We start from the raw sequence: 57170 nt of genomic DNA on the forward strand, positions 1-57170 counted from the left end.
TCGAACGTTACATGCGAGCCTGGGAGGCCGCCAATCTCGACAGCCTGATCGAACTCCTGCGGGAGGACGCCACCTATCGCATGCCGCCCTGGCAGGAATGGTATCGTGGACGCGCGGCGATCCGCAGTTTCCTCGAGACCATCTGGGGCAATTTTTCGGGCTTCCGCACCGTAGCCATTGGAGCCAATGCCCAGCCGGCAGTCGGGGTCTATTCCCGCAGCCAGAATGACCCTGCGTGGCGAGCCCATTCGCTGCATGTGATCGAGCCCGCCGAGGGCGGTATCGCCGCCCTGACGATCTATGTGCCGCCGCTCGGCCCCAGCTTGTTTGCGGCCTTCGGCCTGCCGTCATCCTAAAGCGCATCGCATTTGACCGGCCCCATGCGACGCGCTTTAGGTTGTTGTTTCATGCATGTCGATATCGCAAAACCGCTGCACACTTTTGCGCGACATGCATTAGAGCAATTCCAGGAAAAGCGTGAAACGGCTTTCCCGGGAAAGCGCATAGCGCTTTCCCTAGGGAATTGCGCATAAACAAAGAGATAGAGCGGTTCTAGCCTGGACCTGTAGCATTCCATCCGGCCGCTTCGCGGCCACGGCGCTCAATGAGGGGACTTCGCTTGCGTCCGAACCCGCTCAAACCGCGCTACTCTGCGGATAGCAGATGATCGAGAGATAGCGCATCGGCAGTTGCGTCAGCTGTTCCGGGCCGTGCGGCGCGTCGGCGTCGAAGAACAGGCTGTCGCCGGGTTTCATCGGATAGAGATTGCTGCCGTGCCGGTAAACCACCTCGCCTTCGAGCATGTAGAGGAACTCCATGCCCTCGTGCTGGAAGGTCGGAAACACGTCGGAATCCTCGGTCAGCGTGATCAGATAGGGCTCGACGACGACCCCGCTGGTGTTCGACCCGATATGGCCGAGCAGGTTGTACTGATGGCCGGCGCGCGTACCCCGCCGCTCGACATCGAGGCCTTGGCCGGCCTTGACGAAGACAGCGCTGCGTTCTTCCTCGAAACGGCGGAAGAAAGCGGTGACCGGAACGCCGAGCGCCCGCGACAACGCCTGCAAAGTGGTCAGCGACGGCGAGGTGATGCCGTTTTCGATCTTCGACAGCATACCAAGCGAAATATCGGTGGCAGCTGCAAGATCGGCGACGGTGATGCCGAGTTTTTTGCGAAACGCCCGCACCTCGCGACCGATCGCGACCTCGAGGACTTTTTCGCGTGTGTCGCGAACGGCGTGCGGGTCCTGGCTTAGTGGCGTCCGGATCGTTGCCACGCCCTTCGGCGATGGCTTGGCCTTGGAAGGGGCTGCCCCATTCCTGGAATTGAAAGCTTTTTTCGCCATGTCGCCACCCCGGGTTCTGCGGATTTATTTCACTCGGGGTGAACATATTCGGTGCGGGTACCTGAGCGCAACTGCGAAGGCACTTTGTCGAACAGCGTGCTCTCCGATTTTTCCGCCGTCAGCGGTTTTGCCCAGAATCCGATCTGGTGAACGTGGTTTCAGCAGAAGGCCTGTTGACAGCATCGAAGGGGCAATTACTGTCCTGTCAGTGAAATTTGTTTCGTTAGGGAAATGAGACCGGGAGGCCCGCAATGAAAAGTCGTGTTGCCGTCATTGGAGCCGGACCCTCCGGCATGGCCCAGCTTCGAGCCTTCAAGTCGGCTGCCGACAAGGGTGCGGACATTCCGGAAATCGTCTGCTTCGAAAAGCAGTCCGACTGGGGCGGCCTGTGGAATTACACCTGGCGCACCGGCCTCGACGAGCATGGCGACCCGGTGCATGGCTCGATGTACCGCTATCTCTGGTCGAACGGGCCGAAGGAATGCCTCGAATTCGCCGACTATACGTTCGAGGAGCATTTCGGACGGCCGATCGGCTCCTATCCGCCGCGCGCCGTGCTGTGGGACTACATCAAGGGCCGCGTCGAAAAATCCGGTGTGCGCCAATGGGTGCGCTTCAACAGTCCGGTGCGCATGGTGACCTTCTCCGACACGACGAAAAAGTTCACCGTCACCGCGCATGACCGCACCAACGACGTCACCTATTCGGAGGAGTTCGACAACGTCGTCGTCGCCTCGGGGCACTTCTCCGTGCCCAACGTTCCCTACTTCGAAGGTTTTTCGACCTTCAACGGCCGCATCCTGCACAGCCATGATTTCCGCGACGCCATGGAATTCAGGGATAAGGACATCCTGATCATCGGCCGCTCCTATTCGGCCGAGGACATCGGCTCGCAATGCTACAAATACGGCGCCAAATCGATCACCTCCAGCTACCGCTCGAAGCCGATGGGCTTCAAATGGCCTGACAACTGGAAGGAAGTGCCGCTGCTGCAGAAGGTCGTCGGCAAAACCGCGCAGTTCAAGGACGGCAGCACCAGGGATGTAGACGCCATCATCCTGTGCACCGGCTATCTCCACTCGTTCCCATTCCTGACCGAAGATCTGAAGCTCAAGACCGCCAACCGCATGTGGCCGGACGGGCTCTATGAGGGCGTCGTCTGGGAGAGGAACCCGCAGCTGTTCTATATCGGCATGCAGGACCAGTTCTACACGTTCAACATGTTCGACGCGCAGGCCTGGTTCGCGCGCGACGTCATCATGGGCCGCATAAAACTGCCTTCGGCCGAGGCGATGGCCGAACACGGCAGGAACTGGCGGGCGCGTGAGGAAACGCTGGAAGACGCCGAGCAGATGATCTGGTTCCAGGGCGACTACACCAGGGAGTTGATGGAGCAGACCGATTATCCGGGCTTCGACGTCGAGGCCGTCAATCAGACCTTCATGGAATGGGAGCACCACAAGGCGCAAGACATCATGGGTTTCCGCGACCACGCCTACCGCTCGCTGATGACCGGCACGATGGCGCCGCTGCACCATACGCCCTGGCTGCAGGCGATGGACGATTCAATGGAATCCTATCTCGAGGTGAAAGGCGTCGCGGCGGAGTAGCGGCTTCTTCACCACACAGCTTTGCGCGACATGCGTCAGTTGCTGCGCGCCTCGCGCATCTCTTTCGTCGCTTCAATGATCCGGCCGAGCAGGGCATGGAGATCGTCGCGGTGGCCGCTGCGGCCGGCGGGGCCGTTTTCGTCCGAAGTCATGACCACGGTCAACGCGCGCCCGGGCACAACATAGACCATCTGCCCGCCATACCCCCACCCGTAGAAGACCGCTTCGCCCGCGATCTGGCGGATGAACCAACCATAGCCGTAACCGTCACCGGTGAAACGCGAGGCGGTGCGTGGCTGCCAGGAGAGCTTGATCCAATCGGCCGGCACGAGTTGCCGTCCGCCGCGGCTCATCCCGCCGCTGCGGTAGAGCTCGCCAAAGGCCAGCAGCGAGCGCGGGCTCATGGCCATCTGGTTGCCGCCGAGATAGATGCCCTGTGGGTCGCGGTCCCAGGCGGTGATGGAAAAGCCCTGCTGCGGCCCAAGCCATTCACGCGCCAGTTCCAGCGTCGAGCGGCCGGTCCGCCGCGTCAGGATCGCCGAAAGGAGATGGGTCGAGCCGGTGGAATAGAGCATGGTACCGCCCGGTTCCTCGTCGAAAGGCATGGCGAGCGCTGCCCGCACCCAGTTGTCGCTTGCCACCCAGCGCCCGTAGTTTGGGCCTGAGGTCCGACCTAGCCCGGCCTGCATGGAAAGCAGATGACCGATCGTAACCTGCTGGAGCCGCGGATCCGCGTCGGCTGGCAGGTTGGCCTGAAGAAGCGGAGCGATCTTCTGGTCAGTGCCTTGCAGCACGCCCTTGTCGATGGCGATGCCGACGAGCGCCGAGATGATCGACTTGGAGGCGGATTTTATGTTGGCAGGACGTGCCGGAGAGTGGCCGCGATAGCCGCGCTCCGCCACGACCGCGCCCTCATGCGCGATGGCAACCGTGCGCAGCGGCGTCAGGCGCTCGGCCTCGTCGAGGAGCTTTCCAAGCCGCTGCTCCAGGCCATCCGCAGCGTGAGCGGCGACGGAAAGGATGAGCAGAAAGGCGAGAATCACGGTGGGGCGCTTCAGCATGAAGCCAGCTTGGGATGCATTTTGGGCAAGACGAAGGTCGGACGCGCGGCCCCTCTATTTCCGGCTATCCCAGCCTTGCCCGCGCCTTGGCCGTCCAGGCGTTGAACAGCCGGTCGGCGACGATGCCGATGAAGGCGATGGCCAGTCCGGCGACGATGCCGCGGCCGGAATCGGCCTTGGACAGCGCGATGAACACCTCCTGGCCGAGATCGCGGGTGCCGACCATGGCGCAGATGATGATCATCGCCAGCGCCATCAGGATCGTCTGGTTGACGCCGAGCATGATCTCGGGCAGCGCCAGCGGCAGCTGCACGCGCAGGAACGTCTGGCGCTTGGTGCAGCCCGACACCTTTGCCGCCTCGATCAGCGCCGGAGGCACCTGCCGAAGGCCGTGATTGGTGTAGCGGATGGCCGGCACCACGGCGAAGGCGACGGTCGCGATCATCGCCGTCACGTCGCCGACTCTGAATAGCATCACCACCGGGATGATGAAACAGAACGACGGCAGCACCTGCAGCGTGTCGATGATCGGGGTGACGATCTTCTCGACACGGTCGCTGCGCGATGCCATCAGTCCGATCGGAATGCCGATCAGGCAGGCGATGAAGGCGGAGATGCCGCACAGGTAGACCGTCGCCATGGTCTTTTCCCAGAGGCCGGTCACCGCGCAGAAGACGGTCAGCGCCGCGACCAGGGCGGCGAGGCGCAGGCCGCCGAGCTGGTAGCCGGCAAGGCCGAGCAGGAACACCGCGCCGAGCCACGGAAAACCCTCGCAGAAGGCGCGCACCGGGTTGAGCACATTGAGGATCAGCGCCACGCGGAACGCTTCGATCGTGTCGAAGAAGTTGATCGTGATCCAGCTCACCGCTGTCTTCCACAGCGGTGCAGTGGTGAAGGTGATCGCCTTCGGCACCGCGGCGAAGGCCGGCACGAACAGGCCAAGCAGCGTCGTGGCGGCAAGGATGGCGACGGCCAGCGTCAGATTGGGGTAGCGCCGCCAGAAGCTCGGGCTGACCACCTGATAGACATGGCCCTTCGCATGATTGCGCGCGATCGCCTGGCTCAGCCGGTCGAGGGCGATGGCCAGCGCCACGATGGCAAGGCCGGCTTCCATCGCCTCGCCGACCTTCAGCGCCCTGAGCGCCAGAAGCACGTCGTAGCCGAGGCCGCCGGCGCCGATCATCGAAGCGATGATCACCATGTTGAGCGCCAGCATGATGACCTGGTTGACACCGACCATCAATGTCGGACGCGCCGAAGGCAGCAGCACGCGCCACAGTTTCTGGCGCGCCGTGCAGCCGGCCATCTCGCTGAAATCGTCGATCTCGGACGGCACCCGCGACAGCCCCAGCATCGTCGCGCGCACCATCGGCGGCGTCGCGAAAATGGCCGTCGCGATCATCGCCGAAACCGGACTGTTGCCGAACAAAAGAAGCATCGGGATCAGATAGGCGAAGGTCGGGATGGTCTGCATCAGGTCGAGGGCAGGGGAGATCAGCAGCCTCTCCGCCCATGGCTTGCGCCAGGCCCAGATGCCGACGAACAATCCGGTGACGATGCAGAACGGCACGGCGATGGAGATCAGTCCCAGCGTCAGCATGGCGCTGGTCCACTGGCCGAACAGCGCGATGTAGAGGAAACAGCCGCCGACCAGCGCGCCGAGCTTCCAGCCACCGGCGGCACGTCCGGCCAGGAATGCGGCGATGCAGACACCGACCCAGGACAGGCGCGGCAAGACGAGCATGTCGGCGCCATGGCCGATCTTGAAATTCTTGGCGAGCAGACCGAGCGCAAAATCGAGCGGCACGCCGAGCGCCGCGGTGATCGAGCGCGTCAGCCAGGAGAAGTTCGACTTTATCAGGCTCATCAGCGCGCCGACCCAGTCGGCGACCGGAATGATTGCGCTGGCCGGATAATTGACCGCCCAGGGCAGTCTGTCTTGCAGCAGGAACACGGCAAGCACGGCGGCAAGGGCGCCGGCCCAGACCACCAGCCAGCGCTGAACCGGCCGCGATCTCGCCTCGCTGGCGCTTGCCGTCACCGTCATGCGTTGGCCCCGGAACGCTCGATGCCGGCCAGAAGATCGATCACCGCTTGCGGCGTGACTTCGCCGATCGGCTTGCCGGTGCCGTTGACGACGGCGAACGGCTTGCCGGCCGAGACGATATCGGCCGAAAAACTCGATATCTTGGCATCCGGCGCGACCACGCCGCCATGCTCGGCGCCGCCGCAGGCGCGCATCAGGCTTCGCGCCGAGATCACCTTGGCGCGGTCGACGTCGCGGGTGAACTCCGCGACATAGTCGGTCGCCGGGTTGACCACCAGCTGTTCCGGGGTGCCGATCTGGATGACCTCGCCGTCTTTCATGATGGCGATGCGGTCGGCCAGCCGGATGGCCTCGTCGAAATCATGGGTGATGAAGACGATGGTCTTGTGCAGCATGGTCTGCAGCCGCATCAATTCGTCCTGCATCTCGCGGCGGATCAGCGGATCGAGCGCCGAAAACGGCTCGTCGAGAAACCAGATTTCCGGCTTGGTGGCGAGGCTGCGGGCGATGCCGACACGCTGCTGCTGGCCGCCGGAAAGCTCACGCGGATAGAAATGCTCGCGGCCGCGCAGCCCGACAAGCTCGATCACTTCGCGCGCGCGTTTTTCGCGCGTCGGCCGGTCCTGCCCTTGGATGCCCAGTGGAAAGGCGATGTTCTCCAGGACATTCAGATGCGGCAGCAGGGCGAAATTCTGGAACACCATGCCCATGCGGTGGCGCCGCAGCTCGATCAGCGCGGCATCGGAGATTTTGAGGAGATCCTTGCCCTCGAACTCGACCTTGCCATGCGTCGGCTCGACCAGCCGCGACATGCAGCGCACCAGCGTCGACTTGCCCGAGCCCGAAAGTCCCATGATGATGAAGATCTCGCCCTGGCGGATTTCGAGGTCGACGGCGCGCACCGCGCCGACCAGCCCGGCCGCGGCGACCTCCGCCATGCTGGCCTTGCCCTCGCGCTGGCGGATGAAATTGGCCGCGTTCGCGCCGAACAGCTTCCAGACGTTGCGGCAGGCAAGTTTTATCGGGCGGGCATCCTTGGGCGTGCCTGCCGCTTGCGGCTCCTGTTCAGTCGTATCGGCCATGCAGTCGTCCTTCTGGAATATGGGATAGAGACCCGGCCACGAATGACCGGGTCTCGCAGTTTCCAGTTGGAACGATCACTCGGCCCAGGCTTTCCAGTCGGCTTCGTGGGCGGCGATCCAGGCGGCGGCGACGTCTTCCGGCGTCTTGCCTTCGAGATCGATCTGGCCGCTCATCTTGTTGAGCTCGTCGGTGTCGATCGTGTAGTTCTTCGCGACCTTGTAGGCGACCGGCCATTTGTCCTTCATGCCGGCCCAGGAATATTTCCAGATCTCGCCATGCGGCTTGCCGCAGTCATACTTTGCCTCGGGGTTCACGCCCCATTTCGGATCGGTGTAGCACTCCGGCGTATAGTCGGGGAATTCGACCCATTCGCCCTTGTATTTGGCCGGCGCCCAATGTGGCGAATAGACCCACAGCATGATCGGCGCCTTGCGCTGATAGGCCGAATCCAGCTCGGCGAACATCGCCGCGTCGGTGCCGGCATGGATGACCGTAAAGGGCAGCTTCAGCGCCGCGGCACGCTCGTCGTCAAAACCTTCCCATGTCACCGGGCCGCCGAGATAGCGGCCGTTCGGCGCCGTTTCGGCGGTCGAGAAGGCCTCGGCGCATTTCGGGTCCTTCAGCGCCTCCCAGTTCGGCAGACCCGGGCATTTTTCCTTCATGTATTCGGGATACCACCATTCTTCCTTGGCCTTGGGCCCGAGCGGGCCGAGGCGTTCGGTCTGCCCGGTCGCATCCGAGGCCTTCATGGCTTCGCCGGCCGTCGTGTCCCAGAATTCCATGGCGACAGCGAGATCGCCATTGGTAAGGCCGGTGGTCAGGCTGGAGAGATAATCGGCGGTCGGGTACTCGACCGTGTATCCCAGCTTTTCAAGAATGCCGCCGAGGATCTTTGCGTTCAGATTGACGCTGGTCCAGTCGAACAGCGCGATCTTGATAGGGTCGTTCGATTCTGGCGCCGCCGCTTGGGCCGAAGGCGTCAGTGCACTTGCCGCGGCAAGTGTCAAGGCTCCCATTGATAATCTCGAAATCAAACTCCGAAGTGACATGCCTGTGCTCCTGTCAAGCTCTGGTGGAAGTTATCGTTCGTTCCCTTCTTGCGTCCGTTTGATTGTGTTGGAAAAGCTGGTCGTTGCGCAAGTCCATTGGCAGCAAATTGCTGTCGGCGCTGAAGTAGGCGCAGACGGGAATGATGCCAATTCGATGAAGAGGTCGTGCGACCGCGTCATGGCTGCCGTGCTGCCGAAGCAGTGATCCGCGGATCGATCGCCGCTCGTGCGGCGCCCTCAAGCTTGCGAGCCATCAAGGTCCCATGCTGTCGGCTCTCGGCAGTCGCCGAAGCCATTTTCATGAGATGAAATTATATATACCAACATTCATGTCGCGCAACGACTAACGCGGCGCGAATCGCGCAATTCGGCTGCAGTTTCGCCGCCTGCCGATTATATCAGCAGATTGCCGCGTGAACCTGCCCCGTTGCTCACGACATGATCAGGCCACCATCGACATTGATCGTCTGGCCGGTGATGTAGGCGGCGTCGCTGCTGGCCAGGAAGCTGACCAGACCCGAAACATCCTCGCCGCTGCCGGCGCGGCCCATCGGGATGTTCTTCACCCATTCTGCCATCAACTCGCCGGGCTTGTAGTCGCCCATCAGTCTGCCCCATGCGGCGTCGTTGTAGGCCCACATGTCGGTGTCGATGATGCCGGGGCAGATCGCGTTGACGGTGATCTTCTCCTTGGCCACTTCCTTGGCGAGGCTCTGGGTGATGCCGACGACGCCGAATTTCGAGGCGGCATAGTGCGGTGTGTAGATGAAGCCCTGGCGCGCCTGGCCGGATGCGGTGTTGATCAGCCGGCCGCCTTCGCCATGCTTGCGGATGCGCGCGATCGCCTCCTGGCAGCACAGGAACACGCCCTTGGTGTTGACCGCCATCACCTTGTCCCATTCGGCCTCGGTCATCGCCTCGATCCTGGCGATGGTGATGACGCCGGCATTCTGCACGGAGATGTCGACGCGGCCGAACTGCTGTTCGGCCAGATCGTAGAGGGCGGCGACCTCGTCCTTCCTGGTCACGTCCATACGCAGCGATGCGACCTTGGCGCCCTCCGCCTCTAGTCCGGCGGCGATCTCGTCGACGCGCGCGTCGATGGCGCTGACGACGACCGCAGCACCCTCAGCCGCGAAGCGCCTGGCTATGGCCGCGCCAATGCCACCGCTGGCGCCGGTGATGACCGCCGTCTTTCCCTCGAACCGCTTCTGCACGTTCCTGTTCTCCTACCAGCAGACGAAGCCGCCATCGACGATCAGGTCGATGCCGGTGACGAAACTCGAGGCGCGGCTGGCCAGGAACACGGTCGGGCCGACCATCTCTTCCGGCGCCGCCATCCGCCCCATCGGCGTGTCGCGCTCGAAGATCCTGACCTGGTCGGCGACCTCCGGCCGCTTGTTCATCGGCGTCAGCGTGTAGCCGGGGCTGACGACGTTGACGCGCAGGCCGCGATCAGCCCATTCCATGGCGAGACTCCTGGACATGTGGATGACGGCGGCCTTCGACGAATTATAGTGCGCCTGGGTCAGGCCGCGGTTGACGATCGAGCCCGACATCGAGGCGATGTTGATGATCGAGCCCCTGCGCCGCGTCAGCATTACGCGCGCTTCGGCCTGGCAGGACAGGAACACGCCGCTGACATTGACGTCGTAGAGCTTCTGCCATTTCTCCAGCGACAGCGTCTCGGCCGGCTCGGCCGCGGCGACGCCGGCATTGTTGACGGCGATGGTCAGCGCGCCGAGTTCCTTCTCCGTGCGTTCGATCGCCGCTGCCAAATCGGCCTCTGACGTCACCGTGCCGGTCAGCACCAGTGCCTTGCGGCCGAGCGCCGAGATCCTGTGCGCGGTCTCGTCTAGCCCGCCCTTCGAGGCATGGCCGAAACAGGCGATATCGGCGCCGGCCTCGGCCAGGCCGATGGCGATTGCTTGCCCGATGCCGCTGCCGGCGCCGGTGACGAGAGCAACGTCGCCATGAAGATCGAATAGTTTCATCGAAATGTTTTCCTGTTGAGCCGCCGGTGCTGCCCTGGGAAGGAAGGGGCGCCAGTCCTGGCTGGCGCCCCGCGCGGTCCGGTGCCTGGGAGGATACCACCTGCTGCGCTCTATTCCGATCCTTTATGCCGCCCTCAGCTTGTGGCGAGCTCCATGACGGCGACGTTGCTCGCTTCGCTGCGGTCTAGAATGCCACGCTGGCGGCCACGGCTCAGCACCAGCACGCGATGCGACAGGCCGAGCACTTCCTCGAGGTCGGAGCTCACCACCACCACCGCCATGCCGGAGCGGGCGAGTTCGGCGATGACATCGTAGATCGCGGCGCGAGCGCCGACGTCGATGCCGCGTGTCGGCTCGTCCAGGATGAACACCTTGGGCGGCCGTGAGATCCATTTGGCGATAATCACCTTCTGCTGATTGCCGCCGGAAAGCTTGCTGATCGCCTGGTTAGGCCGGCCCTTGACGCCGAGCCGGCCAATGCCGGCCTCGGCGAATTTCTGCACCGCCTTGGGAAATACCCAGCCATTCGGCGCGACATGGTCGAAATTGCCGATCGCCAGATTCTCGCCGATGGTCTGGTCGAGCACCACGCCTTGCGCCTTGCGGTCTTCCGGCACCAGCACGACGCCGGCCTTGATCGCCGCCGCCGGGCCAGTGAGGTGCACCGGTTTGCCGGCAACGCGCACCGACCCCGATGAAATCGGATCGGCGCCGGCGATTGCCCGCACCAGTTCGGTGCGGCCGGCGCCGATCAGCCCGGCGATGCCAAGGATTTCGCCGGCCTTTACCGAGAAGCTGACATTCTGAAAACTGCGTTCCGGCGAGGACAGGTTGTCGACCTCGAGCAATGCCTCGCTGCCCGGCTCCGACAGCGGCGGGAACATCCGCTCGACGCTGCGGCCGACCATCTGCTCGACTATCGCGCGTACCGGAACGTCGGCGCGCTCGTGGCGGGCGACAATGCGCCCGTCGCGCATCACCACGACGCGGTCGGCGATCTCAGCGACCTCGTCCAGCCGGTGGCTGATATAGATGAAGGACATGCCTTCCGCCTTGAGCTTGCGGATCTGCTTGAACAACAGCTCCGTTTCCTCGCTGCCAAGTGCCGCTGTCGGTTCGTCGAAGATCAGAAGCTCGGCATTGAGCGTCAGCGCCTTGGCGATCTCGACCTGCTGCTGGGCGGCGATGCGCAGCGTGCCCACCTTGCGTTCCGGCGAGACATCGAGGCCGAGCCGCTTCAACTGCGCCGATGCCCGCGCATTCATGGCCGCGCGGTCGATGCGGCCGCCGCGCATCAGCAGGCGTCCGACATAGACGTTCTCGGCGACCGACAGGTCCGGCAGCAGCTTCAGTTCCTGGTGGATCATGCCGACGCCGGCGTCGATGGCCGCGGCGGGAGAGGCGGGGGAATACGGCTTCCCCCGCCATGTGATGCTGCCGGCATCGGGTTTGGTCGACCCGGCGATGATGTTCGAAACGGTGGACTTGCCGGCGCCATTTTCTCCAAGCAGCGCCACGACCTCTCCCGGCCGCACCTCGAAGCTCGCATCGGCCAGGACCTGCACCGGTCCGTAGCTCTTGCAGAGGCCGCTGACGAAGAGCCCCAGATGCGGGGTCTGCGTATGGCTGGGATCCAGGGACATCGTTCCGCTCATCAACTGCCGAACTCTTTTGGGATCAGGGATGCCTGATATTAAGGATGTTTGGCGATGAACTGATCGACATTGTCCTTGGTGGTCAGCGTCGCATCCTGCAGCTGTTCTGCGGGAACGGTTTCGCCGGCCACCAGCTTGATCGCCGCATCGACGGCAAGCCGACCCATGCCTTGCGTCTGCTGCGTCGCAGTCACGTCGAAGACGCCGCCTTTCAGTGCCTTGAGCGCTGCCACGTCGCCGTCGAAACCGGCGATCCAGACCTTGTGGCCGGGATTGGCGACCTTGACCGCCTGCGCCGCACCGAGGGCCAGCGCGTCGGCCTGGCCGATGACGATCGACACGTCGGGATGCGACTGCAACAGGTCCTGCGTCAGCTTGAAGCCCTCGTCCTGGTGCCAGCCTTCGCTCCACAGCTCGCCGACCACCTTGATGTCGGGATAGGCGCTCAGCGCTTCGCCGCAGCCCTTCGACCGGTCGACCTCGGGTGTCGTGCCTTTCTGGCCATGGATTATGATCAGCTCGCCCTTGCCGCCGGCCTGCTTGGCGATGTAGTCGCAAACCGCCTTGGCCGATGCCACGCTGTTGGTGGCGATGAAGGTGTCGCCGGGTGCGCCCTCGGCGTTGCGGTCGACATTGATGACCGGGATGCCGGCCGCCTTGGCCGTCTTGGTCGGCACGGTGGCGGCGGTGGCGCCGGCCGGGATGTAGATCAGCGCATCGATGTTCTGCGTGATCAGGTCCTGCACCTGGCTGACCTGGGTCGCCGAATCGCCCTTGGCGTCGACGGTGACGATCTCGATGCCCTTTTCCTTGCCATATGCCTCGACGGACTGCTTGATCTGGTTGAAGAAATCGGCCTGCAGGTTGGCGACTGCGAGACCAAGCTTCTTGGCCTCCTTGGCCGAGGCCATCTCGGACAGTCCGAGCAGCGGAATGACGGCCGCGGCAGCTAGCAGCAATGAACGTTTGGTCAGCATGTGTTTCCTCCGTTGATGTTCAAATCTGTTCTGCCGGCGCATCACCGCGCCCTTGGCCGAACACTCCCGGTTCGGATCACCGATCCGTTTTCGCCCGGACATCCGGGCGAATTCCTCATTGCGCCCCACTCTTCATTGGGCTCTGCGCCGCCACGTATCCGTGGCCACCGCCAGCGCGATCACCACGCCGATCACCACCTGCTGGATGAAGGGCGACACGCCAAGCAGGTTCAGCCCGTTGCGCAGCACGCCGATGATGAGCACGCCGATGGCGGTGCCGCCGATCGAGCCGACGCCGCCCGACAGGCTGGCGCCGCCGATCACCACCGCTGCGATCGTGTCCAGCTCGTAGCCGAAGCCGGAACTCGGCTGGACGGAATCAAGCCGTGCCGCAAGCACGATGCCGGCGAGCCCCGCCAGAACGCCGCAGACGGCGTAGACCCAGTTGGTCAGCGACTTGACCGGTATGCCGGACAGCCTGGCGACCTCGGCGCTGCCGCCGATCGCGTAGAGGCTGCGGCCGGTCGCGCGATAGTTCAGGAAGATCGCGAAGATGATGGCCAGAACGATCATCAAGCCGACGGTGACCGACAGGAAGCCGAAATGGCGGATGATCGACAGGCTGGTGAACCAGTCGGGGAAGCCGATGATCTGCGAGCCGTCGGTGATCATGTTGGCAAGACCGCGCGCCACCGACATCATCGCCAGCGTGGCGATGAAGGGTGGCAGCTTGGTGACGGTCACGAGCAGGCCGGAAACCAGCCCGCAAAGCCCAGCAACGACAAGCGCTGTGACGATGCCGGCAGGCATGCCGAGATTGAGGTGGTCGGGATGGGCGACGAAGCCCATCACCATGGCGGCGAGCGCCAGCACGGAACCGACGGACAGGTCGATGCCACCGATCAGGATGACCAGCGTCATGCCGATCGCCATGATGCCGAGCACGGTGACCTGGTCGAGCACGTTGAGGATGTTGCGGACAGTCAGAAACGTGTCGGTGGTCAGCGACAGCGCAAGGCACAGCAGCACCAGCCCGATTAGCGGTCCCATGGTTCCGGCGAACAGGGCCGAAAGCTTCGCGCCCGCCGCGGCCTGTGCATTTGGGCCGGCCTTCAACTCGCTTGCACCGTTGCTCACTGCCATTTTGTCTCCTCCATCAGCGCTCCGGCGATGCGTCGTCGGCTCACTCTTGTTCACTAGGCACCTCCCTGTGAACAATTTATCTTTGATATGCAATTTTGTTCAGCTAAACTGTTCGTCGGAAAATTGTCAAGGCCCGCCGCATCATTCCACGCCGGTTTGCGCCGCCAGCCGGTTTGCCGTACGAAAGGGCATGAAATGCCGCGTTTTCAGGTCCGGTCTCATCCTGCGGATTCATGTCGGCTGCTTGAGCAGGGCAGGACGGCCAAGACGAAGTAAATGTTGACCATTTTGGCTTTCACTCACGTTGTAGAGGTATCCTGTCGATGTCCTGAATCTCGAATCCCGGGCACGCAGAATAATTTCGCGTCGCTTGGTCGGATAACGCCATTTGAATGGCATTTAAGGATTCGGACGACCGCGGGAGGGCAAAAAGATGGCGATGACAGAGAATGACAAGGCCTCGCGCTTCCCGGATGCCGAGCTGAAGGCCCGTGCCGCGTGGCACTATTATATCGAGGGTCTGACGCAGGAGAGGATTTCGGAGATCCTCGGCATCGGCCGCATCAAGGTGCATCGCATCCTGTCCGCCGCGCGTGAGGAGGGCGTCGTCCAGTTCCGCATCCGTGACAGCGTCGTCGAATGCTTGGTGCTGGAAGAGGCTCTGAAGCAGCGTTTTGGGCTCAGCCAGGCCGTTGTGGTGCCGTCGGCCGCCGACCGAAGCAACGCGCCGCTGATGATCGGCCATGCCGCGGGCGCCTATCTGGCCGACAATGTGAATGCCGGCGATGTCATCGCGCTGGGCTGGGGGCGCACGCTGAAGTTCGCCATCAATGAATTGCCGCGGCGGCCGATCGCCAGGACGACGGTGGTTTCCATGCTGGGCGGCCTCACCCATGCCCAGCCGCTCAACCCGACCGAAAGCGCCTGGGAATTCGCCGAAAAGATCGGCGCCGAGTGCTTTCTGCTGCCGGTGCCGGTCTATGCCGACAGGCCGGAGCAGCGCGAAGCCTTCATGAGCCAGCGCAGCGTTCAGGACGTCGTCTTCCGTGCACGCCGGGCAAACATCGCCGTGCTCAGCGTCGGATCGTTTTCCACTGACAGCCCGATCGCCAATTACGGCTTCATCAAGCCCAGCGAACTCGAAGAGCTTCAGGCGGCCGGCGCAGTTGGCGATATTTTATGCCATTTCATCGACGCCGACGGCCGGCTCGTCGACCATGAGGTCAACCGCCGGGTCTGCGCCTATCCGCTGCAGGACCTGTCGGACATCCCGGCCATCATCCTGGTCTCGGGAGGGCAGGAAAAAATCGCCATCATGCGGGCGGCGCTTGCCAACACCAGGATATCGGTTCTGATCACCGACGAGGATGCGGCCAAGGGCCTGCTCAACCGCTAAACCTTGCTTAGCGCCTCAAGCCGCACATGGGTCTCGCGCGTCGCCTGATAGAGGTCGCGGTAGATTGCCTTGCGCGCACGGTAACCGGAGACCAGCCCCTCGACGGGGTCGACATGCCTGGTCGGCGGCGCGGCCATCGCCTCAGCCGCCGTTTCAGGCGAGGCAAACCATCCGATAGCGGAAGCCGCCAGCATGGCGGCGCCGAGCGCTGCGGCTTCGTTGACCGGCGAGACGGAGAGCGGCCGCTCGAGCACGCTTGCCATGATCCGCATCAGCAGGGCGCAGTTGGTGCCGCCGCCGGCGGCGATCATCGCCGCCGGTTTGCCGCCGGCCAGAGTTTCCGCCGCCTGCGTTTGCGCCGCTTGGGTTTCCGCCGCCCGAGTTTCCGCTGCTTGAGTTTCCATTGCCTCGCTGGCGATCGCCTGCTCGAAGGCGATGCCTTCCAGAACCGCTCGAAAAAGGTGCTTCGGCTCATGGTCGAGCGACAGGCCGACAATGGCGCCGCGCGCCGCGCCGTCCCAATAGGGGCTCATGACACCGGCCCAATACGGCATGACGAGCAGGCCCTCGCTGCCGGCGGCAACGTCGACCGCTGCTTTCTCCAGCGCTGCAGCCGACGACGAGCCGGTGGTGCGAACGATCCAGTCGACCAGTTGCATGCCCGAGCGCAGCACGGTCTCCAGCATGAAGCCCGAGCCGGTCGGCGAGACCAGCGTTCGAAACGCGTCCGAAGTCGTGATCCCATGGGAGTAACAGCCGCTGACGATGCCCGAGCCGAGCGACAGGTAGTTTTTGCCGTCGCCATAGACGCCCATGCCAAGGCCCATCGCCTGGCCGTCGCCGGCGCCGGCGACAACAGGCGTGCCGGCCTTCAACCCGATCAGCCGGGCCACGCTTTCGCCAAGCCCGCCGCAGATCGCGCCGGGCGCGACCAGTCGCGGCAACTGGTCCGGGCGCAGCCCCGCGGCCTCGACGAGCTGAGGGTGCCAAGTGCCATTCTTGACGTCGAGCAGCCCAAGCGGATCCGCACTTGCCGTGCTGGTGACCAGACGTCCGGTCAGCCGGTGGACGAAGAAACCATGCACGTCGACGAGTGCGGCTGCGTCATCAAGCGTTTGCGGCTGGTGCTCGGCAAGCCAGGCGATCGCATAGAGCGCGGGCGTCGGGTCCGGCGGTTTGCCGCTCCAGTCGCGGATCGTCTCGCGGCCGAGCTCCGCCGAAAGCCTGATGACTTGCGGGCGCGCCCGCTCGTCCAGCCACAGGATCGCCGGAATAAGCGGCTTGCCGGCATGATCGATCAGCGTAAATGTCTCGCGCTGGTGGGCGATGGCGATCGCCGCCACCCGGGCAGCGCCAACCGCCTCGGTGACTTGCGTCAAGGCGCCGAGCAGCGCGGTCCACCAATGTTCGGCATCCTGCTCGAAATGGCCGGGCCTGGGATTTGAAAGCGGATAGGCTTCGCGCGCCTGGAACAGCTCCTTGCCGTCGCGCGTGAAGGCAATCGCTTTCACGGCCGTGGTCGAGGCGTCGATCCCCATTACGACATCGTCCATCAGGCGGGAATCCAGCGGATCAGGCGGCGTTCGTAACGAACCGTCCGTCCGACTGGTCGAGACGACGGCGGATCTGGGTTATCACCATCGAATCGTCGGGTACACAATTTTCATAGGTGAGGAAATCGCCTGTCTTGACCGGCTTGACCACCTTGGCGCGTTCGGCGAGGCCGAGCGGCAGGGCGCCGCGGGCGCGCGCGTCCTCCCAGGTCATGGCGAAGCCGCGATAGTCGTTCTCGCCGATCATGCCGAGCGACTGGCCAGGGGCAAGCTCGCTCTTGGCAACCGCCACCGCCTCGGCGACCGGATGGTCGAGCGGCTCCATGTCGGCGCGCTTGTAGACCACGGCGCGCGCCGCCGACAGCGGCACTTCCAGGCTGGTCAAATGATAGGGGCGGAAGATCGTGAAATACGGGCCCTTGCCGACCTTGAGGTCGATCATGCGCTCCAGCACGCGCGGATGCCTGGTCTCGATGATGCAGAACACGCCGGGCGCCACGCCCTTGCCGATCGAATAGTCGACCACGCCCTTGCGGTGCAGCACGCCGCCATCCTCGCGCGGGCAAAGCACGCCGGCGAGTTCCTCCAGCGTCGCGGTCGGGCCGTGCATGCCCGGCACGTCGGGCACCAGGCCGGTGGCGTTGGCGATCGCCACCATCTCGATCGCCGTCTTCGAGCCGTCGACGAACTCGACCAGCATGCGCGCATTCATGTTGCGCTCGGCCGCCTCCTTCTCATAGTCGGCCGGCATGGCGTCGATCTTCAGCGGATTGTTCTTGCCCTTGCCGGCGGCGATGATGTTGAAGCCGAGGCTCCTGGCAAAGCCGATGATCTCCAGCGTGCAGGCCGGCTCGTCGCCGGCCGCACCGGTATAGACGACGCCGGCCTTGCGCGCCTCCTCCTTGAGGAAGCGGCCGATGGTGATGTCGGCCTCGACGTTGAGCATGACGATATGCTTGCCGTTCTTCATCACTTCAAGCGCGAACAGCGTGCCGATGTTGGGATTGCCTGTCGCGTCGATGATGACGTCGATGCGGCCGGCGGACGCCAGCGCATGCAAATCTTCGGTCACGGCGATCTTGCCGGCCTCGATGGCGCGGTCGATCGCCGCCGCATTGCCGGCCTGCACGATATCCGAGCGGTCGTGGCCGGCGAGCAGCGCCGCATCGATCGCCGCCTGCGGCCTGACCTCGGAAATGGCGCCGATCCGCATGCCCGGCATCAGCGCGACCTGGACGACGATGTCGGTGCCCATCTGCCCGGCGCCGGCAAGCCCGATGGTGATCGGTCCCTGCTGTTCAGCGCGCTGCAAAAGTTCCGCTGCAAATTGCGGATGGGCCATGTCGCTTCCTCCAGTTCCTGACGCGCCGCAGCGTCGAAGTCATCATTTTGAACATTCCTATTTCCAAATGAAAAATATTTCAACCGGCAATTCGGCAGCCGTCCCCGCAAACATTCTGTGATTTAATTTTTGCAAGCCTTGGCTTGCGGCTTGGCAGCGCGGTCAGTGAGGGGCGCAGAAAGCGGTGATCTCTTGGGATGCAGGCGGCGACGACCGTGACATCCCTTCTCGCAAGCAAGCGAGTGCGACGAAAAAACTGATTTCATGGCTGCTCAGCTGCCGCTGCGCCTATCGCCTGCGACGAAGCCGCGCAACAGAGGGCGCTGGCCGGCATGCTCAGTCGGCGCATGCCAGCATATCAGTCAGCTGCCGACCTCGAAGAAGGGCGCGCCAAGCAGGTCGGGAACAACGTCGATGCCGAGGCCCGGCCCGTCCGGAATGCCCATGCGGCTGCCCGAAACCGGCGGCTTGTTCGATGCAGTGCGCACCGTCACCCATTCGTGGAAGGCGATGGCGTGCAGCCGGCGCTCCTCCGGCGTCGACAGCGACAGATGCGCCATGGCTGATGTGTCGATCTCGGCGCCGCCGGTGTCCTCGACGGTGATCATGAAGCCCAGGTCGACGGCAAGGTCGCGGATCTGGCGCGTCTTGGTCACGCCGCCGAGCCGCGAGATTTTCAGCGTCAGCCCGTCAGCCGCCCCCTTGCGGTGGATGTCGAGCATGTCGTCCAGCGAGGTGACGGATTCGTCGAGCACCATCGGCTTGTCGAGCGAGCGGCGCACCGACATGCATTCGTCGATCGTGGTGCAGGGCTGCTCGAACGTGTAGTCGATGGCGCGCGTCGCGTCAGCGAACTGGCGCGCCTGATAGGGCGTCCAGCCGGCATTGGCGTCGCAGAAGATGACGGTGCCCTTCGGCACCGAAGCGGCGACCGCGGTGACGCGCTCGATGTCGTCATGGACGTTGCCGCCGACCTTGACCTGCAGCCGGTGAAACCCGTCCCTGACGATGCGCTTGGCCAGTGCGGCCATCGCGTCGACGGTGCCATGGGTGACGACCTTGTAGAGTTCCGCCGTCTCGCTCTCGCGCCCGCCGAGCAGCGTCACCAGCGGTATGTCGGCGGCGCGTGCAGCGAGATCCGAGCAGGCCATGTCGAGCGCCGATTTGATGTAGGGATGGCCCTTGAACACCGTGTCCATCAGCCTGCCGATACTGGCCAAGGCGCGAGGATCGTGGCCGAGCAGATGCGGCGCAATTTCGATGACGCCGGCGCGAGTGCCGGCCGAGAATGCCGGCGAGTAGAAATTGCCGAGCGGCGCCATCTCGCCCCAGCCGGTCAGCCCGCTGTCGGAGGTGATTGCGACGATCACCGCGTCGAACGCGGCGGCGACACGCCCCTTGGACATGCGGTAGGGCCCGTCCACAAAGGGCTGCACGACATGGTAGGCCTTGATGGTTTTGATCCGCAATTTTTCTGTCCGTCGCTGTGACGCCCTGACGAAGCCGCCAACCTGCATCGTCCGCTGGGCTCAACTGCCGTCAGGCCGGTTGCGCGTCAGGCCGGCGCGATCGGCCTTGACGCCTCTGGAAACACACTGTTCGAGGCAGCGCGCATAGGCAAGCAATTCTTCGAAGCTGTGCCGATGTCGCCGGCCTTGTCGAACTGCTCAGCAAAACGGCGCCCTCGGCATAGCCGGGGGCGCCGCTGGACCGGGCCTGATGGGGGGTATCAGGTGGCAGGTTTCTGTGGCAGCGGCGAGACAGGCATTCCCGGGCCGATCTTCTGCAGATTGCCTGTTATCACCTGGTCGCCTTCCGCTACGCCGCTCGAGATCGCCACCAGGTCGCCGTTGGTCGGCCCCAGCGAAACAATGCGCTGGTCGACAGTATTGTCCTTGCCGACGACGTAGAGATACTTGCCGAGCTGGCTCGATCCCAATGCCGTCTGCGGCACCATCAGTGCATCTGGCTGCTGCTTGATATGCAGCCTGACGCGAACATATTGGCCCGGCAGCAGCGTGAACTTGGCATTGCCGATCGTCGCGCGTGCGGTGATGGTGCCGGTCGAGCGATCGACCGTGTTGTCGATGAAGGTGAGCTGACCTCTCTGGCGCGGTTCCGTATCGCCGGGAAGCAAGACGTCGACATCGATGGGTCCCGTCGCGCGGGCTTCCTCGATCTGCGCCAGATCCGTTTCGCTCGGATTGAAGGTGACATAGATCGGGTCGAGCTGCACCAGCGTGTTGAGCACTGTGCCGGCGACGCTGACCAGCGTTCCGACCGAGGCCTGGTTGCGGCCGACGCGCCCGGCGAACGGCGCCTTGATTTCCGAATAGCTCAGATTGAGCTCGGCGGTCCGCACAGCCGCCTGGTTGACGGCGAGCGATGCTTGGGCCTCGCGCAAGCTGCTGGTGCGCTGGTCGAACGCATCCTTGGCGATGTATCCGCTCTTGGCCAGTTCGGTCCCGCGACCAAGGTTGGATCGTGCATAGTCGAGCGTTGCCTCGTCGCGCTGGACCTGAGCCTTCGCCTGTTCAAGGGCAGCCTGGAAATCTTCTGGAGCGATCTTGTAGAGAAGGTCGCCCTTCTTGACATCACTGCCGTCAGGCGCGACCTGCTCCTGCAGATACCCCGGCACGCGCGCCTGCAGCGTGATGCTGCGGATCGGCTCGGTGCGAGCGGCATAGTCGAGATAGATCGGGATCGTCTTCTTGACGACGCTCACCACTGGCACCGGCATGACAAAAGCCGCGGGCTCGGGCGCCGCGGGCTCAGGCGTTGCCGCCCCTGCCGTGCCGGCGTTGAGGCCGAAATTACCCATGTCGAGCAAGTGGACGCTGGCCATCGAGACCGCCCCCACGGCAACAGCCGCTCCCAACGCAATTTTCCATTTACGCATGATCATTCTCCAATTCTATTCGGCCGCTTCGGCCAATCGCTCGAAAGCGGGTTCGGCAGTTGGTTCAGTCGGTTCGGCGACAGGCTCGCTCTTGCTGCCGCGCTCGCGCAGCTGCTCGATCACCGCGTAGAAGACCGGCACGAACACCAGCGACAGGATCGTCGCTGCGACCATGCCGCCAAAGACGGTGGTGCCGATCGACTGGCGGCTGGCTGCACCGGCACCTGTCGAGAACATCAGCGGCAGCACACCGAGGATGAACGCGAAGGCGGTCATCAGGATGGGCCGCAGCCGCAGGCGCGCCGCTTCCATTGCGGCGTCGACGATGCTGAGACCTTCCTCGCGCCGGCGCCGGGCAAACTCCACGATCAGAATGGCGTTCTTTGCCGCCAGCCCGATCAGCATGACGAAACCGATCTGCGAATAGACGTCGATCTGCATGCCGCGCATAAGCAAGGCGACAAAGGCGCCGAACAGGGCAAGCGGCACCGCGAGCAGGACCATGAAGGGCATGGCCCAGCTCTCATATTGGGCGGCAAGGATCAGGAAGACGAAGACCATGGCGAGACCGAAGACGATCGAGGCGATCGATCCGGCCTTGAGCTCCTGATAGGTGATGCCCGTCCATTCGTAGCCGAAATCCTTCGGCAGCGCCGTGGCGGCGGCACGTTCCATCGCAGCGACCGCCTGGCCCGAGGAGAAGCCGGGTGCGGCACCGCCATTGATCAGGGCCGACGCATTGTTGTTGTAGTGCGGGACGGTTTCCGGGCCGACGATAGGCACCAGCTTGCCGAGCGTGCTCAACGGCACCATGCCGCCGGAGGCATTGCGGACATAGAGCCGCGAAATGTCGGCGGCACCCGCACGCGCATCCTTGTCGGCCTGGATCGTCACCCGGAAGGTCCGGCCGAACAGGTTGAAGTCGTTCACATAGAGCGAGCCGAGATAGATCTGCAGTGTGTTGAACACGTCGGGCAGGCTGAGACCGAGCAGCTTCGCCTTGTTGCGATCGAGGTCGTAGTTGAACTGCGGCGTCGAGGTCGAGAACGACGAGAACAATTGCTGCGGGTTGAGTTCGGGCTGCTTGCGCGCTTCGGCCAGCACTGCCTGCGTCGCGTCGTTGAGCGCAGCGCTGCCGCGACCGGTCAGGTCCTCCACCTGGAATTCAAAGCCGCCGGTCGTGCCGATGCCCGGGATCGAAGGCGGATCGAAGCTTAGCGCGAACGCTTCCGGAAGTTCCATGAGCTTCGAGCGCACGTCGGCGACGAGCTTCGAGGCGCTCTGGTCAGGGCCGCGTTCGTCCCATGGCTTCAGGATGGCGAATTCCACCGCCGAGTTCGACTGGGCGGCACTGGTGAGGAAGTTCAAGCCGCTGATCGAGCCGACGATATCGACACCAGGCGTGTTCTGCAGGATCTCGCGTGCCTTCCGCGCCACCGCGTCGGTGCGTTCCAGCGACGCCCCATCCGGCAATTGGATGACCACGAAGAAATAGCCCTGGTCCTCGACCGGAAGGAAGGTCGAGGGCAGGCGCTGCCAGACGAAATGAGTCGCGACAAGCCCAGCCGCGAATATGCCGAGCATGATCCAGCGCAGGCGGATGAGGAAGCGCACACCATTGGCATAGGCATGCGACAGCCGATCGAAGCCCGTGTTGAACCAGCGGAACAGCACGAATTGCGTTGCCGGGCGGTGGCGCAGGAAAGCGGCGCTGAGCGCCGGGGTGAGCGTCAGCGAGACGAAGGCGGAGATGCCGAAGGAGATCGCCACCGTCAGGGCAAACTGGTTGTAGAGCCGGCCGGAAACGCCAGGTATGAAGGCGACCGGCACGAACACGGCCATCAGCACGGCGGTCGTGGCGATGATCGGGCCGGTGACCTCGGCCATCGCCGCGCGCGTCGCAGCCAGCGGTTTGAGGCCGGCCTCCAACTGGCGTTCGACATTCTCGACGACGACGATCGCGTCGTCGACGACGAGGCCGATCGCCAGCACCATGCCGAGCAGGCTGAGCATGTTCAGCGAGAAGCCGAACATGTACATGACGACGAGCGTGGCCACCAGCGACACGGGAATCGCGATCGTCGGGATGATCGTGGTGCGCCAGCTCTGCAGGAAGATGAACACCACCGCGACAACCAGGACCAGCGCCTCGCCGAGCGTGACCAGCACGTCGTGCATCGACGCCGAAACGAAACGTGTCGTATCGTAATGCATGGCGTAGCTGACGCCCTTGGGGAAACGGGCCGACAGTTCCTGCATCTTGTCCTTGACGCGCTGCTGCAGATCGAGGGCGTTCGAGCCCGGCATCTGGTAGACCGCCAGCACCACGGTCGGGTCCTCGCCGAAGAAGGCCGAAGACGAATATTGCAGGGCGCCGAGTTCGATGCGCGCGACGTCGCGCAACCGCACCAGCGAACCGTTTGCGGCATCGGCGCGCACGATGATATCGCCGAATTCCTTGGGATCGCTCAGTCGGCCGACGGCATTGACCTGCATTTCGAAAGCGGTGCCGGCCGGCGCCGGCGACTGCCCGATCTTGCCGGCCGCAACCTGGACATTCTGCTCGGCAATGGCGTTTTGGACATCGACGGCGGTGATGCCGAGATTGGCGAGCTTGTCGGGATCGAGCCATACGCGCATCGAATAGCGCCGCTCGCCGAAGATCTGCACGTCGCCGACGCCGGGCAGGCGCTTCAGCGGGTCGACCACTTGCAGGTAGGCGAGGTTGCTGAGCGCGACCGGATCGACGGAGCCGTCGGGCGAGGTGAGATTGACGATCAGGACGAAGTTCGGGTTCTGCTTCTTGATCGTCACGCCGCCCTGGTTGACAATGGCCGGCAGCGAGGACGCCGCCTGTGAGACGCGGTTCTGGACGTCAACGGCGGCGGTGCTCAGGGGATAGCCGACCTCGAAGGTAACGGTGATCGTCGACGAGCCGTCATTGGAGCTCGACGACGACATGTAGGTCATGCCTTGAACGCCGTTGATCTGCTGTTCGAGCGGCGTCGTGACGGTATCGGCCACGACTTGCGCACTGGCGCCAGGATAGTTGGCGCTGACCACCACCTGAGGCGGCGTGATATCGGGAAACTGCGAGACAGGCAGCAGGAAATAGCAGATCGTCCCGGCGAGCACCATGATGATGGCGATCGACGATGCGAAGATCGGACGGTGGATGAAGAAATTTACCATGACACGCACGCCTCGCCCGATGCTCTTGCCTGGCCAAACGCCTTGGCCACCCTTGACAGCCGCCGGCTGCGGCTTTGCCCGGAATCTTCCAGGAAACGAGGCGGCGCCTTGCGGCTGCGGCCTTGCGCATCCGCAAGGCTACGCAGCATCGTCTCGAAAGAGCGCGGGTCGACACGGTCGGCCTGCATCAGCATCCGGATCATCGGATCCTTCACAACTTCGTCGATCGTCAAATCTTTGCGCTGCGACATCGTAGCGGCTCCTGGCTTTGGCGATCTGTGGCGTACGCCGCCGCAGATCGGGTGGTCTTCCTTTTCGCGGCCAAAGTCGCCTGGGGCGCAGTTTCATGCCTGGGCCGATTTGGCGGAGGCTGTTCACAGGCGCCTGCGAGATTGACACGAGGCAATGGGGGTGTTACCAGTAAGTAACATCTAGAAGTTACAGACCGGTAACACCCTAGTCAAGAGGTGTACCGAGGGATTTTTCGGAAATCCCGGAAACCAAGGAGGTTTTGATGGAAGACGGCACGGCGGAACGCATCCGCCCCCGGGATCGCATCCTGGAGACGGCACGGGATATGTTCCACAAGCATGGCATCAAGGGCGTCGGCGTCGACGCGATCACTGAGGCCGCCGGTACCAACAAGATGACGCTCTACCGTCATTTCGAGTCCAAGGACGATCTGGTCATCGAGTGCCTGCGGGCGACCGCATGCAGCGCCAACGCGATGTGGCAAAAGTTCGAGGCGGAGCATCCGGGCGACAAGCTTGCGCAACTGCATGCCTGGGTTCGGATGGCAGCCGATTGCCTGATGATGGACGGCCGCGGTTGCGACATGGCCAACGCCGCCATCGAGTTGAGCGAGACCGACCATCCGGCCCGTCGGGTCATCAAGGAACTCAAGCAGGCTCAGCGCGACCGTCTCGTCGGCCTGTGTCGGGATGCCGGCATCGGCCAGGCAGAGCTTCTCGCCGATACATTGTCGCTGCTGCTTGAAGGCGCCCGTGTCAGCCTGCAAAGCGTCGGAGCCGAAGGCCCCAGCGCGCAGTTTGTCCGCATGGCGGAAGGCCTGATCACCTCGTTCAGGGCCAGATAGTCTCGCAAGCGGCGAAACGATCGCTGGCGTGTTCATTGCAAGCCGCGCCGCGAGTACTCTTTTGCCTTGGCATGTGCTGTCATCTCACGTCTCCGTTGCCGGTCTGTCGCCGCGCTCTTGCGCGCGGCGGTCGCTGCTGGTTGTGAGCAGGCTAGGTCCGATGGCGAATTGGTGAGAGTGACAAGTGTGGCGGGATTCCGATGGGGCTGCGGCGCTGCCCGAACCAGCCGTTGGCGATTGCCGCCGCCTTGCCCGACACCCAAGAACAAAAAAAGCCCGCTGCCGGGAGGAGGTGGCAGCGGGCTCGATTTCGAATACGACGCGGGAGGAGGTGCGCCGCACTCAGCGTCGGCATCGCATCTGGGAGGAGTAGATGGCCGACACCTGCGAAATTAGCGGTTGCCCAATGATTCGGCAATAGCAAAAGATGCATAGCAGATGTGCAGATTCGCGCTATCAACCGAATATTAGCCATCGCCGCGACCAACCGTGGCGCTTGCGTGGCATCACTGGACCGGAACATTCTCCTTGAAGATAAGGCGCGGTTCGATGAATTTCCGCGTCAGATAAGGCGCCGAGGAAGCGATCGAGCCGAGCAGGCGAATGACCGATTGCTCGGCGATCAGTCGTGCATTCTGGTCGATGACGACATCGAGCAGATCGTCGACGAGATAGCCGCGTGTCGCCCTCGTCAGGTCGTGACAGATGAACACCGGCTTCCTTTGCGGCTTGGCTTCCAGCAGCGCTTTCGCCACGCCCGAGCGTCCGGCGCCGACGCAATAGATACCGAGCAGTTCCGGCTCGTTGTGCAGCGCCTTCATCGTCGCCGTGTAGCTGATATCAGGCTCGTCGTTGATCTCGACGGCGCTGGTCACGGTCAAATTGCGGAACTCCTCGCCGAGCACCGAGCGAAAGCCCATTTCGCGTTCCTCATGCCCGCGATAGGAGCGCGAGCCGACGATCATCGCCAGATGGCCCGTGCGACCGCCCAGGAAACGTCCCATCAAAAGGGCTGCGGTGCGCCCGGCGACACGGTTGTCGATGCCGACATAGGCCGATCGCGGCGCGCCCGGAACGTCCGACACCAGCGTGACCAGGCGGATGCCGGCTTCGACGATCTCGCGCAGGATGTTGCGCGTTCTCGGGTGATCGATCGCAATGACACCGACGCCGTTCGCCCTAAGCGAGAGGTTTTCGACGGCCGCCTGCAACGCGTTCGGCGAGATGCCGGCGAGCTTGTGGATCCGACAGGAGGCGACAAGCGGCAGGCGCGCGGCATAGTCCTCGATATGATTTGCCAGATCCATCATGAAGGCGTTCGAGCCGATCGGCAGGAAGAACTCGAGATGCGCCGGCCGCGAGGGCAGCGTGACCTGATCCACGACCGGCAAATAGCCAAGCTGCTTGGCCGCCTCCATCACCCGCTGCCGGTTGGCGGCGCTGGCGCCCGGCCGGTTGTTCAGCACCCGGTCAACCGTCGCGGTCGATAGCCCGCAGCTTCTGGCGATGTCCGCAACGGTGGCTTTCATAGTCGCAGTCATAGGAGCCGATGTGATCCTGTACCAGAGATACGGCCAACCCGGCTTCCAACTGGCCACTCAGCCTTGTGGTTGCTTCCCCCGCGCGATGGCGTCCTGGATCTCCTTGTCGGACATGCCGGTGATGATCCGTTCGACTTCCGCGACGTTGGTGTTCTTCGGATCGATATCGTCGGCAACCACCTTGCCGCGGCGCATGACGACGATGCGGTCGACCACCTGGAAGACGTGGTGGATGTTGTGGGCGATGAAGATGCAGGAATGGCCCGAATCGCGGGCGCTGCGCACGAAACTCAGCACACCTTGCGTCTCGGCGACGCCGAGATTGTTGGTCGGCTCGTCGAGGATGATGAGGTCGCTGTCGAAATGCATGGCGCGCGCGATCGCCACCGCCTGCCGCTCGCCGCCTGAGAGTGAGCCGATTGGTGTGGTCGGCGGGATGTCCTTCGAGATGCCGACCTGCTTGAGCAGATCGCGGGCAACCACGTTCATCGCCTCCTGGTCCATACGGTTGAGGAAACGCGGCGGCTTGATCGGCTCGCGCCCGAGGAACAGGTTGCGCGCGATCGACAATTGCGTGACCAGTGCGGAGTCCTGGTAGATCGTCTCGATGCCGTGGGCGATGGCGTCGCTGGTGCTGCGCAAGTCCACCTTCTTGCCGCGGATGAAGATGTCGCCGCTGGTCAGCGGGACCGCACCCGACAAGACTTTGATCAGCGTCGACTTGCCGGCGCCATTGTCGCCGAGCAGACCGACGATCTCCTTTTCGTTGACATGGAAATTGGCGTCCACCAGCGCTTGCACGCGCCCGTAGGACTTGCGGATGTTTTCCATGCGGACAAGCGGCTCAGCCATGGTTCAAGTCCCCGCCTGATGCCGGCGTTCCAGCCATGAGTGGAGCGCCATCATGCCGAGGATGATCGCGCCGATGAAGATGTTGTAGGCAAGCCCAGGCACGCCGATCAGCACGATGCCGTTGCGCATCACGCGCAGGATCAGGATGCCGAGCACAGTACCGATGATGGTGCCGCGTCCGCCGGTCAGCGCGGTGCCGCCGATCACCACCATGGCGATGACTTCGAGCTCGTAGCCGGTGCCGCTGTTCGGGTTGGCGGCCGAAGTGCGCAGCGAGCTGATGACGCCGGCAAGCGAGGCCATGATCGACGACAGGATGAACAGGCCGATCTTGACGCCGCTGACATTGACGCCGCGCGCCCTTGCCGCATTGGGGTTGCCGCCGGCCGCCTGGATCCAGTTGCCGGTGCGGCTCTGCGTCAGCACGTAGCCAAGTGCGATCGCGGCTGCGATGAACCAGAACAGCGACATGTAGATGCGGAACGGCCCGATGAAGAAATCACCGACCAGCGCCTCGGCGAGCCAGCTGCCTTCGGCGCTCCAGGTCCGCTGCGGGAATCCGCTGGTGACGAACAGAGCGGTGCCGCGCACCACCAGCAGCATGCCGAGCGTCACCAGGAAGGACGGTATCTTGAGTTGCGTCACGAACCAGCCATTGACCAGCCCGATGAAGGCGGCAACCAGCAAGGCCAACACGAAGCCGGCCTCCAGCGACGTGAGGCCGCTGTTGAAGAGCGTCCACATCAAGACGGGCGAGAAACCGAACAGCGATCCGACGGAGAGGTCGAATTCGCCTGAAGTCATCAACAGCGTCATCGCCAGCGCGATCAGGCCGAGCTCGACCGTGAAGGCGAGTATGTTGCTGATGTTCTGCGGTGACAGGAAGTCGTGGTTGAACCCCCAGAACACGACAAGCTCGACGACGAGCAGCACGAAGGGCCCGAATTCCGGCCTGGCGATCGAGCGTTGGATGATGGAACCGTTTTCCACGTTGGACCCGCGACATGGTTGGAACTGGCCAAGCCCGATATCGCATGAGGCGGTTCGAGGCTCAGCGGGATGATGGGGATGATCGTGGCAGGCGTGCCGCGACCATCCCGATCGCGGTTTTATTTGCCGGACAGGATGTCGTCGTAGACCTGCGCGGTGTCCTTTTCGTAGAGCGCGCCGGTGATCACGTCGAAGCCGGGCGGAATGCCGCTGGCGGCCATGTTGGCGATCGAAAGCGCCACATAGCTGGTCGCCTGCGGATCCTGCCATTGTGCGGCGTTGACGTAGCCGGTCAGCACCTCCTGGGTGGTGTCGAGCGAGTTGCCCCAGCCGACGACCGGGATTTCGCCCGGCTTGATGCCGGCCTGGTCGAACACCCGCTTGATCGAGCCGGTCACCAGATCGCCGAGGCCAATGATCGCCTTGACCTTGGCCCTGTTGGCGGTGAGATAATCGACCATGCGGTTGATTGCTTCGGCCTGGTCGAGCGTGGCCTCGGTGATTTCATAGGTGATGCCGAGCGGCCCGAAGACGCTCTTGATGCCCTCTTCTTCCTGGACGCCATAGGTGGCGCCGGGGATTTCAACCGGCATCCAGACAAAATCGCCCTTCTTCACCAGGCCCTTGTCGACCAGATACTGAGCCCAGTTCTTGCCGAAGGTGACGTTGTCGCCGCCGACATAGGCGTTGAAGTCCGCCTTCGGATCGGGCGTGTTGAAGTTGATGATCGGGATGTTTGCCGCTCGTGCCTCCTTGACGAGCTCGATAAGGCTGCCCGGGTCAGGGCTGGTGGTGGTGATGCCGTCGGCTTTTGCCGCGATGGCGGCGCGAACAGCCTCCTGCTGGGACGACACGTCGCCATTGTGGAACGAGGTGTTGACGGTGTTGCCGGTGTCCGTCGCCCATTGCTTGGCGCCGGCGAGGAAGTAGGTCCAGACCGGATCGGCCGGGCCGCCATGCGAAATCCAGTAGAAGGTCTTGGCCTGTGCCGCCGCCGGAATCGCCAGCGCCACGATCAAGCCGAATACAAATAGTCGTAGCCTCGTCAGCATTTGATTTCCTCCCATTTTGAAAACGTCCTCCAGCTCCGGCGACGATCACGGCAAGCCCTGACCGAATTCTTGCCAGCGGCGATCTGGATGCATCAGAGCATCCGCTTTTTCGATCAATGGCAAGCCTCCATTTGCCAGTGGTAGTTGGCGCACGACCACGCGCCATCAGCCATCCCATCAGATCGCATCAGTTTGGCTGATATCTTTTGCGGCAAGCGGTACTCGGCGCCGAAGACGAGGCGCAGGCGGGACGGAAGCTAGATGAGGTCAGCCCTGGCAAGGTCGCGCATGAGATGGCTGGCGCCGTAGGTCCAGGGGGGACAGTCGGGCGACAGCCGCACCCGGTTGATCAGGGCGCCGAATTTCTCCGATGAGATGGTGACGATGTCGCCCACCTTGTGCGTGAAGCCCTTGCCCTTTTCGCCGCGATCCTTCGACGGCACGAACATGGTGCCGAGGTAGAGCGCCAGCCCGTCGGGGTACTGGTGATGCGGGCCCATGGCGGCGGCGACCAGTTCTTCGGGCGAGCGGCTGATCTCGGCCATCGAACTGGCGCCCTCCAGCGAGAAACCGTCCTCGCCCTCGACCTTCAGCCGCACGGTGGCCTGCTTCACGTCACCAATGGAAAAATTATCGTCGAACAGCCGGATGAACGGGCCGAGCGCGGCCGAAGCGTTGTTGTCCTTGGCCTTGCCGAGCAACAGCGCCGAGCGCCCTTCGACGTCGCGCAGATTGACGTCGTTGCCGAGCGTGGCGCCGACGATCTTGCCGCTGCCGGCGGCGATCATGGCGATCTCCGGCTCCGGATTGTTCCAGGTGGAGACCGGATGCAGGCCGACATCGGCGCCGAAGCCGACCGACGCCATCGGCTGGCATTTGGTGAAGATTTCGGCGTCGGGGCCGATTCCCACTTCCAGATATTGCGACCAGGCGCCGCGCTGGATCAGCTTGGCCTTGATCTCCATCGCCTCCGGCGAGCCTGGCTTGAGCTTCGACAGATCGTGGCCGATCAGCCCGGCAATGTCGGCGCGAATGGCGTCCGCTTTCTCGGCCGAGCCGCGCGCCTGCTCCTCGATGACCCGTTCGAGCAGGCTGACGACGAAGGTGACGCCCGATGCCTTGATCGCCTGCAGGTCGACCGGAGAGAGCAGGTACGGTTGTTGCGGATCGCGCGCGGCCTGGAAACTGTTGGCGGCGATTGCATCGAGCGATCCGATCGGTTCGCCCGCGGCGGTGTGGACGTAGCCTGCTGGGTCCGGCATCTCGCAGACGTCGCGCACGGTTGGTGCCATGCTGGAGGTGATGTCGAAGACCGTGCCGCCGCGTACCGTGACCACCAGCGGATGCGATGCTTCGCTCGTCCGGGCGCGGCCAATGAAGAGGCCCTCGTCGGGCAGGAGGGTGGCGTTCGTCATGGCTTGCGGTCCTCTGCTGTCTTGTTCTGCGTCGTCGCTGCGGACCGATGGTTCATCAAAAGCCTGGCCGCGGCGGCGGCACTTTCAACAAATTCCCGACAAAGGTCTATCCCGTTCCTCGCGGTCGAGCCCCTGCGCTGCATTTCGCAGTGGCGGACGCCTTCCTCTTCAATCCCCCTGATGCCGAGATCAAAGGCTCTTTCAAAATCATGAAATCGTCACTAGGATTTTCATTTGACGAAGTACATTCAGGTGACTCTTGCCCCTACCGTTTTCCGATCCGATCTGGCGGAAGCCGCCGGCGGCCCCTGCGTTCCGGTCGCTTTTTCCCGGCCGCCAGCGTGCCGATCTCGTCATTGTGGGTGGCGGGATTCTCGGTCTGTCGACAGCCTTGCAGGCAGCCCGGTTCGGCCTTGCCGTGCAGGTGCTGGAAGCCGGCGAAATCGGCCAAGGCGCATCGGGCCTGAATGGCGGTCAGGTCATCCCCGGCCTGAAATATGATCCGGAATGGCTGCTGGAGCATTTTGGCTCCGAACGCGGCGAGATCCTCGTCAATTTTGCCGCCTCGACGGCGGACGCCGTCTTCGAATTGATCCGCGACGAGAAACTGGCGGTGCCGTTCGGCCGCAATGGCTGGATTCAGGCAGCGCACACCGAGACGGCGCTGAAGGCGGCGGCGAACAGGGACCGGCAGTGGCGGAACCGTGGCGCCGATGTCCGGCTTCTGAGCCAGACCGACATCGCCGCGTTGACTGGCGCGCAGGGCTATCTCGGTGGCTGGCTCGACCGCCGCGCCGGCGTGATTGATCCGCTGGCCTACACGTCGGAACTGGCACGGATCGCCTCGGCCGCGGGCGTGAAGATCGCCGAACACCAGAACGTGATACGCCTCGACAACAACGCCGGCATTTGGCGCATCTCGACGGAGGGCGGCGCCGAATTGCAGGCCAAAGCGGTCATTCTGGCGACGAACGCCTATACCGGCGACCTGCTCCCTGGTCTCGCCGAAACGATCGTTCCGCTGCACTCCTTCCAGATCGCGACAGCACCGCTGCCGTCCGATCTGGCGGCCGGGATTTTACCGGAAGGGCAAGCAGTATCGGACTCACGTCGCATCCTCGTTTATTACCGCAAGAGTGCCGACGGGCGGCTGGTGCTCGGCGGGCGGGGCCGAATGGCGCTGCCGACCAGCGAAAGTGATTGGGCGCATCTCGAGCGCGCGCTGCTCCGGCTCTATCCGGCGCTATCCGGAGTCGCCATCGAAAAGCGCTGGTTTGGCCGGGTGGCGATGACGTCGGATCACCTCCCGCATATCCACGAGCCCGAGCAGGGCCTGATGGCAGTGATCGGCTGCCAGGGCCGTGGCGTCGGCCTAATGACCGCGCTTGGCGAGCGCATTGCTGGCTATCTGGCGAGCGGCGACGCCAGGCAATTGCCGTTCCCGGTTTCGCAGATCCGGCCGATCCCATTCCACGTCTTTCGGCAGGTCGGCGTCGCCGCGACGATCGCCTGGTATCGTATGCTGGATGCATTCGAGCGCTGATTTTATGCCGATGCAGGAATCAGCTTGACAGTTTCATGATTATGAAAAATTCTTGAGTGATTTCAAATTTCGATGGGCAACCCCGATGTCGACCGTCGTTGCAAGGCAGCCGCTGCCGGAGTCCCGATCCTCGACGGGTTTCCGGTTGGCCATGCTGCTGCCGGGCGGGCTGGTCACCTTCTTCCTGATCCTGTTTGCCCTCGGCCTCGTGGTTTTCCTCGCCCTTCGCGGCAATGACGGTTCGCTGCTGGGCGCCGGTTTCACTTTTGCGAATTTCATCACCGTGGCATCCGACCCGCTCTACTGGACGGTAACGCTGCGCTCGCTGGCCATTGCCGGCCTGGTGACGCTGGCGACGGTCGTCACCGCCTATCCCGTCGCCTACTACCTGGCCTTCCATGCCGGACGGCGGCGCGGGCTGCTGCTGTTTCTGGTGACGCTGCCGTTCTGGACCAGCTATCTCTTGCGCGTCTTCGCCTGGAAAATCGTGCTTGCCTACAATGGCGTGCTGAACTCGGCGCTCGTCGAAAGCGGCATCTGGTCCGAACCGACACTGGCGTTTCTCAACACGCCGGCCGCCGTCGTCGTCACGCTGGCTCACGCCTATGCGCCGTTCGCCATCCTGCCTATCTATGTGGCGCTGGACACGATCCCGAAATCGCTGCTCGAAGCTGCTTCCGATCTCGGCGCCAGACCGTTCACCAGCTTTCGCCGCGTCGTGCTGCCGAATTCGATGCCGGGGGTGCTGGCGGCGGCTCTCGTCGTCTTCGTGCCGACGGTCGGCGATTATGTCACCCCGGCGCTGGTCGGCGGCCCTGCCGGCACCATGATCGGCTCGCTGATCCAGGCCCAGTTCGGCAAGGCAAATGACTGGCCGTTCGGCGCAGCACTCGCCGTTGCCGTCATGCTGGTCATCCTTGCCGTGGTGCTGGTCGTGCGTTCCGCCGACCGCAGGTTTGGCAGCCGCACATGAGCGCCGCGCGCATAGACGCAAAGCAAGGTGGCCGCTGGCTCGGCGCCTACGTGCTTGTCTATCTGGTATTCCTCTATTTGCCGATCTCGCTGATCCCGCTGTTTTCCTTCAACGATTCGATCCAGGCGGCGTTTCCGCTGCAAGGCTTCACGTTTGAATGGTACACGACGCTGTCCGGCAATTCGGCGCTGTCCGGCGCGCTTGCCAACAGCCTCGTCATCGGTGCAATTGCCGCCACCGGTGCCACGCTCTGCGGCATCACCGTGTCCTACATGGATCTCTTCGGCCGTTCGCCGCTTGCCTTCACGATCAGCGCTATCGCGCGGCTGCCGATCCTGATCCCCGGCGTCATCGTCGGCATCTCGCTGCTGATCCTGGTCAACCTCATTGGCTTCGGTCCGTCACGCACGGCCATCGTGCTCGGCCACATATTGGTGGCGCTGCCGACGACGGTGGTGATCATGAAAAGCCGCTTCGCCGCTATACCCAAGACCATCCACGAGGCGGCACTCGATCTCGGCGCCTCCGACTGGACGACATTCAGGCGGGTCATGCTGCCGCTCAGCCTGCCCGCCATTGTATCAGCGTTCATGCTGGCCTTCCTGATCTCCTTCGACGAGTTCATCGTCGCCTTCTTCCTCGCCGGCACCGAACCGACCTTGCCGCTTTATATCTGGAGCCAGCTGCGTTTCCCGAAATCGCTGCCGACCGTCATGGCACTGGGCACGGCCATCCTGGCCGTGTCCTTCGTCATCGCGGCAATTGCCGAAATCCTGCGCCATCGCGGGCTCGCCGCCGCTCAGCGGCCAGTGCCCGCCAACCTGCCCAAACCAGAAGAAACCAAAAGAGGAGAACTGCAATGGCATTCGACCTGAAATCGATAAATCGCAAGACAGTCCAAGCCGGATTGGCAGCCTTCGCGCTGGCGCTTTCGTCGACCGTCGCGCTTGCGGCCGACAAGCTGCAATATTTCACCTGGTCGGGCTACGAACTTCCCGACTTCAACAAGAGCTTCCTCGCCGCACACCCCGATGGCGTCGAGGCCTCGATGTTCGGCGACGACGATGACGCCTTCACCAAGGTCAAGGCCGGTTTCCGTCCTGACGTCGCGCATCCCTGCTACGACAAGGTGGCGCGCTGGAACAAGGAAGGCCTGCTGCAGCCAATCGACACCAAGCGCATCAAGAACTGGGATTCGATCTTTCCGGTTTTCAAGAACCTGCCCGACCTGCAGGCCGGCGACGGCAAAGTCTGGATGGTGCCGTGGGACTGGGGCAACACCTCGATCCTTTACCGCACCGATCTGGTGAAGAACCCGGAGCCGAGCTGGAGCCTTTTGTGGGACAAGCAATATGCCGGGCGCATGGCGACGATCGATGCCGTCCACGACACGCCGGTGGTGGCGGCGCTTCTCGCCGGTGTCAATCCGTTCGACATGACGCCGGAACAGATGGAAAAGGTGGCTGAAAAACTGCGCGAGCAGCGCCCGCTGCTCTCCAACTACACCACCGACATGACCTCGGTCGAACAGGCGCTGGCGAGTGGCCAGTTGGTCGCCGCCATGACCTGGAACGCGTCGGCCACCTCGCTGAAGAAGCAGGGCGTGCCGGTCGAGTTCATGAAGCCTAGGGAAGGCATGCTGACCTGGTCGTGCGGCTTCGTCATGCTCAAGGACGCCAAGAATGTCGACCTCGCCTATGATTTCATCAACAGCCGGCTGGAGACGGATTCGGGAAAATACCTGATTCAGACCTATGGTTACGGCAGCTCAAACAGCTCGGCCTTCGCCGCGGTGCCGAAGGAGGAACTGGAAAAGCTGCAACTGCCGTCCGATCCGGAAGTGATGCTGAAGACTACCGTCTTCACCGGGCCGATGAAACAGAATGACGAACTCGCCAAGATGTTCGAGAAGGTCAAGGCAGGCGGCTGAGTTCGCTCTTCCTTCTCCCCTTGTGGGAGAAGGTGGCCGAGCCCACGGGTCTTGCCTTCGGCAAGCCCGAGGACAGGCTCAGCTCCGTCGGATGAGGGGTGGTCCAGCTCGGCACAACCGCGCTCCGGCCAGCACCCCTCAACCGTCTCGGCGCTGCGCGCCGATCCACCTTCTCCCACAAGGGGAGAAGGGAGAACCGCGAAGCGCCGCTCCAGGATACCGAAAACGAGGTCGGGAAACAGATGGATATACTGGACCAAGCGGCTGAAAAGCCGAAAGACGACGCCGATGTGCGGGTCGGCCGGCGCGTGCGGGCGCTTAGGCTGGAACGCAGTCTTTCGCTGGCCGAGCTCGCCGCCAAGGCCGGCGTTTCGATCGGGGCGCTCAGCCAGATCGAGCGCGGCTTGTCCTCGCTTCGCGTCAAGGTGATCTGGCCGCTCGCCGCCGCTCTCGACATCGAGCCGTCGGCGCTGATTGCTGACGGCAACGATGCCGTCAGCGATCTCTATTGCGTGCGCGCCAACAGTCGGCGCCAGATCCCGGTGAAGTCGGAAGGCATCGCCAAGGCGCTGCTGTCGCCGCCGGCCGCTACGCTCACCGGCATGCTGGTGACGGTAGAAGCCGGTGGCGGCACCGTCGAAGCCTACGCCCATCCCGGGCACGAATTCGGTTTCGTCCTGTCGGGCGAGGTCGAACTCGTGATCGATTCAACCACCTACGGGCTGAAGACCGGCGACAGCTTCGCCTTCAAGAGCACCTTGCTGCATGCCTTCCGCAATCCGGGCGCCGAGCGCTGCCAGATCCTCTGGGTCAACACGACCAAGCCGTCCGAGGTTCGCGATGGCGCCTGATCCTCTCGTCCGGCTGGAGGCGGTGTCGAAGATTTTCCCCGGCGGCATTGTCGGACTCGACGCCGTCGATCTCAATATTGCCCGCGGCGAGTTCCTGACCTTGCTCGGCCCATCTGGCTGCGGCAAGACCACTAGCCTGCGGGTGATCGCAGGATTCGAAAGCCCGTCGAGCGGACGGGTGCTGCTCGACAGCCGTGACATTACTTCGCTGCGGCCGTTCGACCGTCCCGTCAACACCGTGTTCCAGGACTATGCGCTGTTTCCGCACATGGACGTCGCCGAAAACGTCGGCTTCGGCCTGTCGCTGCGCAAGCTTTCCGGGGCAGAACAGGCAAAGCGCGTCGGCGAAGCGCTCGACATGGTTGGCCTTGCCGAGAAGCTCGGCGCCCGCGTGTCCGAATTGTCTGGCGGCCAGCGTCAGCGCGTCGCGCTTGCCCGTGCGATTGTCTGCGAACCACGTGTGCTGCTGCTCGACGAGCCGCTGTCGGCGCTCGATGCGCATCTGCGCGAACAGATGCAGGTCGAATTGAAGCGGCTGCAGTCGCGGCTCGGCACCACTTTCGTCATGGTCACCCACGACCAGACCGAGGCGCTGTCGATCTCCGACCGTATCGTCATCATGAACAAGGGCCGCATCGAGCAGATTGCGCCGCCGGCCACGCTCTACGACCGGCCCGCCACCAAATTCGTCGCCAGTTTCATCGGCACGATGAACCTGCTGCAGTCGCGCTTTGTCGGCCGTGACGGCGATCGGTTGCGTTTCGCCGCCGGCGCCCTGCCGCTCGAAGCCACGTCGGAAGCCGGCGAAGTGCCGGGAGAAGGCGCGGTGCGAACCATCGGAGTGCGTCCGGAGGATCTTTTGGCGGCGACCGAAGCAGCGACCGGCACCGCGCCGGTGCGGGTGAGCAGCATCGTCTTTCACGGCCGCACCTTGCGCCTGCACGCCGAATTGGGGCAGGGGATACCAGTGGTAATCGATGCGCCACGCCGGGCGGAAGGTTTTCAATTCAGCGTCGGCGACGTGGCGCATATCAGCCTGCGCCGCGGCGCTAACTGCCCTATGCTGCCCATCTGACCCTATCCTTCCAGAAAACCGGAGGCACTACCCATGAGCAATCACCTGAACTTCTTTATCGACGGAAAATGGGTCGCGCCCGTGGTGCCGGCGACGCTGGATGTGATCGATCCGTCCACCGAAGAGGCCTACACCAAAATCTCCGTCGGCTCGAAGGCCGATGTGGACCGCGCCGTGGCAGCGGCGAAGGCGGCCTTTCCGGCCTTTTCGCAGACCAGCAAGGCCGAGCGCCTGACGCTGCTGAAGCGCATCCTAGAAATCTACAACGAGCGCTACGAGAATATCGCCCAGGCTGTCAGCCAGGAGATGGGCGCGCCGATCACCTGGGCGCGCCAGGCGCAGGCCTGGGCGGGCAGGGCACATATGGAAGCCACTATTCATGCGCTGGAGGATTACGAATTCAGCGAGAAGCGCGGCACCACCATGGTGGTCAAGGAGCCGATCGGCGTTTGCGCGCTGATCACGCCATGGAACTGGCCGCTCAACCAGATCGTCTGCAAGGTGGCGCCGGCGATCGCCGCGGGCTGCACGGTCGTGCTGAAGCCTTCCGAGATCGCGCCGATCAGCGGCATCGTCTTTTCGGAAGTGATGGAAGCGGCCGGCACGCCGAAGGGGGTCTACAACATGGTCAACGGCACCGGTCCGGATGTCGGACAGGTCATGGCCGGACATCCCGATGTCGACATGGTTTCCTTCACCGGCTCGACCCGGGCCGGCATCATCGTCGCCAAGACGGCGGCCGAGACGGTCAAGCGCGTGGCGCAGGAACTCGGCGGCAAATCGCCCAACATCGTGCTTGCCGATGCCGACTTCGAGAAGGCCGTGCGCAAGGGCGTCAATGCCTGTTTCGGCAACAGCGGCCAGTCCTGCGATGCGCCGACGCGCATGCTGGTGCCGGCCGCCCGCCACGATGAGGCGCTGCTGATCGCCAAGAAGGCGGCCGAGGCGCACAAGGTCGGCGATCCGCGCTCGGAAGACACCAGGCTCGGGCCGGTGGTCAGCAACATCCAGTTCGACAAGATCCAGCGGCTGATCGAGGCCGGCATCGCCGAGGGTGCAACGCTGGTCGCCGGCGGTCCCGGCCGGCCGGAGCATCTTAATCGCGGTTATTACGTGCGGCCGACCGTCTTCGGCCACGTCACGCCGGGCATGACCATCGAGCGGGAAGAAATTTTTGGGCCGGTGCTTTCGGTCATCTCCTATGATGACGACGATGACGCGGTGAAAATCGCCAACGACACCGTCTATGGCCTCGCCGCCTACGTGCAATCAGGGGATATCGACCACGCGCGAAAAGTCGCCGGCCGGCTGCGCGCCGGGCAGGTCTCGATCAACTATCCGGAGTGGGACACCTTCGCGCCGTTCGGCGGCTACAAGCAATCCGGCAACGGCCGCGAATATGCCGATTGGGCGATCCACGATTTCCTCGAGATCAAGGGCATCATCGGCTACGGCGCGTAGGGCTTAACCCGAACAGCGCCGCGCATCCAAGAAGGTCGCTGTAGCGGGTCATCTGAGCTATTCGGCGGCTTCGCGGACAGGGATCAGGCGCCGCTCGACCTGCTGGAGATGCAGGCGCATCGCTGCCGCCGCGCCGCCGAGGTCACGCTCGGCGATCGCCTCGACGATCCGTTCATGGTCGGCGAAGCTGTGATGGTCTGCCGGAGGGCGGGCGCCTTCTGAACGGAGACGTCCCCAGACCACGGTGCGGCGCACGGCGTTCAGCACGTCGAACAGGCCGAGCAGCACATTGTTGCGGCTCGCCTGCGCAATCTGCCGGTGGAGCAGATTGTCGACATTCTCATATTGCCGCCACGTGACGGCCTCCCGCGTCTGCACCAGCGATTGCCGCATCGCGGCGATATCCGAAAGCGTGGCGTGCAGCGCCGCTTCGCGCGCAATTTCGGGCTCAAGGATGAGGCGCGCGCGCATCACGTCGGCCGGATTGGTGCGCCCGGCGATTTCCGAAATGCCGATCGTCTCCTCGACCGGCCCGCTGCCGACGAAGGTGCCCCTGCCGACGTGACGCCAGATGCGGCCGTCCTTCTCGAGCACCGCCAGCGCCTTGCGCAGATCGCCGCGCGATACGCCGAGGCTCTCCGACAGTTCCCGCTCGGCAGGCAGCCGCGTCTCACCGGCATGATCCATCTGGGCAAGATAGGCCTGCAGCTGAACCAGGGCGGCGTGGCCGCCATTACCGGGATCGTCCATCAATTTAACCAATCCGCATATGATTTCCCTTGTCGGTGTTAAAACGATTAGCTCAAACCGTCAACTGCCGAGTTTTCTGGACACACCCGTTCGATACGGTGCAGTTTCTCCTTGACCAATCCGTCCCATAGTCTTAACCAATCAAGGAAATGGTTACAAAAAACGGGAGGAATGACAATGGCCGGCGTGTCCAGACGTACCATCCTTGCCACCGCTTTCGCCGCGGTCCTGGCATGTGCAGCGCCCTTGTCGGCCGCAAATGCGGGCGACATGCGCATCGCATTCGGCGACCTTCCGGGCATCGAATCCATCCAGACGCTCGCCGCGATAGAGCGCGCCAAGGAACGCGGCGTGAATGTCGAGCTCATTGTTCTCAATGACGAGGATCTGGCTGCCCAAGCCATTGTCGGCGGCCAGGCCGATGTCGGCATCGGCGCGCCCTATACCTTGATCCAGAAGGTGGGCGTGCCGATCCGCATTTTCGCGCAGATATCGACGCTGCGCTTCTTTCCCGTCGTCAACAGCGAATTCTACAAGGAATGGAAGGATCTCGACGGGCAGGAGGTCGCCGTCCAGGCGCGCGGCTCCGGCACCGAGGCGGTCATGCTGCTGATGGCGAAAAACCACGGCATCAAGCTCGGCAACATCAGCTATGTCCCGGGTTCCGAGGTTCGCCGCAATGCGCTGCTCCAAGGGACCATCAAGGCGTCGATCGTCGATGCCGCCAACCGGCGTGCGCTCGAGGCCAAAGCCCCCGGCAAGTTCATCGTTCTGCCGGTCGAGGATCTCGGCGCCTCTGACGAAGCGCTTTTCGCGACCGCGGACTATCTGAAGAACAACGCCGCCGACGTCGACATCCTGGTCGAGGAACTGATGAAGACCGCGCGCGAGATCACCGCGAAGCCCGCGGTCGCCGTCGAGCTTCGCAACAAATATAAACTGCTGCCGGATCTCGGCGCTGAAGCCGACAGCGAAATCACCGAATACTACAAGGAAACCGCGGAAGCCGGCAGTCTTGCGCTGAACGGCGGCGGAGCCGATGCGGCCAAGGACGACTTTGCCTTCTTCAGCCTTGCCGGCCAGATCGAAGGCGATCCCGCCAGCCTCAAGGTCGAGGACTTCTGGGATGTCTCCGCAATCGACCGCGCCGTCGCCAAGCTCGGCAAGAAATAGGCGGCCTGCCGGATGGCCGTAAGCATCAGAACCGACGGCGAGGCTGCCGGCCTCGCTCCTCTTTCCAATCGCAGCGCAACGGGCGCATCGTGGGACCAGCCGGTCCTGCTCAGGCTGGTGTCGATCGCCCTGTTCGCAGGAATTTGGGAGGTGGCCGGGCGTATTCCCGTCAGCTTCGCCTTCCCGACTTTTTCCGATACGGTCGTCGCGTTCTTCGGACTGCTCGCCGACGGCAGCCTGGCAACCGCCTATCTTTCGACGCTGCAGCCGCTGGTGCTTGGCGTTGTCCTGTCGGCGTTCCTGGGTGTCGGCCTCGGCACGATCTGTGGCCTGTGGCGCACCGGCGAATGGCTGGTGATCCCCGTGTTCATCGTGCTTCAGGCAGCACCGGTCGCCGCCTTCATTCCGATGGTCACCTTTGTCTACGGAATAGGCATGACCGCCAAGACGCTCGCCGTCATGATCCTGGCGCTGCCGGTCATCGTGCTCAATACCTACAAGGCCGTGCGCAACGTCAACGAGTCGCTGCTCGTCATGTGCCGATCGTTCCTCGGCACCCGCTGGCAGACCGTCGCCAAGATCATCCTTCCGGACGCAAGCCCGGTGATTTTTGCCGGCTTGCGCCTTGGAGTCGCAGCCGGCTTCGTCGGCGTGGTGCTCGCCGAACTGCTGATTACCCCGACCGGCATCGGCGACCTCATCACCTTTCACCGCTCGCGCGCAGACTACGCCGAGATGTACGCAACAATCGCCTCGATCATTGCGCTTTCCACCCTGACGCTCGTCTTTCTGCAGTGGGTGGAAGTCCGCGTTTTCAGGCCCGAGAGCAGAGGTGCTTAAGATGGGCGCGACCGCATTGCGAAATGGACCGTCGCCGGTTCCCGCACCGATCGATTCAGTCGTGGAAGTGAGAGGGATTTCCAAGACCTACGGCAATGTCGAGGCGCTGCGCGGCATCGACCTCGACTTTCCCAGGGGCAAGCTGACCAGCCTTCTCGGACCCAGCGGCTGCGGAAAGACGACGCTGCTGAAGATCATAGCGGGGCTGATACGAGCCGATGGCGGCACCGTCGCGATCAACGGCAAGCACGTCACCGCACCCGGCCCCGAACGCGCCTTCGTGTTCCAGGATTTTGCGCTGATGCCGTGGGCGACCGTGATGCGCAACGTCGCCTTCGGACTGGAGTTGCGCGGCACCAACAAGGCCGAGCGCGAGGCGATCGCCCGCCGCTACATCGCCGAGGTGGGGCTCGCCGGCTTCGAGGACAAATATCCGCATCAGTTGTCGGGCGGCATGCGCCAGCGTGTTGGCCTGGCGCGGGCGTTGTCGGTCGATGCCGACGTTCTGCTGCTCGATGAACCGTTTTCGGCGGTCGACGAGCAGAACCGGCGGAAGTTCCAGGAAGACCTGATCCGGCTGCGCACCAACCAGAACAAGACCTTCATCTTCGTGACGCACTCGATCGAGGAAGCGGTCTACATCTCCGACCGCATCGTCTTGCTGTCGCCGAGACCCGGCCGGGTTTCGCAGATCATCGAACCGGAAATCGATCGCTCCGGCGACCCCGAGCGCATCCATCGCGACAGGCACTATCTCGATACTGTCGAGGAGATCTGGCAGGGGCTGAAGCAGTATGTGGAGTGAGCGGCCGTGACCTTGTTTGGCTACCGTGTGCCAATGATGGCGTCCCTGCTGGTCTGGTGCGTCGTATGGGAAATCGTCGGCCGGCTCGACCTTGTCTTTCTGCTGCCGCCGTTTAGCGACGTGCTGGTTGCAGCGGTCAGCCTGGTGCAGACGCCGTCCTGGCAGAGCGCGACAGTCACGACCCTTCGCGCCTTCGCGACGGGCATGGCCCTGTCGATCGTTGTCGGCGTGCCATTGGGTATCCTGATGGGACGCGTCAAGATCGCCGACGACCTGCTCGGCATGTGGGTCAACATCTTTTCAAGCGCACCGCTCTCGGCGATCGTCCCGGTGCTGATGATCCTGTTCGGCTTCGGCGAGAAGACGATCGTTGCGGCGGTGTTCCTGTTTGCGATCTGGATCCTCGTTCTCGACACCCGCGCCGGGGTCCGTCATATCTCGCCGTCGCTGATCGAGATGGCGCGTTCCTACGGCGCCTCGCGCCCGGCGCTCTATAGCAAGATCATCCTGTGGGCAGCCCTTCCGGAAATCCTTGCCGGCATTCGCCTCGGCCTCATCCGCGGCGTCAAGGGCGTCGTCATCGGCCAGTTGCTCGTCGCCATCGTCGGCTACGGTGCGCTGTTCGAAACCTTCTCGCGAAATTTCCGCATGGCCGAATTCTGGGCCTTGACCATCATCCTTTTTGCCTTCGCCCTGCTGATCGCCGAACTGATCGAACGGGCCGAAGCCAAAGTCGAATACTACGCAGGAGCAAGACAGTGAACATGCACGGCACGACTTCAAGCTACGTCATCGAACCGACCGCAATCCCGAGCATCCCGGTGGCGGGAACCGACAAGTTGTTTCCGGTGCACCGGGTCTATTGCGTCGGGCGGAACTATGCCGCGCATGCCGTCGAGATGGGACACGACCCCAACAAGGAGCCGCCATTCTTCTTCCAGAAGAACCCCGACAACCTCGATACGACAGGAGAATTTCCGTACCCTCCGGCCTCTAACGATGTTCATCACGAGATCGAAATGGTCGTGGCGCTGAAGAGCGGCGGTACCGACATCCCGGTCGAAAAGGCTCTGGACTGCGTGTTCGGTTATGGCGTAGGTCTCGATATGACGCGGCGCGACCTGCAAGGGAAGGCGAAGGACATGGGCCGTCCATGGGAGGTCGGCAAGGCCTTCGAGGCATCGGCGCCATGCACGCCATTGGTTCCGGCAAGCTCGACCGGCCATCCCAGCCAGGGCGCGATCTGGCTGGACGTCAATGGTCAGCGAAAGCAGACCGGCGACCTCAACCAGATGATTTGGAAGGTTCCGGAAATGATCAGCTATCTCTCAGGTCTGTTCACGCTGAAGCCGGGGGACATCATTCTTTCCGGCACGCCGGCGGGCGTCGGCGCGGTCGTTCGCGGTGACGTTCTTCGCGGTCATATCGATGGCGTCGGCGACCTAGAGGTTCGCGTTGTCTGAAGCGGCCTCGATCATTGAGCGGCTTGCCGCCGGAGCCGACGATGCGCCGGCGATTTCGGCACCCGACAGGATCACGCTCACGCATGGCGGACTGCGCCGCCTGATCTCCGAGACGGCAGCGCAATTGCATGCACTGGGCCTCGGCCGTGGCGACCGGGTGGCCATCGTGCTGCCGAACGGGCCGGAGATGGCGACGGCCTTTGTCGCAGTGGCGGCGGCGGCGTCGACGGCGCCGCTCAATCCGGCCTACCGGGCCGACGAGCTCGATTTCTATCTGACCGACATCGGCGCCAAGGCAATCCTCGTCGCCGAAGACGAAAACGGCCCGGCGGTGACCGTGGCCGAGCGCCTCGGCATAGCGGTGCTCAGGCTCACGGCACTGCGTGACGCACCAGCCGGCAGTTTTGAGATCAAGGGCAAACCGGTTGGTCCGTCTGTTTCGCCCGGCCTGGCTGCGGACGGCGACATCGCGCTGTTGCTGCACACGTCCGGCACCACGTCACGACCCAAGCTGGTGCCGCTCAGCCACGCCAATCTCGCCGCCTCGGCCGCCCATATCGGCGCGACGCTCGGCCTGACGGCCGGTGATCGCTGCCTCAACATCATGCCGCTGTTCCACATTCATGGGCTGATCGCGGCGGTGCTGTCCTCGCTCGCCGCCGGCGGCAGCGTCTTCTGCACGCCGGGTTTCAACGCGCTGCGCTTCTTCCATTGGCTGGGCGAGGCGCGGCCGAGCTGGTACACGGCCGTGCCGACCATGCATCAGGCGATACTGCCGCGCGCAACGCGCAATGCCGAGGCATTGGCGGTGGCGCCCTTACGCTTCATCCGCTCGTCCTCGGCATCGCTGCCGCCGCAAGTGATGGCCGAGCTTGAGGCGACCTTCGGCTGCCCGGTGATCGAATCCTACGGCATGACCGAGGCCGCGCACCAGATGGCTTCGAACCGGCTGCCGCCGGGCCTGCGCAAGCCGGGCAGCGTCGGGGCCGCGGCCGGACCGGAGGTGGCGGTGATGGCGCCGGACGGGCAATTGCTGCAGCCCGGTGACACCGGCGAGATCGTCATTCGCGGGCCTAATGTCACCGCGGGCTACGAGAACAATCCTGACGCCAATGCCACCGCCTTCGCGCATGGCTGGTTTCATACCGGCGACCAGGGCGTGCTCGACGACGACTTTTATCTGCGCGTCACCGGCCGGCTCAAGGAGATCATCAACCGCGGCGGCGAGAAGATCTCACCGCTAGAGGTCGACGACGTGCTGATGGACCATCCGGCGGTGGCGCAGGTCGTCACCTTCGCCACGCCGCACGACAAGCTCGGCGAGGAGGTCGCGGCTGCGATCGTGCTGCGCGAGGGCATGGCCGCCACAGAAGGCGACATCCGCAGCTTTGCCGCGACACGGCTTGCCGACTTCAAGGTGCCGCGCATTGTCCTGATCCTGGACGAAATCCCGAAGGGCGCGACCGGAAAGCTGCAGCGCATCGGCCTCGCGACCAAACTCGGTCTTGCCAAACCTGGGCTGGGATAATGCGGATCAGCATTTTTGGCGCTGGCGCGATCGGCGGCTATCTCGCGGCCAAGCTTGCCGTGGCCGGCCGCGTCGATCTGTCGATCGTGGCGCGCGGCGCGCATCTCGACGCGATCAGGACGGCCGGTCTTCGCCTGATCGAAGACGGTCATGAAGCCGTCGCCTCGGTCAGGGCCGCCGCGCAGGCGCAGGAGCTAGGCGTCCAGGACTATGTCGTGCTGGCGCTCAAGGCCCATTCGGTCGCACCAGCGCTCGACCAGATCGCGCCGCTGCTGGGCGAGGGAACGGCCGTCGTCACCATGCAGAATGGCGTGCCGTGGTGGTATTTCCACAGGATCGGCGGGCCGCTCGAAGGCACGCGGTTGCAAGCGGTGGATCCCGGCGGGGTGATCTGGGACCGGCTTGGGCCGGATCGCGTCATCGGCTCGGCCGTCTATCCCGCGGCCGAGGTGGATGCGCCCGGCCTGGTTCGCCATATCGAGGGAAAGCGGTTCTCGCTCGGCGAGCCCTCGGGCGAGAAGAGCGAGCGTGTCACGCGGCTTGCCGAGGAGATGGTTGCGGCGGGGCTGCAGACGCCGGTTCGCGACGACATCCGCAGCGAGATCTGGGTGAAGCTGTGGGGCAATCTCTCCTTCAACCCGATTTCCGCGCTGACCGGCAGCACGCTTGCGGCAATCGCTGCCGACGAGGCCACCCGCGCGCTTGCCCGCACCATGATGCTGGAGGCGCAGGCGATCGGCGAAAGCCTCGGCGTTCGTTTCCCGATCTCGGTCGACCGCCGCATCAAGGGTGCCGGCGACGTTGGCGAGCACAAGACCTCGATGCTGCAGGATCTGGAGCGTGGCCGGCCGATGGAGATCGACGCGCTGGTGACGGCGGTCCAGGAACTCGGCCGGCTGACCGGCCAGCCGACGCCGACCATCGACAGCGTGCTGGCGCTGGTGCGCCGCCTCGCCATCGAGCGCGGCTGCTATCTGGTATGAGACATTTTTATCAGGCGCTCGCGTGAGGAGGTGGGCGGAACGCCCTTGTGAAGAAAGAAGCTTCACAGCCTTTTTGTCAAAGGAAACGAAGACTTCCCCGCCTAGCCAGCTACCATCATAGGCAATCACACCATCAGCAGAATCACCGCCAGCATCAGGGACCGATAGGCCAGCTTCAACTGCGGGTCGATTGACCACGACATTTTCCGTGTTCAGCAGGGCACGGATCGCGGCGGAAATGTCTTCACAGGCAGTCTTGTTTTGGCGCGCCAAGACCCAAGTGAATTCACAAAGGGACTGTAAGCTTACAGCCACGATTTCAGCACTTGCCAGCAACTCGACAGCGGCACTCGCCTGCTTGGCGTCGTCAGCCACATAGGCGCGGAGCGGAACATTCGTATCCAGCCCTTTAGCTCTGCGCGGCCATACGGCAGCAAATCCAGTTCGATTTTATCTCCTGGCTTGATGCCGAGCTGTTGAAGCACTTCTTTCCGAAAAGTGACCTGCCCCCGTGCCGTTACGGTCAGTGTCGTCATGGCAGAATCTCCTGATTGGCAGCAAACGTAATGCAAAAGCGCATTACATACGAGCACCGGCCTTACCCGGCCGACCCGATCTCCACTTGACGCTCCAGTTGGTTCCTGTTTTGTTTCACGCCTTCGTCGCATCAAAAAGCGGGCGACAATTGCAGGCCAGCAAGCGCTCTACTTGGAATTAGCCTGAACAGGAGGATCATATGACGACCGCGGAAATTGCCAAGGATTTCACAGATCTGCTCAAGCAAGGTCAGAACGATGTTGCGGCTGAAAAGTACAATGCCGACGACATCGTCAGCTACGAAGCAATGGAAGGGCCGATGGCGGTCTGCAATGGCAAGGAGGCCGTGAAGCAGAAGGGCCAGTGGTGGGAGGAGAACAACGAAGTTCATGACGGCTCGGTCGAGGGCCGGCCCATATGTCAACGGCGACCAGTTCGCAGTGCGCTTCAAGTTTGACATAACGCCCAAGGCTACAGGCGAGCGTGTCAGCATGGATGAGGTTGGTCTGTACACGGTCAAGAACGGCAAAATTGCCGAAGAGCGCTTCTATTATTGAGGCTGAAACCGGATTTCCAGAACCCTGAGATGCTCGACCAAGGAGGGCAGGCCATATCGAACGGCTGAGCTGGCTCGCTGACCGAGGCGGGGCTTCTGTTCAGTCGCTCGACAGCTCGGCGGCCGCGTTGGATTGGCAAGCGCCCGGAAGACACGGTCGATCGACTGCTGGCTGGTGGAGTGCAGGTTTGTTGCCACGGTCATGTCGTCTCCTCGCGTCACATGCCTGCGGGGCTGGCAATGCTTGAACGGTGGTTTAGGGTGCGGCTGATTCGATGAGCGACCAGCCCGAGGGCCAAAATATTGACGATCACCATGTACGGCATCACCAATTGCGACACGATCAAAAAGGCGCGCATCTGGCTGGAAAGCCACGATGTCGCCTATCGTTTTCACGACTACAGGGTCGAGGGGCTGGAGGCGGATAGGCTCGACGGCTGGTCCAGCAAGGTCGGCTGGGAAACCCTGCTCAACAAGTCGAGCACGACGTTTCGCGAACTGTCGGACACGGACAGGCTGAGCCTCGACGAGAGGAAGGCCAAGGCGCTGATGCTGGCCAAACCGACGATGATCAAGCGGCCGGTCCTCGATCTCGGCGATCGTATCCTCGTCGGCTTCAAGCCTGATGTCTATCAGCAGGCGGTAGGTGGGTTGAAGTAGCCGGACGGACGCTTTTCACGCTCCAGTTCGCCAGGCGAATTGGGTCGCGGAAAAGACCTTGGCCTGCCTGGCCGAGAGCGCGTCCCACGCTGCGCGGCAGCTGGGGTCGGGCTCGATTGTCTCGGCAATGCTCGTCATCGCATCCGCAGCCTCAGCAAAACTTTCGAACCATCCGATGCCGACCGCCGCGCTGATCGCTGCGCCGAGCGAGGAGGCTTCGGCATTGTGACCCTTATGGATCGCGATCCCGGTCGCGTCCGCAATCATCTTTGTCCAAAGCCTGCTGTTGGCGCCGCCGCCGATCGCCACCATTTGCGCCGGCGAAAGACCATGGCTGCGCATCTCTTCGAGAGCCCGGGCGGTTTGCAGCGTCATTGCCTCGAGCCCTGCACGATAAAAATGACCGAGCGTGTGCGAGGGGTGCATGCCGATGAAGCTGGCGCGTGCGCTCGGATCCCAGTGCGGGTCCATGCAGCCGACCAGGGTGGTGCCGGCGAGAAGTCCGTCCGCGCCGATCGGCACGGCCGCCGCTTCCCTTTCGAGGCGGTCGAAGATCGCCGGATCGGAGCGCCCGGCGGCAAACATGTCGACGAACCAGTTGACGAAATAGACACCCGCCCGCTGCACGGCCTCGAGGAAATAGCCATCGCCGGTTGGCGAGGTCATGGTGCGCCAGAAGGCGCCGACCACCGGTTCTGGCGACCAGATTCCCGCGATGATCGCGGTTCCGAGATTGAGATAGACGACGCCGTCGCGCATGGCATTGACGCCGAGCCCGGCGCATTGCCCATCGCCGCCGGCGGCAATCACCGGGGTTCCTTCCGAAAGGCCGGTTGCGGCGGCGGCTGCGGCATGAACAGTCCCGACTCGCGTGCCGGACCGCACCGCATTGGGAAGTTGCGACGGTTTGATGCCGAGATGATCGAGGATCGGCTGCGACCATGCCTTGCGCGAGATGTCGAAGAGACCGAACGGATCGGCGCTGGTCCAGCTCGCGCTTGGCGTTCCCGTCAGTCTCAGCGTCAGATAGCCATGCACGTCGAGGATTTTGTTCGCCTGGTCCAACCGTTCCGGCTCGTTCTCGCGCAGCCATTTCAGGCGATAGACGACCGGCGTCACGTCGATCGGCTTACCGGTGATCTGGTGCAGTCGCTCACGGCCGATCTCCGCCGCGAAACGGTCGACCAGCCCGGCGGCGCGTTCATCGAGCCACAGGCTGGCGGGTCCGATCGGCGCGCCGGCGCCGTCGATGAGGGCAACGGTCTCGCGCTGGTTGGAGATCGCGATCCCGGCGATGCGTGTCGCGTCGACCGCGTCGACAAGCTGTCGCAGCGCCGCTGTTGCGGCCCGCCACCAGTCGGTGACCTCCTGCTCGACATAGTCCGGCCTCGGCTTCATCAGTTCGAGCGGCGCCCGGCCTTCCGCCACGGCTCGTCCGTCCCCGCTCCAGGCAATCGCCTTGCAGGATTGCGTGGAACTGTCGAGGCCGACGACAAGAGGTCCGTCGCTGCTGCCCATGATTGTCCTCCCGAGACGATGAGTTCCACCGGTGCTGGTTGGTCCAAGTGCCGGTTATTCCAAGAGACTGTTCGCGGTGGCCATGTCGGTGACAAAATGTGTCGCATATCCGCCGCCGAGCCCGGCCCTGATCGCCGCCATCTTGCGGGCGCCACCGGCGGCGCAGATGCGGACCGGCACCGCTTTCAATTCATCGAGCGTGATGCCGACGGTGCGTCCGTCGAGCGGTGTTGCGAAAGGGGCTCCTTGGGCGTCGATGAACCGCCCGATGATGACGCCGAGCGCGCCCTGCTCGATCATGCCGGCAAGTGCGGCGGCATCCGATATCCCGGCTCGGGCATAGGTGCTCTCCGGCCCGATATCGCCGATCCCGAAGATGACTTTGCCGGCGGCATGGATCATGCGGAACTGGTTGACGAGCATCGGCTCCTGCATGAGTTGGTCGTGCAGTTCGTCGGTGGAGACGATCGCCGGGGCAAGCAGGTTTATGCAGCGGGCGCCGAGCCGGTTGGCCATCAGCGAGGTGCAGAATTCCGGCGAGAAATCGCTGGTGCCGATCGAGCTTCCCGAGAGCTGGACGACGGTGAGGTTCCGATCATGCCGTAGTCGTGGGATCGAGCGGGCGGCAGCGAGCACCGTTTTTCCCCAGGCAACGCCGATCGTGTCGCCCGGATCGACCATCGACGCCAGCAGCCGTCCTGCCGCTTCGCCGATGCGGCGGTCGGCATCGTTTGGATCAAGGTCGGGGATAACCGCGGCGCCGCGAAGCCCGTATTTTTCCATGAGACGCCGCGAGGTCAAGGTGCGGGCAAAAGCGTCGTGATCGACCTGCACGGCGACAAGTCCGCTTTCGCGTGCCTCCTGCAGATAGTGCACCACGCTCGCCCTGGAGACGTTCATGACCTTGGCCACATCGCTCTGGTTGAGCTGGTCGACATAGTAGAGCCAGGCAGCCCACGCCACCGCGCTGTCGAATTCGGGCGGCAGTGCCGAGAGCCCAGATGGTCGGACCATGTCGATGTCGGCGTTGGCATTCATGTCCCTTTTTCCGCAGGTTTGCAGAACGAAGTCAAGCGTCGCGGGCGAATGCTTGACAAAAGACAGAGATAGATGACTATTGTTCAATGACGCAACGCTCCTCCGCCTCGATTAGAGGGTTGCCCCAGAATGAGGACGCCATGACGAATCCGGCAGCCGGATACTGGACGACATTAATCGACGACATTTTGGACGGGCGCTGGACCAACCCGGAGACCGGGAAAAAGGCGGTGGTCCCGTATGACCGGATTGTCATTGAAGAAAGCCTCGAAGGGCGGGCGGCCGATCTCGTTTCGGAGCTCGATCTGGGCGAGCGGTTCACGGTCGTGGCGGATGGCGCCACCTATGATGCGCTTGGCGAGCGCGTTGCGCGCGAACTGAAGACGCTCGGCCCTGTCGATGTGGTGATCCTGGATCACCCACATGCCGACATGGCCAATGTCGAAAGCCTGGCCGTCAAACTCGCCGATGCAGACGCCGTGGTCGCGGTCGGTTCTGGGACGATCAACGATCTCTGCAAGTTCGTCACCGGAAGGAATGGACGGCGCTATTGCGTGTTCGGGACGGCCGGTTCGATGAACGGCTACACATCGACGACTGCGTCCATCACACTTGAAAGCGGCCTGAAGGTATCGCTGCCTTCCCACGCCCCATCAGGCTTTTTCGTCGATCTTGGCGTCTCCGCTGCCGCCCCGACCTATCTGTCGGCAGCGGGGTTCGGTGACTGCCTTTGCCGCTCGGTCGCCCAGATCGACTGGTGGATGTCGCACCGCCTGCTTGGCACGGCCTACCATCAGGTCCCGTTTCTCATCCAGGAAAAGGATGAGGCGGCGCTCAACCAGCGTGCGGCAAAGCTTGCCGAACACGACATCGAGGCCAATGGCTACCTCTATCGCGTGCTGACGCTCTGCGGTCTCGGAATTTCCTTCACCGGCGTCTCCAATCACGGTTCCATGGGCGAGCATCAAATATCGCACTACATCGACTGTTTCGCCGGCGAGCGTCACCCCGGCACGCTGCACGGCACCCAGGTCGGCGTCGCTTCGCTCACCATGGCGCGATTGCAGCAGGCAATGCTTGCAAGCGACAAGCCGCCGTTGGTGAAGGCGACGAAGATCGATCCTGACGACATGATCCGTCGCATGGGCCCGGCTGTCGCCGCACAATGTCTCGACGAACTGAAGAAGAAGGCCTTCGACGAGACTGCCGCCGCGGCATTCAACGTGCGGTTGCAGGAGCTCTGGCCGACACTCAGGCAGGAGCTCAAGCAATTCATGGTGCCTGTCGACGAGATGCAGTTCCTGCTGAAATCGACCGGCGGGCCGATTTCAGCGGGCGAATTGGGCACGCCGGCCGATTTCTATCGCGAAGCCGTCGTTCATTGCCGGGAGATGCGCAATCGCTTCTCGTTCCTCGACATTGCTGCGGATGCAGGAATGCTGGAGGATTTTGCGCGTGGGGAAGCCTGACCGGATGCGCGACCTCGCCGAATTCGGACCCGAAACTGCATCGCGCATTCGCGGCGTCTTCTGCGATATCGACGACACCTTGACCACTGAGGGTCGTCTTCCGGCCGACGCCTACCGTGCGCTCGAACGCTTGCACGAGGCGGGCCTTGTCGTTGCTCCCATTACCGGGAGACCGGCAGGCTGGTGCGACATGATTGCCCGGTTCTGGCCGGTCACCGGCGTGGTAGGCGAAAATGGCGCTTTTTACTTCGCTTATGATCAGGCAACGCGAAAGATGATCCGGGTTTTCGCGGCAAGCGCTGACGAACGCCGGGAAAACAGGCGCAGGCTCACCGAACTGGAAAAGCGCATTGTCCAGGAGGTGCCGGGTTCGGCAGTATCCGCCGACCAGCAATATCGCGAAGCCGACCTGGCCATCGACTTTTGCGAGGATGTTCCGGCGCTGCCGCTGTCCGATGCCAGGCGCATCAAGCAGATTTTCGAGGAGGCCGGCGCTGTCGCCAAGATTTCGTCGATCCATGTGAACGGCTGGTTTGGCCGATACGACAAGCTGGCGATGACGCGCCGCTTTGCAAGCGAGAGGCTGGGAACCGATCTCGATGCTGAAAGGCAGGCCTATGCTTTCGTTGGAGACAGCCCGAACGACGCCCCGATGTTCGGGTTCTTTCCGAACGCGTTCGGGGTCGCGAATGTGGTGGATTTCCAGGGACAGATCGACGCCGAACCCGCTTTCGTCGCCAGGTCGCGGGGTGGCCGCGGCTTCGTCGAGATTGCCGATATGATCCTGGCGAACCGGAGGTCGGGATTGGGCTGATCGGCGGGCGCGAAAAATGCGGACTGCAAAAGACGCAAAAAAGGATGTTCTGCAGGCGATGGAACCGAACCAGGGACGGCTTAGGCAAGCGGGCGCGATGCGCCAGGCAACATCGCACGGCAGCTTCGGCTGCCGCCGCAACCCCGGCCGGTCACAGCGAACTGCCCGTCCCCTGGTCGGTGATGAGGCCGGTGAAGAATCCCTTTTCCAGGAGCTTGGTCATGATGCCGACCTTGTTCTTTCCGCCGGAAACGAGGATGCGCTTGGGAATGTTCAGCGTGTCGCGAGGATAGACCCCGACAATGCGCTCGTTGACGGGATGGTCGATGAGTTCGGCGTCCCGGTCGAAGAAATAGCCGAGAAAGTTCCCGATCGGCTTCAGTCTCAGGATATCGTCGAATTCCTCGTCGGTCATGTAACCGACGCTCCGCAGCGTCGAACTGGTTGTGCCGCCGACGCTCATCAGCGCAAGGTCGGCGTTCAGCGCCTTCTGGATAACCTCGCGCGCGCTCGGTTGCTGCAGGATCGTCTCACGGCTTTCACGGCTGTCGCAGATGATGGGTCCGGGGAGATAATAGGATTCGGCCTGGGTGCGCTGGGCAAAGACGGCGGCGGCGTCGTATTTGTCGATCGACGACCGGCGCGACAGCGAGCCGAGAAGCGGCACGACGGTAACGTTTCTGAGCGCCACCGGCTCGATGTTGGAAGCGAGCCATCGCATGGTTCGGCCCCACGCCATGGCGACCGTCATGTCGTCCCTGAGCAGCGTCTCGACGGTCTGCGCGGCATAGATGCCGATCACTTCGGAGAGCCCGAGTTCCGACCCGGTGTCATCAGGTGTGACGCTGCATATGTCGAGCCGGTACTTCCGCCTGAGCTGTTCTTCCATTTCGAGCGCCTGGGACGTCCCGGCATTGATGCGGATCGAGACGATGCCGCGCTCCTTCGCCTCCGCCAGCAGCCTGTGGATCTTGGTGCGGTTGATCTGCAGCCGCTCGGCGATGGCCTGCTGCGTTTCGCCCAGCACGAAATACTGATGGGCAACCCGTGCCAGCAGACCGATCGACGTCATGAGGGTCCTCCGATGCTTGTGGCGCACCCATCCGAATGCCGCTGTAGCCGGCCAACAAGTGCTTGCCACAGACAGGGCGACGATATAGCATTTGAACAAATGCACAAGATATGAACATTTGTGCATCGCAAAACGAAGCGATTCGGGAGGAACGCGTGCGGGTTGCCCAAGCCAGACGTTTCGTCATTTCGGATCACCCGCTGCCTTGGCTGCTGCCGCTGGTGGCGATCCTGCTTGTCTTCACCGTGTATCCTCTCGTCTACAACATCTGGCTGAGCTTCCATGAGTTCGTCCCGCGCCGGCGGGCGCTCGAATTCGTCGGAACGGAAAACTGGGTGCAGCTGTGGAACGACGCGCGGTTCTGGCAGTCGCTCGTCATCACCTTCACCTATTTCGCCATCGCGCTGATCTTCGAGCTGGTGCTCGGCATGGCGATCGCGCTGCTCCTCGACAGCGACGGCTTCGGTTTCGGATTCCTGCGCGGCGTACTGACGATGACGCTCGTCATCCCGCCAGCCATTGTCGGCATGATGTATCTGCTGATGGAGGATCCGCAGTTCGGCGTGATCAGCTATCTCCTGCAGTCGATCGGACTGCTCAATTCGAACAACCCCATCCTCGCCACCGCGTCGACCGCGCTTGCCGGCGTTCTCGTCGCGGAAATCTGGCAGTGGACGCCGTTCATGGTGCTCATCTTCCTCGCCGGTCTCAGGGCGCTGCCGCCGGAGCCTTACGAGGCCGCGATGATCGACGGCGCGTCGTCGTTCCAGATTTTCCGGCGCATCACCTTGCCGATGATGTCGAAGGTGATCGCCATCGCCGTGCTGGTCCGCGGCATCGATCTGTTCCGGGTTTTCGACTACGTCTTCGTCATGACCTCCGGCGGGCCGGGAGCGTCGACCTACTCGCTGTCCCTCTATGCATGGCAGCAGACGTTCAGCTTCGTAAAATGGGGCTATGGAGCCACGCTCAGCCTCGTCACCCTGGTGATCATCCTCGTCATTGCCAACCTCTTCATCCGTATCGCCAAGGTGAGGTGGTAGAATGAACGGCTCCTTCTCGACCCGCATGCTTCGCACCATCGCCGCCTGGGTTGTGGTCGCGATCTTCTTCTTTCCGATCTACTACTGGACGTCAGTGGCGTTCAAACACGGCAACGACATCTTCAACCGGCCGCCGAAACTGTTCGCCTTCACGCCGACCTTCGACAATTTCCAGAAGGTGTTCGGGATTTCGCTGGGCAGCGGCGGCATCACCGTGACGCCGGGCGGCGGCAATTTCTACATGGCGCCCCGCGTCTGGGATTCGATTGTGATCGCGACGCTGTCGACCGTGCTCGCTGTCGCCATCGCCACGCTTGCCGCCTATGCCCTGTCGCGCATGAACTTCCGCGGCCGGCACAGTTTCGTCGGCTGGGTGTTGTCGACGCGCATGATGCCGCCCGTCGCGGTCGCGGTGCCGATGTTCTTCATCTACAAGAATTTCGGTCTCATCGACACCTATACCGGCATGGTGCTGATCCACGCGCTGATGAACCTGCCGCTCGCCGTCCTTCTGATGAAGAGCTTCTTCGACGACATTCCCTCCGAGATCGACGAGAGCGCCATTGTCGATGGCGCCAGCCGCTTCATGATTTTTCGCAGGATCGTGCTGCCGATGGCCAAGGGCGGCATCGCCGCCACGGCGGTGCTCTGCTTCATCTTCAGCTGGACCGAATTCCTGTTTGCGCTGACCCTGACCACCACGTCGCTCAAGACCGTGCCTGTCGTCTCGTCGACCTTCGTCACCTCGATCGGCACCGCCTGGGGCAACATGGCCGCGCTTGGCGCCGCATCCATCATTCCCGCTTTCATCTTCATTCTGTTGGTTCAGAAGCACCTCGTGCGCGGTCTCACGATGGGATCGTTGAAACAATAGATGGGAGGCTCGAATTCGCAGCCTTGAGAAAATCGCGAATTAACCCGGAGGAGTAGACAATGAAAGACAGCATCAGAAAGACGCATCTTGCCTCTGTCACCGACCGCTTCGTTCGCGGACAGATGGACCGCCGCTCGTTTCTTCGCGCAGCAGGCATTCTCGGCCTCGGCGCCGGCGCGCTCGGCATGGGCTTGGGACGACGTCCGTTCTACGGCATCAGCCAGGCATCGGCTCAGGAACAGGAACTGAAGCCCAGCGCCGAAATCACCAAATGGCTCTCGGATGTCGGCAAGCCCTTTGCCGGAACGACGCTTCGTCTCGCCACCGAATCGACGCCGCCGTCGAATGCCATCGCCACGCAGCTCAAGCAGTATTTCGAGGAGGCTACCGGCATCAAGGTCGAGATCGAAGTGCTGCCGCTCGAGCAGGTGCTGCAGAAGCTGACCCTTGACGTGGCTTCGAGCCTCGGCACTTACGACCTCTACTATATCGACCAGAGCTGGGCGGCGAGCTTCAGCCAGGACGTCTTCGATCCGCGCGAGCAGCTCAAGAACGCCGACCTGGCAATGCCGAACTACAACATCGACGACTTCCTGAAGCCGCTCGTCGACGGTATCGCCATGTACGAGGACCGCATGGTCGGCGTGCCCTACGACATCCCGATCTTCATCATGCAGTACCGCAAGGACGTCTGGGACGAGCTCAAGCTGCCGCCTCCGGCGACGCTGGACGATTTGCTGAAGGCGTCTGCGGCGATCACCGACGCCAAGGGCCCCAACATGTACGGCACCAGCGGCCAGATGAAATCGGGCCATTACAGCCTCGAATGCGATTGGACGGCGTGGCTTTGGGGCCATGGCGGTTCGATTTTCGGCCCCGACGGCAAGTTCACCGGCAATGACGACGCCGGCTTGGCCGCCA

52 protein-coding genes and 1 pseudogene (1 of these 53 running past the window's edge) are annotated in these 57170 nt (G+C 63.2%); 26 read left to right on the forward strand and 27 right to left on the reverse strand.

The annotated features are described in order from the left end of the window. Positions 1-356, forward strand: a 356-nt coding sequence (locus AC0L3D_RS22120) for a nuclear transport factor 2 family protein (RefSeq protein WP_473645801.1), incomplete at its 5' end; no start/stop codon positions are given. Positions 357-635: 279 nt separating this feature from the next. On the opposite strand, the gene AC0L3D_RS22125 is transcribed toward AC0L3D_RS22120, so the two are convergent. Next, positions 636-1346 (reverse strand): helix-turn-helix domain-containing protein, encoded by a 711-nt coding sequence (locus AC0L3D_RS22125; protein WP_128245547.1) that lies wholly within the window; start codon positions 1344-1346, stop codon positions 636-638. A 251-nt stretch (positions 1347-1597) separates the two neighbouring features. Here AC0L3D_RS22125 and AC0L3D_RS22130 point away from each other — a divergent pair, with 251 nt between their 5' ends. Next, positions 1598-2956, forward strand: coding sequence for an NAD(P)-binding domain-containing protein (locus tag AC0L3D_RS22130; RefSeq protein WP_287236899.1), 1359 nt, complete (start codon positions 1598-1600; stop codon positions 2954-2956). Positions 2957-2991: 35 nt separating this feature from the next. On the opposite strand, the gene AC0L3D_RS22135 is transcribed toward AC0L3D_RS22130, so the two are convergent. From AC0L3D_RS22135 to AC0L3D_RS22175, 9 genes are all read right to left on the reverse strand, one after another. Then, entirely contained in the window at positions 2992-4017 is a 1026-nt protein-coding gene (locus AC0L3D_RS22135; RefSeq protein ID WP_473645803.1) for a serine hydrolase domain-containing protein, read from the reverse strand. A gap of 64 nt (positions 4018-4081) precedes the next feature. After that, positions 4082-6064, reverse strand: coding sequence for an ABC transporter permease (locus AC0L3D_RS22140; protein ID WP_473626337.1), 1983 nt, complete (start codon positions 6062-6064; stop codon positions 4082-4084). Further along, the gene (locus AC0L3D_RS22145; protein ID WP_473645805.1) at positions 6061-7146 is read right to left on the reverse strand and encodes a quaternary amine ABC transporter ATP-binding protein; all 1086 of its coding nucleotides are present in this window, start codon (positions 7144-7146) and stop codon (positions 6061-6063) included. The genes AC0L3D_RS22140 and AC0L3D_RS22145 overlap by 4 nt, the downstream gene beginning before the upstream one ends. Before the next feature lie 75 nt (positions 7147-7221). Continuing rightward, the gene (locus AC0L3D_RS22150; RefSeq protein WP_128167754.1) at positions 7222-8196 is read right to left on the reverse strand and encodes an ABC transporter substrate-binding protein; all 975 of its coding nucleotides are present in this window, start codon (positions 8194-8196) and stop codon (positions 7222-7224) included. Between the two features lie 431 nt (positions 8197-8627). Beyond that, positions 8628-9413 (reverse strand): SDR family oxidoreductase, encoded by a 786-nt coding sequence (locus AC0L3D_RS22155; protein WP_473626341.1) that lies wholly within the window; start codon positions 9411-9413, stop codon positions 8628-8630. 12 nt (positions 9414-9425) lie between these two features. Continuing rightward, positions 9426-10196: an SDR family oxidoreductase gene (locus AC0L3D_RS22160; protein ID WP_473645843.1), complete on the reverse strand. Its 771-nt coding sequence runs from the start codon at positions 10194-10196 to the stop codon at positions 9426-9428. 128 nt (positions 10197-10324) lie between these two features. Next, entirely contained in the window at positions 10325-11833 is a 1509-nt protein-coding gene (locus AC0L3D_RS22165; protein ID WP_473645807.1) for a sugar ABC transporter ATP-binding protein, read from the reverse strand. Between the two features lie 50 nt (positions 11834-11883). After that, complete coding sequence (locus tag AC0L3D_RS22170; protein WP_023799461.1) at positions 11884-12822, reverse strand: sugar ABC transporter substrate-binding protein; 939 nt, start codon at positions 12820-12822, stop codon at positions 11884-11886. 132 nt (positions 12823-12954) lie between these two features. Then, complete coding sequence (locus tag AC0L3D_RS22175; protein WP_236387908.1) at positions 12955-13965, reverse strand: ABC transporter permease; 1011 nt, start codon at positions 13963-13965, stop codon at positions 12955-12957. A 433-nt stretch (positions 13966-14398) separates the two neighbouring features. Between AC0L3D_RS22175 and AC0L3D_RS22180 the strand changes: the two genes are divergently transcribed. Continuing rightward, complete coding sequence (locus AC0L3D_RS22180; RefSeq protein WP_128171974.1) at positions 14399-15361, forward strand: sugar-binding transcriptional regulator; 963 nt, start codon at positions 14399-14401, stop codon at positions 15359-15361. Here AC0L3D_RS22180 and AC0L3D_RS22185 read toward each other — a convergent pair. The 6 genes from AC0L3D_RS22185 to AC0L3D_RS22210 all read right to left on the reverse strand — a co-directional run bounded on the left by AC0L3D_RS22185 (position 15358) and on the right by AC0L3D_RS22210 (position 24598). Continuing rightward, on the reverse strand, positions 15358-16914 hold the full coding sequence (locus AC0L3D_RS22185) for a xylulokinase (RefSeq protein ID WP_473645809.1): 1557 nt from the start codon (positions 16912-16914) through the stop codon (positions 15358-15360). The genes AC0L3D_RS22180 and AC0L3D_RS22185 overlap by 4 nt on opposite strands. A gap of 19 nt (positions 16915-16933) precedes the next feature. After that, positions 16934-18256, reverse strand: coding sequence for an NAD(P)H-dependent oxidoreductase (locus AC0L3D_RS22190; protein WP_287175611.1), 1323 nt, complete (start codon positions 18254-18256; stop codon positions 16934-16936). Between the two features lie 362 nt (positions 18257-18618). Then, positions 18619-19725, reverse strand: coding sequence for a mandelate racemase/muconate lactonizing enzyme family protein (locus tag AC0L3D_RS22195; protein WP_287236914.1), 1107 nt, complete (start codon positions 19723-19725; stop codon positions 18619-18621). A 260-nt stretch (positions 19726-19985) separates the two neighbouring features. Then, entirely contained in the window at positions 19986-21155 is a 1170-nt protein-coding gene (locus tag AC0L3D_RS22200) for an efflux RND transporter periplasmic adaptor subunit (protein WP_031255018.1), read from the reverse strand. Positions 21156-21170: 15 nt separating this feature from the next. Continuing rightward, entirely contained in the window at positions 21171-24347 is a 3177-nt protein-coding gene (locus tag AC0L3D_RS22205) for an efflux RND transporter permease subunit (protein ID WP_473645811.1), read from the reverse strand. Then, positions 24341-24598 carry a hypothetical protein gene (locus tag AC0L3D_RS22210; RefSeq protein ID WP_023799452.1) on the reverse strand — a complete coding sequence of 86 codons (258 nt, stop codon included), beginning with the start codon at positions 24596-24598 and terminating at the stop codon, positions 24341-24343. Before AC0L3D_RS22210 ends, AC0L3D_RS22205 begins: the two co-directional genes overlap by 7 nt. Before the next feature lie 263 nt (positions 24599-24861). Here AC0L3D_RS22210 and AC0L3D_RS22215 point away from each other — a divergent pair, with 263 nt between their 5' ends. Then, positions 24862-25443 (forward strand): TetR/AcrR family transcriptional regulator, encoded by a 582-nt coding sequence (locus AC0L3D_RS22215; RefSeq protein WP_023799451.1) that lies wholly within the window; start codon positions 24862-24864, stop codon positions 25441-25443. A gap of 506 nt (positions 25444-25949) precedes the next feature. Here the strand turns inward: AC0L3D_RS22215 and AC0L3D_RS22220 are convergent. From AC0L3D_RS22220 to AC0L3D_RS22240, 5 genes are all read right to left on the reverse strand, one after another. Beyond that, positions 25950-26972 (reverse strand): LacI family DNA-binding transcriptional regulator, encoded by a 1023-nt coding sequence (locus AC0L3D_RS22220; RefSeq protein WP_419696181.1) that lies wholly within the window; start codon positions 26970-26972, stop codon positions 25950-25952. Positions 26973-27041: 69 nt separating this feature from the next. Continuing rightward, on the reverse strand, positions 27042-27836 hold the full coding sequence (locus AC0L3D_RS22225) for an ATP-binding cassette domain-containing protein (RefSeq protein ID WP_473645813.1): 795 nt from the start codon (positions 27834-27836) through the stop codon (positions 27042-27044). A 3-nt stretch (positions 27837-27839) separates the two neighbouring features. Beyond that, positions 27840-28826 carry an ABC transporter permease gene (locus AC0L3D_RS22230; RefSeq protein WP_473645815.1) on the reverse strand — a complete coding sequence of 329 codons (987 nt, stop codon included), beginning with the start codon at positions 28824-28826 and terminating at the stop codon, positions 27840-27842. A 119-nt stretch (positions 28827-28945) separates the two neighbouring features. Continuing rightward, complete coding sequence (locus tag AC0L3D_RS22235; protein ID WP_473645817.1) at positions 28946-29878, reverse strand: substrate-binding domain-containing protein; 933 nt, start codon at positions 29876-29878, stop codon at positions 28946-28948. 257 nt (positions 29879-30135) lie between these two features. Next, positions 30136-31293, reverse strand: coding sequence for a fumarylacetoacetate hydrolase family protein (locus AC0L3D_RS22240; protein ID WP_473645819.1), 1158 nt, complete (start codon positions 31291-31293; stop codon positions 30136-30138). 259 nt (positions 31294-31552) lie between these two features. On the opposite strand from AC0L3D_RS22240, the gene AC0L3D_RS22245 reads away from it, so the two are divergent. The 7 genes from AC0L3D_RS22245 to AC0L3D_RS22275 all read left to right on the forward strand — a co-directional run bounded on the left by AC0L3D_RS22245 (position 31553) and on the right by AC0L3D_RS22275 (position 39126). Next, the gene (locus AC0L3D_RS22245; RefSeq protein ID WP_473645821.1) at positions 31553-32836 is read left to right on the forward strand and encodes an NAD(P)/FAD-dependent oxidoreductase; all 1284 of its coding nucleotides are present in this window, start codon (positions 31553-31555) and stop codon (positions 32834-32836) included. Between the two features lie 85 nt (positions 32837-32921). Beyond that, positions 32922-33809: an ABC transporter permease gene (locus tag AC0L3D_RS22250; RefSeq protein ID WP_473645822.1), complete on the forward strand. Its 888-nt coding sequence runs from the start codon at positions 32922-32924 to the stop codon at positions 33807-33809. After that, positions 33806-34684 carry an ABC transporter permease gene (locus tag AC0L3D_RS22255; protein ID WP_473645824.1) on the forward strand — a complete coding sequence of 293 codons (879 nt, stop codon included), beginning with the start codon at positions 33806-33808 and terminating at the stop codon, positions 34682-34684. Before AC0L3D_RS22250 ends, AC0L3D_RS22255 begins: the two co-directional genes overlap by 4 nt. Next, the gene (locus AC0L3D_RS22260; RefSeq protein ID WP_473645826.1) at positions 34669-35739 is read left to right on the forward strand and encodes an ABC transporter substrate-binding protein; all 1071 of its coding nucleotides are present in this window, start codon (positions 34669-34671) and stop codon (positions 35737-35739) included. Before AC0L3D_RS22255 ends, AC0L3D_RS22260 begins: the two co-directional genes overlap by 16 nt. Before the next feature lie 242 nt (positions 35740-35981). Continuing rightward, entirely contained in the window at positions 35982-36590 is a 609-nt protein-coding gene (locus AC0L3D_RS22265; RefSeq protein WP_023799440.1) for a cupin domain-containing protein, read from the forward strand. Then, on the forward strand, positions 36580-37665 hold the full coding sequence (locus tag AC0L3D_RS22270) for an ABC transporter ATP-binding protein (protein WP_473645828.1): 1086 nt from the start codon (positions 36580-36582) through the stop codon (positions 37663-37665). Before AC0L3D_RS22265 ends, AC0L3D_RS22270 begins: the two co-directional genes overlap by 11 nt. A 33-nt stretch (positions 37666-37698) precedes the next feature. After that, positions 37699-39126: an aldehyde dehydrogenase family protein gene (locus tag AC0L3D_RS22275; protein WP_287341486.1), complete on the forward strand. Its 1428-nt coding sequence runs from the start codon at positions 37699-37701 to the stop codon at positions 39124-39126. A gap of 57 nt (positions 39127-39183) precedes the next feature. On the opposite strand, the gene AC0L3D_RS22280 is transcribed toward AC0L3D_RS22275, so the two are convergent. Continuing rightward, positions 39184-39876: a FadR/GntR family transcriptional regulator gene (locus AC0L3D_RS22280; RefSeq protein ID WP_023799437.1), complete on the reverse strand. Its 693-nt coding sequence runs from the start codon at positions 39874-39876 to the stop codon at positions 39184-39186. A 177-nt stretch (positions 39877-40053) separates the two neighbouring features. Here AC0L3D_RS22280 and AC0L3D_RS22285 point away from each other — a divergent pair, with 177 nt between their 5' ends. Genes AC0L3D_RS22285 through AC0L3D_RS22315 form a run of 7 tightly spaced genes read left to right on the forward strand, consistent with a single transcriptional unit; the run spans position 40054 to position 46668 of the window. Continuing rightward, entirely contained in the window at positions 40054-41049 is a 996-nt protein-coding gene (locus tag AC0L3D_RS22285) for an ABC transporter substrate-binding protein (protein WP_473645830.1), read from the forward strand. A 12-nt stretch (positions 41050-41061) separates the two neighbouring features. Further along, entirely contained in the window at positions 41062-41889 is an 828-nt protein-coding gene (locus AC0L3D_RS22290) for an ABC transporter permease (protein WP_023799435.1), read from the forward strand. Between the two features lies 1 nt (position 41890). Then, a complete protein-coding gene (locus tag AC0L3D_RS22295) occupies positions 41891-42694 on the forward strand; it encodes an ABC transporter ATP-binding protein (protein WP_128171989.1) in 804 nt (267 codons plus the stop codon). Between the two features lie 6 nt (positions 42695-42700). Then, positions 42701-43456 carry an ABC transporter permease gene (locus tag AC0L3D_RS22300; protein ID WP_473645832.1) on the forward strand — a complete coding sequence of 252 codons (756 nt, stop codon included), beginning with the start codon at positions 42701-42703 and terminating at the stop codon, positions 43454-43456. Positions 43457-43458: 2 nt separating this feature from the next. Then, positions 43459-44157: a fumarylacetoacetate hydrolase family protein gene (locus AC0L3D_RS22305; RefSeq protein ID WP_473626614.1), complete on the forward strand. Its 699-nt coding sequence runs from the start codon at positions 43459-43461 to the stop codon at positions 44155-44157. Further along, a complete protein-coding gene (locus AC0L3D_RS22310) occupies positions 44150-45685 on the forward strand; it encodes an acyl--CoA ligase (RefSeq protein ID WP_473645833.1) in 1536 nt (511 codons plus the stop codon). Before AC0L3D_RS22305 ends, AC0L3D_RS22310 begins: the two co-directional genes overlap by 8 nt. After that, a complete protein-coding gene (locus AC0L3D_RS22315) occupies positions 45685-46668 on the forward strand; it encodes a 2-dehydropantoate 2-reductase (protein ID WP_473645835.1) in 984 nt (327 codons plus the stop codon). The genes AC0L3D_RS22310 and AC0L3D_RS22315 overlap by 1 nt, the downstream gene beginning before the upstream one ends. A gap of 21 nt (positions 46669-46689) precedes the next feature. On the opposite strand, the pseudogene AC0L3D_RS22320 reads toward AC0L3D_RS22315, so the two are convergent. Then, positions 46690-47073: pseudogene (locus AC0L3D_RS22320) on the reverse strand (type II toxin-antitoxin system VapC family toxin); the annotation flags it as partial. Continuing rightward, positions 46974-47204: a hypothetical protein gene (locus AC0L3D_RS22325; RefSeq protein WP_473626360.1), complete on the reverse strand. Its 231-nt coding sequence runs from the start codon at positions 47202-47204 to the stop codon at positions 46974-46976. The pseudogene AC0L3D_RS22320 and the gene AC0L3D_RS22325, both read right to left, overlap by 100 nt. 200 nt (positions 47205-47404) lie before the next feature. On the opposite strand from AC0L3D_RS22325, the gene AC0L3D_RS22330 reads away from it, so the two are divergent. From AC0L3D_RS22330 to AC0L3D_RS22340, 3 genes are all read left to right on the forward strand, one after another. Further along, entirely contained in the window at positions 47405-47662 is a 258-nt protein-coding gene (locus tag AC0L3D_RS22330) for a SnoaL-like domain-containing protein (protein ID WP_473626362.1), read from the forward strand. Then, positions 47595-47762, forward strand: coding sequence for a SnoaL-like domain-containing protein (locus AC0L3D_RS22335; RefSeq protein ID WP_473626363.1), 168 nt, complete (start codon positions 47595-47597; stop codon positions 47760-47762). Before AC0L3D_RS22330 ends, AC0L3D_RS22335 begins: the two co-directional genes overlap by 68 nt. Positions 47763-48064: 302 nt before the next feature. Beyond that, a complete protein-coding gene (locus tag AC0L3D_RS22340) occupies positions 48065-48421 on the forward strand; it encodes an ArsC family reductase (protein ID WP_031255011.1) in 357 nt (118 codons plus the stop codon). A gap of 15 nt (positions 48422-48436) precedes the next feature. Here AC0L3D_RS22340 and AC0L3D_RS22345 read toward each other — a convergent pair whose 3' ends face one another. Beyond that, complete coding sequence (locus AC0L3D_RS22345) at positions 48437-49939, reverse strand: xylulokinase (RefSeq protein ID WP_473645837.1); 1503 nt, start codon at positions 49937-49939, stop codon at positions 48437-48439. Between the two features lie 54 nt (positions 49940-49993). Beyond that, positions 49994-50977, reverse strand: coding sequence for a sugar-binding transcriptional regulator (locus AC0L3D_RS22350; protein ID WP_287172033.1), 984 nt, complete (start codon positions 50975-50977; stop codon positions 49994-49996). A 140-nt stretch (positions 50978-51117) separates the two neighbouring features. Here AC0L3D_RS22350 and AC0L3D_RS22355 point away from each other — a divergent pair, with 140 nt between their 5' ends. Both AC0L3D_RS22355 and AC0L3D_RS22360 read left to right on the forward strand, forming a co-directional pair. After that, positions 51118-52446 carry a sn-glycerol-1-phosphate dehydrogenase gene (locus AC0L3D_RS22355; protein ID WP_473645839.1) on the forward strand — a complete coding sequence of 443 codons (1329 nt, stop codon included), beginning with the start codon at positions 51118-51120 and terminating at the stop codon, positions 52444-52446. A gap of 4 nt (positions 52447-52450) precedes the next feature. After that, complete coding sequence (locus AC0L3D_RS22360) at positions 52451-53260, forward strand: HAD-IIB family hydrolase (RefSeq protein ID WP_128245667.1); 810 nt, start codon at positions 52451-52453, stop codon at positions 53258-53260. Between the two features lie 151 nt (positions 53261-53411). Here AC0L3D_RS22360 and AC0L3D_RS22365 read toward each other — a convergent pair whose 3' ends face one another. Beyond that, positions 53412-54332: a sugar-binding transcriptional regulator gene (locus tag AC0L3D_RS22365; RefSeq protein WP_023799422.1), complete on the reverse strand. Its 921-nt coding sequence runs from the start codon at positions 54330-54332 to the stop codon at positions 53412-53414. A 155-nt stretch (positions 54333-54487) separates the two neighbouring features. Here AC0L3D_RS22365 and AC0L3D_RS22370 point away from each other — a divergent pair, with 155 nt between their 5' ends. The 3 genes in view from AC0L3D_RS22370 to AC0L3D_RS22380 are tightly spaced (at most 59 nt apart) and all read left to right on the forward strand, a layout consistent with a single transcriptional unit that may run on beyond the window. Further along, positions 54488-55375 (forward strand): carbohydrate ABC transporter permease, encoded by an 888-nt coding sequence (locus tag AC0L3D_RS22370; protein WP_473645841.1) that lies wholly within the window; start codon positions 54488-54490, stop codon positions 55373-55375. A gap of 1 nt (position 55376) precedes the next feature. After that, the gene (locus tag AC0L3D_RS22375; RefSeq protein WP_023799420.1) at positions 55377-56249 is read left to right on the forward strand and encodes a carbohydrate ABC transporter permease; all 873 of its coding nucleotides are present in this window, start codon (positions 55377-55379) and stop codon (positions 56247-56249) included. Positions 56250-56308: 59 nt separating this feature from the next. Further along, on the forward strand, positions 56309-57170 hold the 5' portion of the coding sequence (locus AC0L3D_RS22380) for an ABC transporter substrate-binding protein (RefSeq protein ID WP_287049622.1). Its footprint extends 644 nt past the window's final position; 862 of the gene's 1506 nt are visible here — the first part of the coding sequence; the start codon lies at positions 56309-56311; its stop codon lies beyond the right edge, outside the window.

Source organism: Mesorhizobium sp. WSM4837 (assembly GCF_055811435.1).

Bases quoted from the DNA above. Each gene is read 5' to 3' on its own strand.
- AC0L3D_RS22185 (WP_473645809.1), bottom strand. From the start codon at position 16,914: ATGGACGATGTCGTAATGGGGATCGACGCCTCGACCACGGCCGTGAAA.
- AC0L3D_RS22130 (WP_287236899.1), top strand. From the start codon at position 1,598: ATGAAAAGTCGTGTTGCCGTCATTGGAGCCGGACCCTCCGGCATGGCC.
- AC0L3D_RS22290 (WP_023799435.1), top strand. From the start codon at position 41,062: ATGGCCGTAAGCATCAGAACCGACGGCGAGGCTGCCGGCCTCGCTCCT.
- AC0L3D_RS22305 (WP_473626614.1), top strand. From the start codon at position 43,459: ATGCACGGCACGACTTCAAGCTACGTCATCGAACCGACCGCAATCCCG.
- AC0L3D_RS22150 (WP_128167754.1), bottom strand. From the start codon at position 8,196: ATGTCACTTCGGAGTTTGATTTCGAGATTATCAATGGGAGCCTTGACA.
- AC0L3D_RS22260 (WP_473645826.1), top strand. From the start codon at position 34,669: ATGGCATTCGACCTGAAATCGATAAATCGCAAGACAGTCCAAGCCGGA.
- AC0L3D_RS22315 (WP_473645835.1), top strand. From the start codon at position 45,685: ATGCGGATCAGCATTTTTGGCGCTGGCGCGATCGGCGGCTATCTCGCG.
- AC0L3D_RS22345 (WP_473645837.1), bottom strand. From the start codon at position 49,939: ATGGGCAGCAGCGACGGACCTCTTGTCGTCGGCCTCGACAGTTCCACG.
- AC0L3D_RS22145 (WP_473645805.1), bottom strand. From the start codon at position 7,146: ATGGCCGATACGACTGAACAGGAGCCGCAAGCGGCAGGCACGCCCAAG.
- AC0L3D_RS22250 (WP_473645822.1), top strand. From the start codon at position 32,922: ATGTCGACCGTCGTTGCAAGGCAGCCGCTGCCGGAGTCCCGATCCTCG.
- AC0L3D_RS22295 (WP_128171989.1), top strand. From the start codon at position 41,891: ATGGGCGCGACCGCATTGCGAAATGGACCGTCGCCGGTTCCCGCACCG.
- AC0L3D_RS22270 (WP_473645828.1), top strand. From the start codon at position 36,580: ATGGCGCCTGATCCTCTCGTCCGGCTGGAGGCGGTGTCGAAGATTTTC.
- AC0L3D_RS22220 (WP_419696181.1), bottom strand. From the start codon at position 26,972: ATGAAAGCCACCGTTGCGGACATCGCCAGAAGCTGCGGGCTATCGACC.
- AC0L3D_RS22255 (WP_473645824.1), top strand. From the start codon at position 33,806: ATGAGCGCCGCGCGCATAGACGCAAAGCAAGGTGGCCGCTGGCTCGGC.
- AC0L3D_RS22355 (WP_473645839.1), top strand. From the start codon at position 51,118: ATGACGAATCCGGCAGCCGGATACTGGACGACATTAATCGACGACATT.
- AC0L3D_RS22330 (WP_473626362.1), top strand. From the start codon at position 47,405: ATGACGACCGCGGAAATTGCCAAGGATTTCACAGATCTGCTCAAGCAA.
- AC0L3D_RS22240 (WP_473645819.1), bottom strand. From the start codon at position 31,293: ATGACGAACGCCACCCTCCTGCCCGACGAGGGCCTCTTCATTGGCCGC.
- AC0L3D_RS22235 (WP_473645817.1), bottom strand. From the start codon at position 29,878: ATGCTGACGAGGCTACGACTATTTGTATTCGGCTTGATCGTGGCGCTG.
- AC0L3D_RS22135 (WP_473645803.1), bottom strand. From the start codon at position 4,017: ATGCTGAAGCGCCCCACCGTGATTCTCGCCTTTCTGCTCATCCTTTCC.
- AC0L3D_RS22265 (WP_023799440.1), top strand. From the start codon at position 35,982: ATGGATATACTGGACCAAGCGGCTGAAAAGCCGAAAGACGACGCCGAT.
- AC0L3D_RS22210 (WP_023799452.1), bottom strand. From the start codon at position 24,598: ATGTCGCAGCGCAAAGATTTGACGATCGACGAAGTTGTGAAGGATCCG.
- AC0L3D_RS22375 (WP_023799420.1), top strand. From the start codon at position 55,377: ATGAACGGCTCCTTCTCGACCCGCATGCTTCGCACCATCGCCGCCTGG.
- AC0L3D_RS22360 (WP_128245667.1), top strand. From the start codon at position 52,451: ATGCGCGACCTCGCCGAATTCGGACCCGAAACTGCATCGCGCATTCGC.
- AC0L3D_RS22170 (WP_023799461.1), bottom strand. From the start codon at position 12,822: ATGCTGACCAAACGTTCATTGCTGCTAGCTGCCGCGGCCGTCATTCCG.
- AC0L3D_RS22180 (WP_128171974.1), top strand. From the start codon at position 14,399: ATGGCGATGACAGAGAATGACAAGGCCTCGCGCTTCCCGGATGCCGAG.
- AC0L3D_RS22275 (WP_287341486.1), top strand. From the start codon at position 37,699: ATGAGCAATCACCTGAACTTCTTTATCGACGGAAAATGGGTCGCGCCC.
- AC0L3D_RS22125 (WP_128245547.1), bottom strand. From the start codon at position 1,346: ATGGCGAAAAAAGCTTTCAATTCCAGGAATGGGGCAGCCCCTTCCAAG.
- AC0L3D_RS22285 (WP_473645830.1), top strand. From the start codon at position 40,054: ATGGCCGGCGTGTCCAGACGTACCATCCTTGCCACCGCTTTCGCCGCG.
- AC0L3D_RS22205 (WP_473645811.1), bottom strand. From the start codon at position 24,347: ATGGTAAATTTCTTCATCCACCGTCCGATCTTCGCATCGTCGATCGCC.
- AC0L3D_RS22140 (WP_473626337.1), bottom strand. From the start codon at position 6,064: ATGACGGTGACGGCAAGCGCCAGCGAGGCGAGATCGCGGCCGGTTCAG.
- AC0L3D_RS22325 (WP_473626360.1), bottom strand. From the start codon at position 47,204: ATGACGACACTGACCGTAACGGCACGGGGGCAGGTCACTTTTCGGAAA.
- AC0L3D_RS22190 (WP_287175611.1), bottom strand. From the start codon at position 18,256: ATGGCCCATCCGCAATTTGCAGCGGAACTTTTGCAGCGCGCTGAACAG.
- AC0L3D_RS22225 (WP_473645813.1), bottom strand. From the start codon at position 27,836: ATGGCTGAGCCGCTTGTCCGCATGGAAAACATCCGCAAGTCCTACGGG.
- AC0L3D_RS22335 (WP_473626363.1), top strand. From the start codon at position 47,595: ATGACGGCTCGGTCGAGGGCCGGCCCATATGTCAACGGCGACCAGTTC.
- AC0L3D_RS22215 (WP_023799451.1), top strand. From the start codon at position 24,862: ATGGAAGACGGCACGGCGGAACGCATCCGCCCCCGGGATCGCATCCTG.
- AC0L3D_RS22280 (WP_023799437.1), bottom strand. From the start codon at position 39,876: ATGGACGATCCCGGTAATGGCGGCCACGCCGCCCTGGTTCAGCTGCAG.
- AC0L3D_RS22200 (WP_031255018.1), bottom strand. From the start codon at position 21,155: ATGCGTAAATGGAAAATTGCGTTGGGAGCGGCTGTTGCCGTGGGGGCG.
- AC0L3D_RS22365 (WP_023799422.1), bottom strand. From the start codon at position 54,332: ATGACGTCGATCGGTCTGCTGGCACGGGTTGCCCATCAGTATTTCGTG.
- AC0L3D_RS22175 (WP_236387908.1), bottom strand. From the start codon at position 13,965: ATGGCAGTGAGCAACGGTGCAAGCGAGTTGAAGGCCGGCCCAAATGCA.
- AC0L3D_RS22165 (WP_473645807.1), bottom strand. From the start codon at position 11,833: ATGTCCCTGGATCCCAGCCATACGCAGACCCCGCATCTGGGGCTCTTC.
- AC0L3D_RS22350 (WP_287172033.1), bottom strand. From the start codon at position 50,977: ATGAATGCCAACGCCGACATCGACATGGTCCGACCATCTGGGCTCTCG.